Source organism: Rhizobium sp. CBN3 (assembly GCF_030518245.1).
Lineage (GTDB): Bacteria > Pseudomonadota > Alphaproteobacteria > Rhizobiales > Rhizobiaceae > Rhizobium > Rhizobium aethiopicum_A.
In genome coordinates, this window is sequence record NZ_JAULSE010000004.1 from 282,125 (window position 1) to 338,832 (window position 56,708).

At 61.7% G+C, this 56,708-nt stretch carries 54 protein-coding genes, 1 tRNA gene and 1 riboswitch (2 of these 56 running past the window's edge); of the genes, 32 read left to right on the forward strand and 23 right to left on the reverse strand.

The features are described 5' to 3' along the window. From QWJ46_RS09160 to QWJ46_RS09170, 3 genes are all read right to left on the reverse strand, one after another. Positions 1 to 40, reverse strand: the 5' portion of a protein-coding gene (locus QWJ46_RS09160) for an ABC transporter substrate-binding protein (protein WP_302750806.1). The gene continues 971 nt to the left of window position 1, outside the view; the window shows 40 of its 1,011 coding nt (coding positions 1–40); the start codon lies at positions 38 to 40; its stop codon lies beyond the left edge, outside the window. A 67-nt stretch (positions 41 to 107) separates the two neighbouring features. Continuing rightward, positions 108 to 920: an ABC transporter ATP-binding protein gene (locus QWJ46_RS09165; RefSeq protein WP_302750807.1), complete on the reverse strand. Its 813-nt coding sequence runs from the start codon at positions 918 to 920 to the stop codon at positions 108 to 110. Then, positions 917 to 1,723 carry an ABC transporter permease gene (locus tag QWJ46_RS09170; protein ID WP_302750809.1) on the reverse strand — a complete coding sequence of 269 codons (807 nt, stop codon included), beginning with the start codon at positions 1,721 to 1,723 and terminating at the stop codon, positions 917 to 919. The genes QWJ46_RS09165 and QWJ46_RS09170 overlap by 4 nt, the downstream gene beginning before the upstream one ends. A gap of 160 nt (positions 1,724 to 1,883) precedes the next feature. Continuing rightward, positions 1,884 to 1,997, reverse strand: a riboswitch (TPP riboswitch). Positions 1,998 to 2,330: 333 nt separating this feature from the next. Between QWJ46_RS09170 and soxR the strand changes: the two genes are divergently transcribed. From soxR to QWJ46_RS09220, 10 genes are all read left to right on the forward strand, one after another. Then, complete coding sequence (gene soxR / locus QWJ46_RS09175; RefSeq protein ID WP_184454815.1) at positions 2,331 to 2,801, forward strand: redox-sensitive transcriptional activator SoxR; 471 nt, start codon at positions 2,331 to 2,333, stop codon at positions 2,799 to 2,801. A 123-nt stretch (positions 2,802 to 2,924) separates the two neighbouring features. Beyond that, entirely contained in the window at positions 2,925 to 3,695 is a 771-nt protein-coding gene (locus QWJ46_RS09180; RefSeq protein ID WP_302750890.1) for an SDR family NAD(P)-dependent oxidoreductase, read from the forward strand. A 103-nt stretch (positions 3,696 to 3,798) separates the two neighbouring features. Next, positions 3,799 to 4,140 (forward strand): helix-turn-helix transcriptional regulator, encoded by a 342-nt coding sequence (locus QWJ46_RS09185; RefSeq protein WP_184454816.1) that lies wholly within the window; start codon positions 3,799 to 3,801, stop codon positions 4,138 to 4,140. Between the two features lie 78 nt (positions 4,141 to 4,218). After that, positions 4,219 to 5,112: a LysR family transcriptional regulator gene (locus tag QWJ46_RS09190; RefSeq protein WP_302750813.1), complete on the forward strand. Its 894-nt coding sequence runs from the start codon at positions 4,219 to 4,221 to the stop codon at positions 5,110 to 5,112. A 134-nt stretch (positions 5,113 to 5,246) separates the two neighbouring features. Then, positions 5,247 to 5,726 (forward strand): formate dehydrogenase subunit gamma, encoded by a 480-nt coding sequence (locus QWJ46_RS09195; RefSeq protein ID WP_302750814.1) that lies wholly within the window; start codon positions 5,247 to 5,249, stop codon positions 5,724 to 5,726. Continuing rightward, entirely contained in the window at positions 5,723 to 7,279 is a 1,557-nt protein-coding gene (locus tag QWJ46_RS09200; protein ID WP_302750816.1) for an NADH-quinone oxidoreductase subunit NuoF, read from the forward strand. The genes QWJ46_RS09195 and QWJ46_RS09200 overlap by 4 nt, the downstream gene beginning before the upstream one ends. A 198-nt stretch (positions 7,280 to 7,477) precedes the next feature. Further along, positions 7,478 to 10,357 carry a formate dehydrogenase subunit alpha gene (fdhF, locus tag QWJ46_RS09205; RefSeq protein WP_302750817.1) on the forward strand — a complete coding sequence of 960 codons (2,880 nt, stop codon included), beginning with the start codon at positions 7,478 to 7,480 and terminating at the stop codon, positions 10,355 to 10,357. 73 nt (positions 10,358 to 10,430) lie between these two features. Next, positions 10,431 to 11,255: a formate dehydrogenase accessory sulfurtransferase FdhD gene (gene fdhD, locus QWJ46_RS09210; protein ID WP_302750819.1), complete on the forward strand. Its 825-nt coding sequence runs from the start codon at positions 10,431 to 10,433 to the stop codon at positions 11,253 to 11,255. Beyond that, on the forward strand, positions 11,245 to 11,490 hold the full coding sequence (locus QWJ46_RS09215; protein WP_302750820.1) for a formate dehydrogenase subunit delta: 246 nt from the start codon (positions 11,245 to 11,247) through the stop codon (positions 11,488 to 11,490). The genes fdhD and QWJ46_RS09215 overlap by 11 nt, the downstream gene beginning before the upstream one ends. A gap of 6 nt (positions 11,491 to 11,496) precedes the next feature. Next, positions 11,497 to 11,646, forward strand: a complete 150-nt coding sequence (locus QWJ46_RS09220; RefSeq protein ID WP_302750905.1) for a hypothetical protein — start codon at positions 11,497 to 11,499, stop codon at positions 11,644 to 11,646. A gap of 92 nt (positions 11,647 to 11,738) precedes the next feature. Here the strand turns inward: QWJ46_RS09220 and QWJ46_RS09225 are convergent, their stop codons facing one another. The 3 genes from QWJ46_RS09225 to rocF all read right to left on the reverse strand — a co-directional run bounded on the left by QWJ46_RS09225 (position 11,739) and on the right by rocF (position 14,567). Then, positions 11,739 to 12,215: a chemotaxis protein CheW gene (locus tag QWJ46_RS09225; RefSeq protein ID WP_064707940.1), complete on the reverse strand. Its 477-nt coding sequence runs from the start codon at positions 12,213 to 12,215 to the stop codon at positions 11,739 to 11,741. Between the two features lie 195 nt (positions 12,216 to 12,410). After that, positions 12,411 to 13,610 (reverse strand): ornithine--oxo-acid transaminase, encoded by a 1,200-nt coding sequence (rocD, locus tag QWJ46_RS09230; protein ID WP_184454822.1) that lies wholly within the window; start codon positions 13,608 to 13,610, stop codon positions 12,411 to 12,413. A 21-nt stretch (positions 13,611 to 13,631) separates the two neighbouring features. Then, positions 13,632 to 14,567, reverse strand: a complete 936-nt coding sequence (gene rocF, locus QWJ46_RS09235; RefSeq protein ID WP_184454823.1) for an arginase — start codon at positions 14,565 to 14,567, stop codon at positions 13,632 to 13,634. 122 nt (positions 14,568 to 14,689) lie between these two features. On the opposite strand from rocF, the gene QWJ46_RS09240 reads away from it, so the two are divergent. Continuing rightward, a complete protein-coding gene (locus QWJ46_RS09240; RefSeq protein ID WP_184454824.1) occupies positions 14,690 to 15,127 on the forward strand; it encodes an Lrp/AsnC family transcriptional regulator in 438 nt (145 codons plus the stop codon). Between the two features lie 6 nt (positions 15,128 to 15,133). Here QWJ46_RS09240 and QWJ46_RS09245 read toward each other — a convergent pair whose 3' ends face one another. From QWJ46_RS09245 to QWJ46_RS09255, 3 genes are all read right to left on the reverse strand, one after another. Next, a complete protein-coding gene (locus QWJ46_RS09245; RefSeq protein ID WP_302750822.1) occupies positions 15,134 to 21,556 on the reverse strand; it encodes a translocation/assembly module TamB domain-containing protein in 6,423 nt (2,140 codons plus the stop codon). A 61-nt stretch (positions 21,557 to 21,617) separates the two neighbouring features. Continuing rightward, positions 21,618 to 23,546: an autotransporter assembly complex family protein gene (locus QWJ46_RS09250; RefSeq protein ID WP_302750823.1), complete on the reverse strand. Its 1,929-nt coding sequence runs from the start codon at positions 23,544 to 23,546 to the stop codon at positions 21,618 to 21,620. 167 nt (positions 23,547 to 23,713) lie between these two features. Beyond that, positions 23,714 to 23,971 carry a YMGG-like glycine zipper-containing protein gene (locus QWJ46_RS09255; protein ID WP_011427043.1) on the reverse strand — a complete coding sequence of 86 codons (258 nt, stop codon included), beginning with the start codon at positions 23,969 to 23,971 and terminating at the stop codon, positions 23,714 to 23,716. A gap of 328 nt (positions 23,972 to 24,299) precedes the next feature. Between QWJ46_RS09255 and hemA the strand changes: the two genes are divergently transcribed. The 7 genes from hemA (at position 24,300) to QWJ46_RS09290 (ending at position 33,130) form a co-directional block, all read left to right on the forward strand. Next, positions 24,300 to 25,514 (forward strand): 5-aminolevulinate synthase, encoded by a 1,215-nt coding sequence (gene hemA, locus QWJ46_RS09260; RefSeq protein ID WP_302750892.1) that lies wholly within the window; start codon positions 24,300 to 24,302, stop codon positions 25,512 to 25,514. Between the two features lie 301 nt (positions 25,515 to 25,815). Then, a complete protein-coding gene (locus QWJ46_RS09265; protein WP_302750894.1) occupies positions 25,816 to 26,838 on the forward strand; it encodes a LacI family DNA-binding transcriptional regulator in 1,023 nt (340 codons plus the stop codon). A 55-nt stretch (positions 26,839 to 26,893) separates the two neighbouring features. Beyond that, entirely contained in the window at positions 26,894 to 28,132 is a 1,239-nt protein-coding gene (locus QWJ46_RS09270; protein ID WP_302750824.1) for a sugar ABC transporter substrate-binding protein, read from the forward strand. Between the two features lie 73 nt (positions 28,133 to 28,205). Then, positions 28,206 to 29,123 (forward strand): carbohydrate ABC transporter permease, encoded by a 918-nt coding sequence (locus QWJ46_RS09275; RefSeq protein WP_302750825.1) that lies wholly within the window; start codon positions 28,206 to 28,208, stop codon positions 29,121 to 29,123. Then, complete coding sequence (locus QWJ46_RS09280; RefSeq protein ID WP_302750826.1) at positions 29,120 to 29,983, forward strand: carbohydrate ABC transporter permease; 864 nt, start codon at positions 29,120 to 29,122, stop codon at positions 29,981 to 29,983. The genes QWJ46_RS09275 and QWJ46_RS09280 overlap by 4 nt, the downstream gene beginning before the upstream one ends. Before the next feature lie 127 nt (positions 29,984 to 30,110). Continuing rightward, complete coding sequence (locus QWJ46_RS09285; protein WP_302750827.1) at positions 30,111 to 32,033, forward strand: glycoside hydrolase family 127 protein; 1,923 nt, start codon at positions 30,111 to 30,113, stop codon at positions 32,031 to 32,033. Between the two features lie 11 nt (positions 32,034 to 32,044). Then, positions 32,045 to 33,130 carry an ABC transporter ATP-binding protein gene (locus tag QWJ46_RS09290; RefSeq protein WP_302750828.1) on the forward strand — a complete coding sequence of 362 codons (1,086 nt, stop codon included), beginning with the start codon at positions 32,045 to 32,047 and terminating at the stop codon, positions 33,128 to 33,130. A gap of 139 nt (positions 33,131 to 33,269) precedes the next feature. Here the strand turns inward: QWJ46_RS09290 and dxr are convergent, their stop codons facing one another. After that, positions 33,270 to 34,460, reverse strand: coding sequence for a 1-deoxy-D-xylulose-5-phosphate reductoisomerase (gene dxr, locus QWJ46_RS09295; RefSeq protein ID WP_302750829.1), 1,191 nt, complete (start codon positions 34,458 to 34,460; stop codon positions 33,270 to 33,272). A gap of 377 nt (positions 34,461 to 34,837) precedes the next feature. On the opposite strand from dxr, the gene QWJ46_RS09300 reads away from it, so the two are divergent. Together QWJ46_RS09300 and QWJ46_RS09305 are read left to right on the forward strand one after the other, a co-directional pair. Further along, positions 34,838 to 35,488, forward strand: a complete 651-nt coding sequence (locus QWJ46_RS09300; protein WP_302750830.1) for a hypothetical protein — start codon at positions 34,838 to 34,840, stop codon at positions 35,486 to 35,488. 60 nt (positions 35,489 to 35,548) lie between these two features. Then, positions 35,549 to 35,839 (forward strand): BON domain-containing protein, encoded by a 291-nt coding sequence (locus QWJ46_RS09305; RefSeq protein WP_302750831.1) that lies wholly within the window; start codon positions 35,549 to 35,551, stop codon positions 35,837 to 35,839. Positions 35,840 to 35,908: 69 nt separating this feature from the next. Here QWJ46_RS09305 and QWJ46_RS09310 read toward each other — a convergent pair whose 3' ends face one another. Beyond that, on the reverse strand, positions 35,909 to 36,061 hold the full coding sequence (locus tag QWJ46_RS09310) for a hypothetical protein (protein WP_184454835.1): 153 nt from the start codon (positions 36,059 to 36,061) through the stop codon (positions 35,909 to 35,911). A gap of 120 nt (positions 36,062 to 36,181) precedes the next feature. Continuing rightward, positions 36,182 to 36,439, reverse strand: a complete 258-nt coding sequence (locus QWJ46_RS09315; RefSeq protein WP_184454836.1) for a hypothetical protein — start codon at positions 36,437 to 36,439, stop codon at positions 36,182 to 36,184. A 145-nt stretch (positions 36,440 to 36,584) separates the two neighbouring features. Between QWJ46_RS09315 and QWJ46_RS09320 the strand changes: the two genes are divergently transcribed. Beyond that, positions 36,585 to 37,103, forward strand: a complete 519-nt coding sequence (locus QWJ46_RS09320) for a DUF2937 family protein (RefSeq protein ID WP_184454837.1) — start codon at positions 36,585 to 36,587, stop codon at positions 37,101 to 37,103. Positions 37,104 to 37,455: 352 nt separating this feature from the next. Here QWJ46_RS09320 and QWJ46_RS09325 read toward each other — a convergent pair whose 3' ends face one another. Further along, entirely contained in the window at positions 37,456 to 37,740 is a 285-nt protein-coding gene (locus tag QWJ46_RS09325; protein ID WP_184454838.1) for a hypothetical protein, read from the reverse strand. A 241-nt stretch (positions 37,741 to 37,981) separates the two neighbouring features. Between QWJ46_RS09325 and QWJ46_RS09330 the strand changes: the two genes are divergently transcribed. Then, positions 37,982 to 38,767, forward strand: a complete 786-nt coding sequence (locus QWJ46_RS09330) for a Crp/Fnr family transcriptional regulator (RefSeq protein ID WP_302750832.1) — start codon at positions 37,982 to 37,984, stop codon at positions 38,765 to 38,767. Here QWJ46_RS09330 and QWJ46_RS09335 read toward each other — a convergent pair. The 3 genes from QWJ46_RS09335 to QWJ46_RS09345 all read right to left on the reverse strand — a co-directional run bounded on the left by QWJ46_RS09335 (position 38,751) and on the right by QWJ46_RS09345 (position 40,877). Beyond that, positions 38,751 to 38,960: a hypothetical protein gene (locus QWJ46_RS09335; RefSeq protein WP_184454840.1), complete on the reverse strand. Its 210-nt coding sequence runs from the start codon at positions 38,958 to 38,960 to the stop codon at positions 38,751 to 38,753. The two genes, QWJ46_RS09330 and QWJ46_RS09335, sit on opposite strands and share 17 nt — an antisense overlap. 622 nt (positions 38,961 to 39,582) lie before the next feature. Continuing rightward, positions 39,583 to 39,659: transfer RNA gene (locus QWJ46_RS09340), tRNA-Arg, on the reverse strand. A 54-nt stretch (positions 39,660 to 39,713) separates the two neighbouring features. Further along, positions 39,714 to 40,877, reverse strand: a complete 1,164-nt coding sequence (locus QWJ46_RS09345; RefSeq protein ID WP_302750833.1) for a M20 aminoacylase family protein — start codon at positions 40,875 to 40,877, stop codon at positions 39,714 to 39,716. 157 nt (positions 40,878 to 41,034) lie between these two features. Between QWJ46_RS09345 and QWJ46_RS09350 the strand changes: the two genes are divergently transcribed. Next, a complete protein-coding gene (locus QWJ46_RS09350; RefSeq protein WP_302750834.1) occupies positions 41,035 to 42,168 on the forward strand; it encodes a D-alanyl-D-alanine carboxypeptidase family protein in 1,134 nt (377 codons plus the stop codon). A gap of 29 nt (positions 42,169 to 42,197) precedes the next feature. After that, on the forward strand, positions 42,198 to 43,367 hold the full coding sequence (locus tag QWJ46_RS09355) for a GTP-binding protein (RefSeq protein ID WP_302750835.1): 1,170 nt from the start codon (positions 42,198 to 42,200) through the stop codon (positions 43,365 to 43,367). Positions 43,368 to 43,427: 60 nt separating this feature from the next. On the opposite strand, the gene QWJ46_RS09360 is transcribed toward QWJ46_RS09355, so the two are convergent. The 5 genes from QWJ46_RS09360 to QWJ46_RS09380 form a co-directional block, all read right to left on the reverse strand. Next, positions 43,428 to 43,652: a sulfurtransferase TusA family protein gene (locus QWJ46_RS09360; RefSeq protein ID WP_302750836.1), complete on the reverse strand. Its 225-nt coding sequence runs from the start codon at positions 43,650 to 43,652 to the stop codon at positions 43,428 to 43,430. A gap of 5 nt (positions 43,653 to 43,657) precedes the next feature. Beyond that, a complete protein-coding gene (locus tag QWJ46_RS09365; RefSeq protein ID WP_302750837.1) occupies positions 43,658 to 44,902 on the reverse strand; it encodes a murein L,D-transpeptidase family protein in 1,245 nt (414 codons plus the stop codon). 196 nt (positions 44,903 to 45,098) lie between these two features. Then, on the reverse strand, positions 45,099 to 46,052 hold the full coding sequence (locus tag QWJ46_RS09370) for an acetyl-CoA carboxylase carboxyltransferase subunit alpha (RefSeq protein ID WP_008527808.1): 954 nt from the start codon (positions 46,050 to 46,052) through the stop codon (positions 45,099 to 45,101). Positions 46,053 to 46,115: 63 nt separating this feature from the next. Further along, positions 46,116 to 47,069 (reverse strand): site-specific tyrosine recombinase XerD, encoded by a 954-nt coding sequence (gene xerD / locus QWJ46_RS09375; RefSeq protein WP_184460267.1) that lies wholly within the window; start codon positions 47,067 to 47,069, stop codon positions 46,116 to 46,118. Positions 47,070 to 47,074: 5 nt separating this feature from the next. Then, entirely contained in the window at positions 47,075 to 47,251 is a 177-nt protein-coding gene (locus QWJ46_RS09380; RefSeq protein ID WP_020922424.1) for a hypothetical protein, read from the reverse strand. Positions 47,252 to 47,399: 148 nt separating this feature from the next. Between QWJ46_RS09380 and QWJ46_RS09385 the strand changes: the two genes are divergently transcribed. Genes QWJ46_RS09385 through QWJ46_RS09395 form a run of 3 tightly spaced genes read left to right on the forward strand, consistent with a single transcriptional unit; the run spans position 47,400 to position 50,427 of the window. Beyond that, entirely contained in the window at positions 47,400 to 47,987 is a 588-nt protein-coding gene (locus tag QWJ46_RS09385; protein ID WP_184460269.1) for a shikimate kinase, read from the forward strand. Next, positions 47,984 to 49,117, forward strand: a complete 1,134-nt coding sequence (gene aroB / locus QWJ46_RS09390) for a 3-dehydroquinate synthase (protein ID WP_184460271.1) — start codon at positions 47,984 to 47,986, stop codon at positions 49,115 to 49,117. Before QWJ46_RS09385 ends, aroB begins: the two co-directional genes overlap by 4 nt. Next, on the forward strand, positions 49,114 to 50,427 hold the full coding sequence (locus QWJ46_RS09395) for an HlyC/CorC family transporter (RefSeq protein WP_302750838.1): 1,314 nt from the start codon (positions 49,114 to 49,116) through the stop codon (positions 50,425 to 50,427). Before aroB ends, QWJ46_RS09395 begins: the two co-directional genes overlap by 4 nt. Positions 50,428 to 50,474: 47 nt before the next feature. On the opposite strand, the gene QWJ46_RS09400 is transcribed toward QWJ46_RS09395, so the two are convergent. Then, positions 50,475 to 50,759 carry a BolA family transcriptional regulator gene (locus tag QWJ46_RS09400; RefSeq protein WP_171899807.1) on the reverse strand — a complete coding sequence of 95 codons (285 nt, stop codon included), beginning with the start codon at positions 50,757 to 50,759 and terminating at the stop codon, positions 50,475 to 50,477. A gap of 102 nt (positions 50,760 to 50,861) precedes the next feature. Here QWJ46_RS09400 and QWJ46_RS09405 point away from each other — a divergent pair, with 102 nt between their 5' ends. From QWJ46_RS09405 to QWJ46_RS09425, 5 genes are all read left to right on the forward strand, one after another. Beyond that, positions 50,862 to 51,479 carry a J domain-containing protein gene (locus tag QWJ46_RS09405; protein WP_004679597.1) on the forward strand — a complete coding sequence of 206 codons (618 nt, stop codon included), beginning with the start codon at positions 50,862 to 50,864 and terminating at the stop codon, positions 51,477 to 51,479. A 309-nt stretch (positions 51,480 to 51,788) separates the two neighbouring features. Further along, on the forward strand, positions 51,789 to 52,781 hold the full coding sequence (cobS, locus tag QWJ46_RS09410; protein WP_064805316.1) for a cobaltochelatase subunit CobS: 993 nt from the start codon (positions 51,789 to 51,791) through the stop codon (positions 52,779 to 52,781). Positions 52,782 to 52,794: 13 nt separating this feature from the next. Beyond that, positions 52,795 to 54,699 carry a cobaltochelatase subunit CobT gene (gene cobT / locus QWJ46_RS09415; RefSeq protein WP_302750848.1) on the forward strand — a complete coding sequence of 635 codons (1,905 nt, stop codon included), beginning with the start codon at positions 52,795 to 52,797 and terminating at the stop codon, positions 54,697 to 54,699. Positions 54,700 to 54,723: 24 nt separating this feature from the next. Beyond that, on the forward strand, positions 54,724 to 55,749 hold the full coding sequence (locus QWJ46_RS09420; RefSeq protein ID WP_302750849.1) for an esterase-like activity of phytase family protein: 1,026 nt from the start codon (positions 54,724 to 54,726) through the stop codon (positions 55,747 to 55,749). Positions 55,750 to 55,807: 58 nt separating this feature from the next. Beyond that, positions 55,808 to 56,374, forward strand: coding sequence for an AAA family ATPase (locus QWJ46_RS09425; protein ID WP_302750850.1), 567 nt, complete (start codon positions 55,808 to 55,810; stop codon positions 56,372 to 56,374). A gap of 6 nt (positions 56,375 to 56,380) precedes the next feature. On the opposite strand, the gene QWJ46_RS09430 is transcribed toward QWJ46_RS09425, so the two are convergent. Then, on the reverse strand, positions 56,381 to 56,708 hold the 3' portion of the coding sequence (locus QWJ46_RS09430) for a VUT family protein (protein WP_302750851.1). Its footprint extends 308 nt past the window's final position; the window shows 328 of its 636 coding nt (coding positions 309–636); its start codon lies beyond the right edge, outside the window; it ends in the stop codon at positions 56,381 to 56,383.

The window sequence follows — 56,708 nt, forward strand, 5'->3', positions numbered from 1 at the left end:
TGGCGGCGAGGATCGTCTGGCGACGAGTGAGAAGCGGCATGGTGACCTCCTCAGGTCTTGAGAGCATGGCGCCGAAAAGTGTGAGCGTTTTCGCACGACATCAGGCTCTAACTCTTTAAATTGGAACAGGATTCGGACTTCAGGCCGGCCGGCCTAAAATCATCCTGTTCTTGCGGATGAAGCAGGGTTTGCAGGATTTCGGTCTCGATTGCCTGGGCCGCGGGTGAACCGAGATCGGCGATGCTTCTCGGGCGGGGCAGGGGAACGCGGAATTCGCGGATGACACGGGCCGGACGGGCAGACAGCACGTAGATCCGGTCGGAGAGGAAAACGGCCTCGCGAACATCGTGGGTGATCAGCAGCGCCGTCCAGCGATGTTCGGTCCACATGCCTTGCAGCCACTCCTGGATCTGCGTGCGGGTCAGCGCATCGAGCGCGCCGAAAGGCTCGTCGAGCAGCAGCATGTCCTGCTTCTGGATGACGGTGCGCAGCAGCGCAGCACGTTGGCGCATGCCGCCGGAAAGAGAGGCGGGGTAGTGATGCTCGAAGCCGGCGAGGCCGAACCGCTCGAAAAGGGGCGCGACAGCGGCGCGGGCCGCCCGACGGCCCATGCCCTTCACTTCCAGGCCGAGCGCGGCATTGTCGATGATCCGGCGCCAGGGCATCAGCGCATCACGTTGCGGCATGAAGGCAAAGGAATGCGGCGTCTGTTCCAGCGCTGCACCGTTGAAAAGCATGGCGCCGGAATCCGGCCGCAGCGCCTGTGTCAGCAGTCTCAGCACGGTCGATTTTCCGGAGCCGGATGGGCCGACGATCGATACGAACTCGCCGTTTGCGACGGTGAGTGAAATGTCGCTCAGAACCTTCATGCCTTCGAAGGACTTCGAGATGTTGCGCAGCTCAAGCATCTGACCGGTCATCGGCGCCGCTCCTGGGATGGCTGCCAGGGCATGACGAAATGCTGGATAACCAGCGTCAGCGCAAAGAGGCAGAGCGTCAACAGAGCGCTGACGATCACGGCGGCGAGCACGAGATCGGGACGGAAATTGTTCTTGGCGTTGAGGATGTAGATGCCGAGGCCGCTTGCTGCGCCGGCATATTCGGCAAAGATTGCGCCGACGACGGCATAGGTGATCGAGATTCGGAGGCCGGCGAAGAAATAGGGCAGCGACGAGGGAAACCGCGCCAGGCGGAAAATGCGCCAGCGGCTCGCCTTCATCGAATTCAAGAGCTCGGCAATGTCGCGATCGGTCGCCTCGTAACCCTGAAGCAGGGCAACGAGCAGCGGGAAGAAGGTGACGAGCGCCACCAGCAATATCTTGGGCACGAGGCCGAAACCGAACCAGAGAACGACGAGGGGTGCGATCGCCACCAGCGGCAAAGTCTGGCTGGCGATGAAGATCGGCAGCAGTGCCCGGCGCATGAAGGGCATGAAATCCATCAGGATCGAAGAGGCGAAGGCGAAGGCGAGCGACAGGGCGAAACCGCCGAGTGTCGCGCCGAGCGTCGGCCAAGTGTTTGATATCAGCCCCTCTCGGTTCAGCCAGCCCTGGACAAGGATGCGCGAAGGCGCCGGCAGGATGGACGGTTTGATGCCGGAAAGATCGACATAGAGTTCCCATGCCGCCAGAAAGGCAAAACCTGCGAGCAAGGCGGGCATTGCCCGGTACACGGCGAGACAGAGCGTCGCAAGACGCGAATCCGATGAGCGTGGCGATGTCATCGGCGTTCGATTTCAGGCTTTCGTCGGGCCGTTCGCGCAAACCTGTCGAGGGCATCGGTCTCGATGCCCAGCCTGCCGCGATTGGGGGCGATTGCCTTGACGGCATCGATAGGGATGCCGGCGGAATTGCCGGATGTCGGGTAGAGTGACACTTGCGCGCCGGAATGCATTTGGACCTCGCTCCGCTGGCATTACCCAGATCAGCTTAGAAGGGTCCGGAAGCTTGCGCCTCGCATCTCAGCCCCGGCGACACGGAGCTCCCCTGTTATTTCGGCGAAAACTATCATCGGGGTTTTCTTGCCGCAACCGCAAAATTGCAAAGCCGTCCGGCCGGTCGGGACGGGGCGCAGATGAAAAAACACCCGGACGGAGGTCCTGTCCGGGTGTTTTCCGAGGTTCCGTACCTGCCGGGAACGGAACCCGAGCGCTCGCCTCTCGGCGGCTATATCGGCGAGGGCGATCGGTACGGGGGCGGACGAGCGCCGATGCCATCATTCCAGCTTGTATCGGCCGGATACTCTCGCTGTCGCTTCTTCCTGCGCCTCGCGCTTTACGGCCGCGGGAGCAGGGGTTATAAAACCTCAACTAATATTGAGGTCAATAGGCGATGAATAGGATTTCTGCAGCGCCGCTCGGCAGGCTTCTGACGGTCGGCGAAGTGGCGCAACGCAGTGGCCTTGCCGTCTCGGCGCTGCATTTCTATGAGGCCAAGGGGCTGATCTCGAGTATCCGCACGCGCGGCAACCAGCGGCGCTACGGACGCGATGTGCTTCGCCGGCTCGGCATCATCAAGGTGGCGCAACGTGTCGGCATTCCACTTTCGGAAATCCAGTCGGCATTTGCCTCCCTGCCGCAGGGACGCACGCCGACGATTGCCGACTGGCAGACGCTGTCGGCGCGCTGGAAGGATGAACTCGACACGCGAATCAGACGGCTGAGCCTACTGCGAGACCGCCTGACCGGCTGCATCGGCTGCGGCTGCCTGTCGATCGAAAGCTGTCCGTTGCGCAATCCCTTCGATCGGCTCGGCGAGGAAGGGCCAGGCGCACGGCTGCTGGAAAGCGAAATCGAAGTGTGAGCTTTCATGGAAAAGCTCTAACCTCTCTGGGAAAGATGATGCGTCCTTTCTTTCGGCCGGCGCGCTCATATGTTAAGGGCGAATGGCGCAACAGGCGGCTTTGTCCGCGAGGAGGACGGCTTCGTGTTCCATCCGAGACTATTCGAAAATCGCAATGTCATCGTGACTGGCGCCGGGCGGGGCATTGGCCTCGAAGTGGCCCGGCAGTTCCTAGACTGCGGTGCGAAGGTGATCGTCCATACCGGACGCAAGCCAGGACGCGACCTGCCGGATTTTCTGCTGACGGCTGAATCCGAAAGGCGGGCGCTGCTGCTGCACGCCGATTTCACCGCCGCTGGCGGCGCTGCGCAATTTGCCGAAAATGCGCTCGCTTTCTTCGAGAAGGTGCATGTGCTCGTCAATAACGCCGGCACCATGCTCGGCCGTTTTCCTGCTGCCACACTGACCGACGCAGATTATGAGGCGATCGTGCGTTTGAACCAGACGTCGGTGGTGGCGCTGACGCGTGCGCTGCTGCCTGCCTTGAAGGCGGCGGAAGGTGCTGCCATCGTCAACACCGTTTCAATTTCCGCGCTGACCGGCGGCAGTCCCGGTTCTTCGATCTATTCCGCCGCGAAAGCCTTCGTTTCCACCTATTCCAAGGCGCTTGCCCGCGAGCTCGCGCCGGATGGCATCCGCGTCAATTGTGTCTCGCCCGGAACGATCGAGACGGATTTCCATGAGCGCTATTCCTCCCGCGAAAAGCTGGAGCAGACGAGAAAGTCTATTCCCTTGCAGCGGCTGGGCACAGCGGAGGACTGCGCTCCGGCCTATCTGTTCCTGGCGGCACCCTCCCTCTCCGGATACATTACCGGCCAGGTCCTCGAGATCAATGGCGGCCAGCTTATTTGCTGATTTAGTTAGACCTTTTTTGACATTTCATCACTTTTGGCAAATTCGCGTGTGCGAATATGCTATTGTGCTGATCTGCCTTTTCGCTCCCCTTCCGAGATGTCGAATGCCATTGCCCAAGCCCGAACCGGGAATGTCCGGTCAGGAACTGCACAAACTCGCTGGAAACGCTCGTGAGGCGAGCGATCTGCTGAAGGCGCTGGCGCACCAGACCCGACTTCTGATTCTTTGCATACTCGCGAATGAGGAGCGGACGGTCGGTGAAATCGAAAACATCCTCGGCATTCAGCAGGCAATGGTCTCGCAGCAGCTCGCGCGTTTGAGGCTCGAAGGCCTCGTCAATACGCGCCGTCAGGGCAGGCTGGTCTATTACCGTATCGGCAATACGAGCGTGCTTGCCTTCCTCGAATCGCTGTTCGATCTTTTTCCGGCTGCAGAAAACAATTAGTACCCGCCCTTGCGGAGCACGGTTGCTGCGTCGAAGATAGGCTGATCCGGATGATTTCGCGCCGGATCGGGAGACCGGATGATCGACAAGCTGGAATTTTTCATTGCCCTTGCCAACGAAAAGCATTTCGGCCGCGCCGCCGAGGAGTGCGGGATCTCGCAGCCGACACTCTCGGCCGCCATCCGGCAGCTTGAAGATCAACTTGGCGTCATGCTGGTGCAGCGCGGCTCGCGGTTTCAGGGGCTGACGCCGGAGGGGCAGCGGGTGCTTGAATGGGCGCGGCGCATCGTCGGCGACGCCCGCACCATGCGCGAGGAAATGCGCGCCGCCCGCCGTGGTCTTTCCGGCCACATCCGCCTCGCTGCCATTCCGACCGCGCTCGCCATGCTTTCGCGCATCACTTCGCCCTTTCAGGAACGACATCCCGGCGTGACCTTCTCGATCGTCTCGCGGAACTCGCTGCAGGTGCTGAGCATGCTGGAAAATCTCGAAATCGACGCCGGCATCACCTACCTCGAAAACGAACCGCTTGGCCGCGTTACGACCGTGCCCCTCTATGCCGAGCGCTACAATCTGATTACGGCCGCAGGCAGCCCGCTGTCCGATCGCGACAACGTGACTTGGCGGGAAGTCGGCGATCTTCGGCTTTGTCTATTGACGGCCGACATGCAGAACCGCCGCATCATCAACCGGCATCTGACGGAAGCCGGCGCCACGGTGCATCCGACGCTCGAATCCAATTCGATGATCGTGCTGTTCTCGCATGTCAGGACCGGACGCTGGGCAAGTATCATGCCGCGCAACGTCGCGAAATCCTTTGGTTTTCCCGTGGAAATCCGCATGATTCCGATCGTCGAGCCTGAGGCGCATCATCTGGTCGGTCTTGTCGCGCCTTATCGCGAGCCCTTCACCCCGCTCGTTTCGGCCCTGCTGCACGAAGCGAGAGTGCTCGTGCGGGATGAGGAGCTTTGATAGAAAAAACCTATCAATCCACGAGATAGCTTTATTGATCGTCATCGGCATCCCTGAGATGTTGTCGGCACGATGGCGCTCGGCTGGGGAGGCCTGCCATCCCGAAACGAGCAAGCCGCCGGGAGGGCTGCCTGATGACCATTCATATCGCCGCAGGCGATATCGCAGCGCGTACACGGACCATCGTCGCCGACCTTCGCTTCCTTGAAGGACCGCTGCTTCCCATTCTGCACGAGGTTCAGCGAGAATTCGGTTATGTGCCGCAGGAAGCCCTGCCTGTGATTGCGGAGGAACTGAACCTCTCGCGCGCCGAAGTGCACGGGGTGATGACATTCTATCACGATTATCGCGACCATCCCGCTGGCCGGCATGTGCTGAAGCTCTGTCGTGCCGAGGCCTGTCAGTCGACGGGCGGCGACGCGCTGGCTGACCGCGTCAAGGCGCTGCTCGGCATCGATTTTCATCAGACGACGCTCGACGGCGCCGTGACGCTGGAGCCGGTCTATTGTCTCGGCCTTTGTGCCTGCGCCCCGTCGGCGATGCTCGACGGCGAGGTTTATGGCCGGCTCGACGATCAGCTGGTGGCGGAACTCGTTGCGGAGGCACGTCGATGACAGTCAGGATTTATGTTCCGCGCGATGCCGCTGCGCTGGCGCTCGGGGCCGAAAAGGTGGCAAAGGCGATTGCCCAGGAGATCGCCGCCCGCGGCTTCGATGCAGAGATCGTGCGCAACGGCTCGCGCGGAATGTTCTGGCTGGAACCGCTGGTCGAAGTCGAGATCGCCGGCAAGCGCATCGGCTACGGGCCGGTGAAGGCAAAGGATGTGCCTGCTCTGTTCGACGCCGGAATGATGAACGGCGGCGGTCACCCGCTCTGTCTCGGGGAGGTTGAAGTCCTCCCGTTCCTGAAGGAACAGACCCGCCTGACCTTCGCCCGCTGTGGCATCACCGACCCGCTTTCGCTTGGCGATTATGAGGCGCATGGCGGCCTTGCCGGTCTTCGCCGCGCCGTTTCGATGACACCTGCCGAAATCGTCAAGGAAGTCACCGATTCCGGCCTGCGCGGACGCGGCGGTGCCGGTTTTCCCACCGGCATCAAGTGGAAGACCGTTCTCGATGCCAGCGGCGAACGCAAATATATCGTCTGCAACGCCGATGAGGGCGACAGCGGCACCTTTGCCGACAGGATGATCATGGAGGGCGATCCCCTCGTGTTGATCGAGGGCATGGCGATTGCAGGGCTTGCGACCGGCGCCACGAAGGGGTTCGTCTACACCCGTTCGGAATATCCGCATGCGATCGCGGTGATGAGCGAGGCCATCGGCCTCGCCCGACAGGCCGGCATTCTCGGCCCGTCGATGCTTGGCTCGGGCCGCGCCTTCGATATCGAGGTGCGCACCGGCGCCGGCGCCTATGTCTGCGGTGAGGAAACGGCCCTCTTGAACAGTCTCGAAGGCAAGCGCGGCATCGTGCGCGCCAAACCGCCGCTGCCGGCGCATAAAGGTCTGTTCGACTGTCCGACCGTCATCAACAATGTGATCTCACTGGCCTCGGTACCCGTCATCCTGGAAAAGGGCGCCGCCTTCTACCGCGATTTCGGCATGGGCCGCTCGCGCGGCACCATCCCGCTGCAGATCGCCGGCAATGTCAGATATGGCGGCCTCTATGAGACCGCCTTCGGTCTTTCGCTCGGCGAGATCGTCGACAGGATCGGCGGCGGCACGAGGACCGGCCGGCCGGTCAAGGCGGTTCAGGTCGGCGGGCCGCTCGGCGCCTATTTCCCGCGGGCGCTGTTCGATACGCCTTTCGACTACGAGGCCTTCGCCGCCAAGGATGGGCTGATCGGCCACGCCGGCATCGTCGTCTTCGACGACACGGCCGACATGCTGAAGCAGGCGCGTTTCGCCATGGAATTCTGTGCCGTCGAAAGCTGCGGCAAATGCACGCCCTGCCGCATCGGTTCGACGCGCGGCGTCGAAACGGTCGACAAGATCGCGCGCGGCATTGAGCCGGATAAGAACCGTGTGTTGCTTGGCGATCTCTGCAACACCATGAAATTCGGGTCGCTCTGCGCGCTCGGCGGCTTCACGCCCTATCCGGTAATGAGCGCCATGACGCATTTCCCGGAAGATTTTTCGCCGGCGCCGGTCGTGGAGGCGGCTGAGTGATGGTTTTTTATTCGAAGTTGCCCCTCACCCTAACCCTCTCCCCGCCTGCGGGGAGAGGGGACGTGCCACGAGGGCGCGTATCGAGTGAAGGTGGTGCGGCATACCCCTTCGCCCCGCTTGCGGGGAGAAGGTGCCGACAGGCGGATGAGGGGCATGCCTCACGGCGGTCGATACAGAAATCTAGCGGAGGTGCAATCCTTGTCTCTCATTCATGAAATCGATTACGGCACTCCCGCTTCGAAATCCGAAACCATGGTAACGCTCACCATTGATGGGCAGCAGATCAGCGTGCCGGAAGGCACCTCCGTCATGCGCGCCTCAATGGAAGCCGGAATCGAGGTGCCGAAGCTCTGCGCCACCGACATGGTCGATGCGTTCGGCTCCTGCCGGCTCTGTCTCGTCGAGATCGAGGGCCGCGCCGGCACGCCGGCCTCCTGCACGACGCCCGTGGCGGCAAACATGGTGGTGCACACGCAGACGGGACGATTGAAGGATATCCGCCGCGGCGTGATGGAGCTCTACATTTCCGATCATCCGCTCGACTGCCTCACCTGCGCTGCCAATGGTGATTGCCAGTTGCAGGACATGGCAGGCGCTGTCGGCCTGCGCGACGTGCGCTACGGCTATGAGGGCGACAACCACGTCAAGGCGCGCAGCAACGGCGACATCAATCTGAAATGGATGCCGAAGGACGAGTCCAACCCCTACTTCACCTATGATCCCTCCAAATGCATCGTCTGTTCGCTTTGCGTGCGCGCCTGCGAGGAAGTGCAGGGCACTTTTGCGCTGACGATCGAGGGGCGTGGTTTCGGCTCCCGTGTGTCACCCGGCATGCATGAGAACTTCATGGATTCCGAATGCGTCTCCTGCGGCGCCTGCGTCCAGGCCTGTCCGACGGCGACGCTGACAGAGAAATCGGTGATCGAGATCGGCCAGCCGGAGCATTCGGCCGTCACCACCTGCGCCTATTGCGGCGTCGGCTGCTCCTTCAAGGCGGAGATGCGCGGCGAGGAGCTGGTGCGCATGGTGCCGTGGAAGGACGGACAGGCCAATCGCGGCCATTCCTGCGTCAAAGGCCGCTTCGCCTACGGTTATTCCACTCACAAAGACCGCATCCTCAACCCGATGATCCGCGAAAAGGTCAGCGATCCCTGGCGAGAGGTGAGCTGGGACGAGGCCTTCGCCCATGTGGCGTCGGAGTTCCGCCGCATCCAATATCAGTATGGCCGCGACGCGATCGGCGGCATCACGTCCTCACGCTGCACCAATGAGGAAACCTATCTGGTGCAGAAGCTGGTCCGCGCCGGTTTCGGGAACAACAATGTCGATACCTGCGCCCGCGTCTGCCATTCGCCGACCGGCTACGGTCTGGGCCAGACATTCGGGACCTCGGCCGGTACACAGAATTTCGACAGCGTGGAACAATCCGATGTCGTCGTCATCATCGGCGCCAATCCGACGGACGGCCATCCGGTGTTCGGCTCGCGGCTGAAGAAGCGGCTGCGTCAGGGGGCGAAGCTCATCGTCATCGATCCGCGCCGCACTGATATCGTCCGGTCGCCACATGTCGAGGCTTCCTACCACCTGCCGCTGAAGCCGGGCACCAATGTCGCGGTGATGACGGCGCTGGCGCATGTGATCGTCACCGAAGGACTGTATGACGAGACATTCATCCGCGAGCGCTGCGACTGGTCGGAATTCGAGGACTGGGCCGCCTTTGTCGCCGAACCGCAGCATAGCCCCGAACAAACTGAGGTTTTCACCGGCGTACCGGCGGCGGATCTGCGCGGCGCGGCAAGGCTCTACGCCAAGGGCGGCAATGGCGCGATCTATTACGGCCTCGGTGTCACCGAGCACAGCCAGGGTTCGACCACGGTCATCGCGATCGCCAATCTGGCGATGGCGACCGGCAATATCGGCCGTCCCGGTGTCGGCGTAAATCCGCTGCGCGGCCAGAACAATGTACAGGGCTCCTGCGACATGGGTTCCTTCCCGCACGAGCTGCCCGGCTACCGGCATATTTCCGACGATGCGACGCGTGATATCTTCGAAAAGCTCTGGGACGTGAAGCTTAGCGACGAGCCGGGCCTTCGCATTCCGAATATGCTCGATGCGGCGGTCGACGGCTCGTTCAAAGGGCTTTACGTCCAGGGCGAGGACATCCTGCAATCCGATCCGGATACGAAACATGTCGCGGCCGGGCTTGCGGCGATGGAATGCGTCGTCGTGCAGGACCTATTCCTCAACGAAACCGCCAACTACGCCCATGTCTTCCTGCCCGGCTCGACCTTCCTCGAGAAGGACGGCACATTCACCAATGCCGAGCGGCGCATCAACCGTGTGCGCAAGTTGATGTCGCCACGCAACGGCTATGGCGACTGGGAGGTGACGCAGAAGCTTGCGCAGACGATGGGGCTCGACTGGAATTACGCCCATCCGTCGGAGATCATGGACGAGATCGCCGCGACGACGCCGAGTTTTGCGCTTGTGTCCTACGATTACCTCGACAAGATGGGCTCGGTGCAGTGGCCCTGCAACGAGAAGAACCCGCTCGGCTCGCCGATCATGCATGTCAACGGTTTCGTTCGCGGCAAGGGCAAGTTCATCCGCACCGAATATGTGGCGACCGACGAACGCACCGGCCCGCGCTTCCCGCTGCTGCTCACCACTGGCCGCATCCTCAGCCAATATAATGTCGGAGCGCAGACACGACGGACCGAGAATGTCGTCTGGCACGCGGAAGACCGGCTGGAGATCCACCCGCACGATGCCGAACAGCGCGGCGTCCGCGATGGCGACTGGGTTAAGCTCGCCAGCCGCTCCGGCGACACCACGCTCCGGGCGCTGATCACCGACCGTGTCGCGCCGGGCGTCGTCTATACGACCTTCCATCACCCCAATACGCAGGCCAACGTCATCACCACCGACTTTTCCGACTGGGCGACCAACTGCCCGGAATACAAGGTGACGGCGGTGCAGGTCTCGCCGTCGAACGGGCCGAGCGACTGGCAGCTCGAATATGACGAGCAGGCGCGGCAATCGCGCCGCATCGCCGGCAAGCTCGAAGCGGCGGAGTGACAATGCCGGGGCGATTTGACATTGTCGGCGAGCTCCTCCCTTCTCCTCGCGAGGAGAAGAGGAGGCGTCTGTGATGACTTTCGCCATCACCGCCCGTGCTCCCGAAACCGCCCGCCGCAACGGCGTCATGCACAGCGGTTCGCGCATCGTGCCCGAGGAAGTGCCGATCGCCTTTTCCTATGGCGGTAGTTCGCATGCGGTGATGATGGCGACACCGGCGGATCTTGAGGATTTCGCCGTCGGCTTCAGCCTGACGGAAGGAATTATCGCCAGGCCGGCGGAGATATCCGCCATCGAGATCGTCGCGGGTAGGCAGGGCATCGACGTGCAGGTCAGCCTTGCCGACGACGTCGCCGATCGGCTGCGGGCCCGCCGCCGCAGCATGGCCGGACCAGTCGGCTGTGGGCTCTGCGGCATCGAATCGATCGAACAGGCGGTGCGGCCGGTGCCCGATGTCTCGACATCGCCGTTGACGCTGTCTCATGCTGATATCGTTCGCGCCGTATCATTTCTGAACGAGGCGCAGCCGCTGCATCGTGAAACGCGGGCCGTACATGGCGCTGGATTCTACCTTCCCGGCGGCGGGATGATCGCGGTTCGCGAAGATGTCGGCCGCCATAACGCGCTGGACAAACTCTGCGGCGCCGTTATCCGCGCCGGTGAAAGCGGCGGAAACGGCGCGGTCGTCGTCACCAGCCGGCTGTCGGTCGAAATGGTGCAGAAGGCGGCGATCCTCGGCAGCCCCGCACTTATCGCCATTTCAGCGCCGACGGCCCTTGCCATCCGCACGGCCGAAGCGGCCGGCATGACGCTCGTCGCGCTGGTGCGCGGCGAAGATTTCGAGATTTTCACATACCCGCACCGCATCTCGCCCGAAAGCATCGCCGATGTCGCATGATACCAAAACCAAGCTTGTCTATATGGCAAATCAGATCGCCACCTTTTTCAAAAGCCAGCCGCAAAACGAGGCCGCACAAGGCGTCGCCACGCACATCAACAAATTCTGGGAGCCGCGCATGCGGCGGCAATTGTTTGAAATTCTCGAAAAGGAGGAAAACGGTCTGGATGCTCTCGTGCTTCAGGCCGCTCCCATGATCCGCAAGCCGGAGGCGGAGGCAAACCGGGTCCGGTAATTCAAAGTGGTGTCTGCCGGAGGGGAGACAGCAGCAAACTCCTGCGCACGCGCCACTGCCCTCTATACCGGCACCATGTATATCCTTGCCGTCATGCCGGCGCCCGGTCTCATCGCCAACGCGCTGGTCAGGCCGCTTCCGGACAAGTGGTTCTGAGGGATGGCGAGGTCGCGGCGCTGCAAGAAAGTCGGCGGCAATAAAAAACCGCCGAAAGCGGCGGTTTTCCGATATCCAATTGTTCCGGCAGATCAGGCAGCCAGTTCATCCGTCTCATTTTCCTTGAACATCTTGGCGAGGTTCAGGAAGCAGATCATGCCGTTTTCCGAAGCGATGATGCCTTCGCAGAAAGCGCGGTCGAAGGAGGCGGTCACCTCGGGCACCGGCTGGACCTGGCTGGACGAGATGGTGAGAATATCCGAGACGCGGTCCACGAGCATGCCGATGACCATGCTATGAACTTCGGCGACCACGATGGCGCTGCGTTCGTTGGCAACCGTACTCTTCATGCCGAGCTTATAGGCGAGATCGATGATCGGGATGACCGAACCACGCAGGTTCATGACACCGATAACATCGGCCGGCGAATGCGGGATCGGGGTCGAGGGCGCCCAACCGCGGATTTCGCGGATGGTCGTGGTCTTGACGCAAAATTCCTGATCATGGAGGCGGAAGGCAATGATCTCGAGCGTATCGCCGCTGAAGCTAGTGGAATTGATCGTGGCCATTAGAATTCTTCCCAACTGTCGTAAGCCAAAGCAGAAGCGGGTGCGCCACCATTGGCGCGGACGAGCTTTGCCTTCACACCACGCGATGACTTTGCACTCAAAGCATCGTTACGGTTAGCGACGACATTAACGGAAGAGTGTTGCCCAAATCTAAATCGGGAACGGGAGTGTGAAGCTTTTCCGCCTCGCTCTACTTCAGCCGATCGTCATTTCGATCTGCGAGACGGCCCAATCGACCTGCTCCCTCGTTATAACAAGTGGCGGAGCGAGGCGAATCGTGTGGTCATGGGTGTCCTTGGCGAGAAGGCCGCGCTCCTTCAGCGCATGGCAATATTGCCGCGCGCCGCCGGCTTCGGGCTCCAGCTCGATCGCCATCATCAGGCCACGGCCACGTACATCTCTGACAATGTTGGAGCGGATCGACCTCAAGCCTTCGAGGAAATAATCGCCCATCGCGGCGGCGTTCTCGATCATGCCTTCCTCCACGAGCACCTTGAGGGCCGTGCGCGCCACCGCGCAGGCGAGCGGATTGCCGCCGAAGGTCGAACCGTGCTGGCCAGGCTTCAGCACGCCCAGCACCTCGGAATTGGAAAGGACGGCGGATACGGGATAGAAGCCGCCGGAAAGCGCCTTGCCGATCAGCGTCACATCGGCCTCTATGCCTTCGTGCTCCTCCGCCAGCAGCTTGCCGGTACGGCCGAGGCCGGTCTGGATCTCATCGAGGATCAGAGTGACGTTGTTGTCGGTGCAGAGCTCGCGGATGCGGGTGAAATAACCGGCCGGCGGGATGATGACGCCGGCTTCGCCCTGGATCGGCTCGATCAGGGCTGCCACGGTATTGCCGTTGATCGCGGCCTCGAATGCCTCGGCGTCGCCGAAGGGAATGATGCGGAAGCCCGGCGTGTAGGGGCCGAAGCCGGTGCGGGCGTCGGGATCTGTGGAGAAACTGATGATGCTCAGCGTGCGGCCATGGAAATTGTCGGCGCAGACGATGATTTCCGCATTTCCTTTAGGAACGCCCTTGACCTCGTAACCCCATTTGCGCACCGCCTTGATGGCGGTCTCCACAGCCTCGGCGCCGGAATTCATCGGCAGGATCTTGTGCGAGCCCGTCAGCGCCGCAAGCTCCTCGTAGAGATGGGCGAGCTGATCGTTGCGGAAGGCGCGGGATGTGAGCGTCAGTCTGCCCGCCTGTTCGACCATGGCGGCGAGGATCTTCGGGTGGCAATGGCCCTGATTGACGGCAGAATAGGCCGAGAGGCAATCGAGATAACGATTGCCGTCGGTATCCCAGACATACACGCCTTCGCCACGCGTCAGCACCACGTCGAGCGGCTTATAGTTGTGGGCGCCGAGTCGCTGTTCCGTTGCGATCAGTTTTTCCGAAGTGTTCATGGCGCTTCTCCCTCAGCTTGTCTATGCGGCGCGTGTCGGACGATCGAAGATGCGGCGGCCGAAGAGGCTTGCCGTCAGTTCCACCAGTATACGGGCGCTCTTGCCGCGATCATCGAGGAACGGATTGAGCTCGACGAGATCGAGCGACGAGACGAGGCCGCTGTCGGAAAGCATTTCCATGACAAGATGCGCTTCGCGGAAGGTCGCACCGCCAGGCACCGTCGTGCCGACTCCGGGCGCGATGTCGGGATCGAGGAAGTCGAGATCGAGGCTGACATGCAGCAGGCCGTTGGCCTTGGCGACAACAGCGAGAATCTCGCGCATGATGGCGCCGATGCCCTGCTCGTCGATCGCCCGCATGTCGAAGACGTTGACGCCGTGTTCATGGATTTCCTCGCGCTCGCGCGCATCGACCGAACGGATACCGACTTGGAAGACATTCTTCGGGTCGACGAAGGGCCGGTCCTTCGGGAGGATTTCGGCGAAATCCGCCTCGCCGCAGAAGAAGGCAACAGGCATGCCGTGAATATTGCCGGAGGGTGATGTTGCCGGAGAGTTGAAATCGGCATGGGCATCGAGCCAGAGCACGAAGAGCGGGCGCTCCTTGCTGGCGGCATAACGCGCCATGCCGGAGACGCTGCCCATCGACAGGCTGTGATCGCCGCCGAGAATCAGCGGAAAGCGGCCGGCGGCGGCGACGTCATAGACGCTGCTTTCCAATGCGCGGGTGAAGGCACCGACGATCCTCAGATTATGGGCTTTCGGATGATTCGGCAGATCCATCGCCGGCACGACAGAGAGATCGCCGATATCGGCGACGTCGTGGCCGAGATCAATTAGGGTCTGGTCGACGCCGGCGATCCGCAGGGCGGCAGGGCCCATGGCGGCGCCTCTGCGACCCGAACCTTCTTCCAAGGGTGCGCCGATGAGGGTGACAGATCGCGATTGCGCATTCATTCGAGGGCTCCGTTTGAGGCCTGTTTTCGGCCGATAGTGGGATAAAGGGCTGGCGGCAAAAAGATGGAAAAGTGCCAGAAATGGATTATGATTGCGCAGATTGATAAAGCTATTTTGACAAAGTGTTCGACGTGGACGATCTCGATACCGAACTTCTGAGTGCGCTTCGCCACAATGCTCGCATGTCCGTCTCCTCGCTCGCGGCAATGACCGGTGCATCGCGGGCAACGGTCGCCGCCCGTATCGACCGGCTGGTCGCCGGCGGCACCATCGTCGGCTTCACCATCCGCACCAGTCACGAGACGCGATCCGCCGGCGTGCGCGCGATCGTCATGATCGAGGTGCTCGGCAAGCTCGCCGACCGGGTGGCCGATCAGCTCAGGGGCTTGCCGCAGGTGCGGGCGCTTCACAGCACCAACGGCAAATGGGATTTCGTCGCCGAACTGGAGGACCGCGATCTTGCCGCCTTTGACGAGACGCTGCGTCGAATCAGGTTGATCAACGGCATCAATTCGACCGAGACCAACATTCTTCTTAAAACGAGCAAGACGGGTTTCTAAGCTGCTTTAATATTCCCGTTCATAGACGATGCCCGCTTCGCCGGCGCCATTCCCGCCGGCGGCTCCCCGCAATTTGACGCCGCGGCCGACATCGAGATTGATGATTGCCTTGGCGCCGGCCGAGCCGCCCTGCTGCAATTCGAAATAGGTACGGTCGTTGAGATAGCGGCCGACGCTGACGCTCGTCTGGCCCTTCGCGTCGGTGCTGATGTCGAAATCGTCGACGCCGAGCTGGTTGCGCAGACCCTCGAAAAGCGAGGTGGAGCGGTTGCCGGCCAGCTGGCTGACGGCGTCGGCGAGCTGGGCGATCTGCACCGGCGAGAGCTTCGACATCGACTGGCCGAAGATCAGCTGCGCCAACACCTCGTCCTGCGGCAGCTGGGGCGAGGAGGAGAAGGTGATTGACGGATCGGTGGCAAGGCCTGAGACATCGACCGTCAGGGTCGTCGTGCCGGAGGTGGAGGTCGCTTCCATGTCAAGCGCCGGCGTCAGGTCGCCGGCAAAGGTGATTTTGCTCTTGTCGGAGAAATTGAGGCGACGATTGAGAATGGTGAGCCGGCCGCGGCGCATTGTAAAGCCACCGGTGACGATCGGTGCTGCCGCCGTTCCGCGGATCGTCACGAGACCTCCAAGCTCGGCATCGATGCCGCGGCCGCGCACGAAGATCTGCGAGGGCGCATCGATTTCGAGGTCGAGTGTGATAGTCGAGGACTTCTCGCCCGGCTTCCGTTCACCGTCATGGCGCAGCTGCGCCAGCACTGCTCGCGGTGCGTTTTTATGCCGGATGTCGATTTCACGGAGTGAGGTCGGCAATCTTTCCGGGACAGTGATCGAGGTCTTGTCCAGCCGAAGCTTGCCGCTCAGCGTCGCACTCAGGATCGGCCCGCGCAGGCCGACCGTCCCGTTGACGGTCGAGACGACAAGCGTTCCGTCAACATAGACGGCCTTGTCGAGCTTGATCGAAATGTCGGCGGGAAATCCGCCGGCGGGCTGGATGCCGATGGTACCGCTTGCCGAAATCGTGCCGCCGCCGCCCAGATTGCCGCTGAGGCGCGAGATGACGGCCTGGTTGCCATTGAAGGTGACTGTGGCTGCGAGATTGTTGACGGCAAGATTGCGCCTGACGTCGACAAGCTTGGCGCCTGATGTCGAGACCGTGCCGTTGATGACGGGGGCTGCGGCCGTTCCGCCAATCTTAAGATCGACGCTGGCGACGCCGTCGGCGACAAAGCCCTGCTGTGCGAGCGGGGCACCAAGTACGGCGAAGGGAACATTGCCGTTGAAGCGCATGTCGATGGCGCGGTTGCCTGATATCACGACGCTACCGCCGCCTTTCAGCGACATGCCGGCGTCGCCGGCAAGGCTGGTATCGACCGTCAGCCTGTTGTCGGCAAGCTTGCCGGATGCCCCGATGCTGAATGACGAAAGACCGGCGCCTTTCGTCTGGCTCGTCGCGGCATTTTTCCAGTCGACCTTGAAATCGACGGCGGGCGAGGACAGCGCGCCCGTCGCCTTGGCCGTTGCCGTGATCGTACCTTCGGCTCCGATGCCCGGAACAAAGCCGTTGGCGATGGCGGCCGGAACATTGGCAGCGTTCGCGGTGACGTCGATCGATCGGATCGTAGTGCCTGCAATGGAAAGATTACCGGCGGCTTTCAGCGAAATGCCGCCACTGCCGCTGAGGTCGGCATCGAAATCCAGTCGGTCGCCGGCATATTTTCCCGTCGCCGCCAAGGCAAGGCGGGAGAGGCCGGCGGCCTTGGTGTGGCTGGTCGCGGCATCTTTCCAGTTCAGCTTGAAATCGACGATCGGGTCGGCGGGCGTTCCCGATGTCTGGGCGCTCGCCGACAGTGTGCCTTCGGCACCGAGGCCGGGAACAAAGGCATTGGCGATATTCGCCGGCAGCGCCGGAATATCGGCATTGATCGAAAGGTCGCGTATGGCCGTTCCCGCGATCGTCACGCCACCCGCCGCCTTGGCCAACATACCGTCTTTGCCGGCAAGGCTGGCATCGAAGTCGACCCTGTCATTGGCGAACTTGCCGGAGGCCGCGGCACTCAGGCCCGACAAGCCGCTGCTCCTGGTCTGGGCGGTGGCGGCGTTCCTCCAATCGAGCTTGAAATCGACGGCGGGTTTGGGCAGCGCTCCTGAGGCAGATGCCGTTCCAGACACGGTGCCCTCCGCGGCAAGACCGGGAACGAAGCCGTTGGCAAGGCCCGCGGGCAGATTGGCGAGATCGGCTTTGACATCAATGTTGCGGACCGAAGTGCCCGATATCGCCACATTGCCCGCGGCATTCAGTGAGAGACCGTCCTGGCCGCCAAGATTGGCGTTGAAGTCGAGCTTGTTGTCCGCGAGGTGTCCCGATGCGGCAAGCGCGAGGCCGGAAAGATGCGCGCTTCTGGTGTGGCTGGTTGCGGCGTCCGCCCAGTCGAGCTTGAAATCGGCCTTGGGTGCTGCGGGTGTTCCGGCTGCCGAGAGCGTGCCGGATATCATACCGCCGGCCGCCAGATCGGGGACGAAGGCATTGGCGAGAGCGGCGGGGAGTTTGGCGATTTCGGCATCGACTTTCATACTGTCGATTGTCGTACCAGCGAGAGCGACATTGCCCATGGCCTTCAATGAGAGACCTTGATCGCCACCGGCTGCCGCGTTGAAATCCAGCTTGTTATCGGCAAATTTCCCCGATGCGGTCATGCCGAGAGCGGCAAGGCCGGCACGCTTCGTGTGGCTCGTCGCAGCGTCTTTCCAATTGAGGTCGAAATTGGCGGTGGGGGCCGAAAGCGAGCCCGCAGCCGAGACCCTCCCGGAGACCGTGCCTTCGGCGGCGAGATCGGCGACGAAGCTGTTTGCCAGGCTTGCCGGGATATTTGACAGCGTCGCATCGGCCGCGACGGTGCCGATCGTCGTGCCGGTAACGGCGACGTTGCCGTTCGCTTTCAGCGAGAGGTTGTTGGCGCCGGCAACCGCCGCGTCGAAATCAAGCTTGTTGTCGGCGATCTTTCCGGATGCGGTGACACCAAGACCGGCGAGACCGGCCCGTTTCGTGTGGCTCGTCGCAGCGTTTTGCCAATGGAGATCGAAATCGGCGGTCGGAGCTGCAAGCGACCCGCTGGCCGCGACCGTTCCGGAGAGAGCGCCTTCCGCTGCGAGATTGGGAACGAAGCCATTGGCAATCGCTGCCGGGATATTGTCGAGTGTTGCGTCGACCTTGACGTCGCCGATCGTCGTCCCGGCGATATCAACGTTGCCGTTTGCCTTGAGCGAGAGTCTGTCGGCACCGATGGCTGCGGCGTCGAAATCGAGCTTGTTGTCCGCGAATTTGCCGGACGCGGTCACATCAAGAGCCGCGAGGCCGGCGCGCTTGGTGTGGCTCGTCGCGGCGCTTTTCCAGGCGAGGTCGAAATTGCCGGTTGGAGCCTTAAGGGAACCGGAGGCGGTCACCTTTCCCGTGATCGCGCCTTCGGCGGCGAGATCGGAAACGAAACCATTGGCGACCTGCGCCGGCAGGTTGAGAATATCGGCGTCGATATCGATCACCGGCGCCGTCGGATCAGCGAGCCCGACATCGCCGCGGGCCTTGAGCGACAGGCTGTCGGCCCCGGCGATGGTCGTATCGAAATCGAGCTTCTTATCGGCAAACTTACCGGTGGCGGTGATGCCGAGCGGTGCCAGGCCCGCGCCCTTAAGCTGCCCTGTCGTCGCATCCTTCCAGTCGAGTTTGAAATCGGCGATGGGTGCTGCCGGCGTTCCCGTCACGGCAATCGTTCCCGAGATCGTGCCGCCGGCCGAAAGGTTCGGCACGAAACCATTAGCCAGCGCTGCTGGCAGTTCGTGGATGTCGGCATTCAGCTTCAGCGTCTCGCCGACGGAGCCGGTGACGCTCACCGAACCGGTGCCTGTTTTCAGCGTCAGTCCGTTCAGACTGGCGGTGCCGCCGCCGATCGCGACCTCAGTCGGTGCGGCAAGCTCGACCGGGATGTTGCGGGGGCTGGCCGAGAAGCGGTCAAAGTTTACCGCGATCGTGCCGCCTGGCGCCTGGATATTGCCGGCGGCCAGCACCGGATTGCCGTCATAGGCGGCGTTAAGATCGAAATCGGTTCGGTTCTGCTGCCTGGTGAAATCGAGCGAAAGGCCGGCGAGCCTGTTTTCTCCGGCAGCCAACTCTTCGGCGCGGATTGTGCCCTTTGCCGCAAGGGCGCTGAGATCGCTGACCGTGAGGTCAATATCCGGCTTGACGATCGCCAGCGTATCGCGGCGGATCGAGGCGCCTGATGCAATGAGCTTGAGCGCGATCTTGCCGCCGTCGCTCTCGATGCCGAGCGAACCCTTGAGATCTCCTTCGGCTTTCTGGCCGCCGAGCGCAGCTAGCAAGCCGAGCTTGGGAAAATCGAAGGTCAATGCGCCCGAGGGCGTCAGGGAGGGCGAAAGCTCCAGCTTGCCGGTCAGCCGGTTGCCGCCGACATCGGCGGTCAGTGCGGGAATGCTCGTCTTGCCGTTCTCAGAACGGATGTCGCCGTTGATACCGATCGGCTGTCCGTCGATCGTGCCGGTGGCCGCAAACTTCCCCTGCGGCGCCTTGGGATCGGCGACACCCGACAGATCGATATTGAGGTTGGCGAGCGCGCGATCAGCCATCTGCAGGCTGGGAGCCTTGATATTGGCGGTCACGGAGATCGCCGGCAGTTCGCCTCCGATCCTCAGCGCGTAACCGGCGCCGCCACTCGCGCTCGTCATCAGCTTGCCGACATCGGGCAGCCGACCTGAAAGATCGGCGTTCAACATCGAACCGTCGAGCGCGACGTTGCCGGCCGCTTCAAGCGTGCCGGATTTCAGGACGAGATTGGACAGCGCGAATTTCCACGGGATCGTGCCGGTCACCTGGCTTTCGAGCAAGATCGGCTGATCGAACCTGCTCGTCGCCGCGGACGGCAGGGCCGCCGGTTCGACACTCACCTTGACATTGCCGGTCAGCGCGCGGTCCGCCAGCCGATAGGAGCCGTTGAGGCTGCCGTTGATATTGGCGCTTTCGACGGTGGTGCCGTTGAAGCCGATGTCGCCCGACGAAATCTGGAGCGGCGAGGCGATGGTGATAGGGCCTTGAACTGCGCGATTGAGGTTCGGTTCGGCAAAGGTCGCGTCGCCGGCTACGAGGCGCAGCTGAACGCTGCCGGAACGGGCGGCAAGATTAAAGGCGTCGCTCTTTGCCGTCAGCTTGACGTTGCCGATATCGGCCTGCGGCAGGGTTGCGCTGTCGAGCGAGCCGCTGAGGCTCAGTCGGGCGGCCTGCGCGTCGCCTGTCAGAGCCAGGTTGAGGCCCGATATCAGGAAGCGCGCTTCGCCTTCGGCCAGCGGCCAGCGGAAATCGACGGGGCCGGATGTGCCGAGCAGATTGGCGTTCAGGCTGTTGTTGCCGGCCGGATCAAGCGCTCCCGATGCGGCGATGACGACGCTGCCGGTGGCGATATTGCCGGTCTGGATATCGATCTTGCCGTGGTCGTCGAAGGTGGCGGCAAGGTCGATATTGGTCTGGCCGGCGAAAAGCGGCCGGAATGCCGCGGGAAGAAGCGAGCTCAGGTCACCGCCACCCTTGAGATCGAGATGGTGCAGCCCCTCTGCGCCAATCGCATGCCGGCCCTCGATTGCAGCGCGCTGTTGCCCGTCGAGCGCAGCCTGTATCTTGCCTGTCCAGTCGGATATCGGACCCTGGCCGTCGAGGTCGATGTTGACGGCAGGATTGCCAGGCAGGCCGAGGAAGCCCGCCAACAGCCCACCCTTCGGCTCGGCAAGCTGCGCCTTCAGCCGCAGCCGGTTTTCGGCCGGCGCGTAGGCGATATCGGCAGTAAGGCGCGCATCCGGAACCGCGTGGCGGCTGACATTGACCATCGCTTCGCCGCCGTCGCCATCCGCCGAAAGGCTGCCGTCGGCGGCGAGCGCGAAGGCCCGCCCGGCAAAAGCTTCGGCCAGTTTGATATCGGGCAGGGCCACATGGTCGACATCGATCTTGACCGGAAGTGCGAAGCCGCCGGAATTTTCGGCGCCGGGCCGCGAAGGCAGGGTGCGCACCGGCTTGCGCAGCACGTTGATCGTGTCGATCTGGAAACGTTTGGCGTGGAATGTTCCCGTCAGCAGCGCCAGCGGGTTCCAATCGATTGCCACACCGTGGATTTCCGCAAAAACGCCCCTCGTGTCGGATAGGGAGATTTCGGCGGCGCGAAGCCCGCCGGTCAAAAGGCCTTCCGGTTCGCGCACCTCGATCGTCATGTCGCGGTTGGAAAGGGTGGAGGCGATCCTTTCGGTGACGATGCGGGCGCCAAACGAGGTGAAGCCGAAGATCGCGAGCGCCGCCACAGCGAGAATCAAAATGGCGCCTACGGCATAGCCGGTGACCCGCACAATCCAGTTGACGATTTTTGCCAGCGTTTGCATCGGCGCGGACTACCCCGTTTTCATGCGGCCCATCGATCGGAAAGAACCAAAATCGGCAACCCTAGAAGGATTGGCCGATGCCGGCATAAATTCCATAATCTGTGCCATCTTCGTACTTGTTCAGCGGCACGGCAAAATCAAGCCGCAGCGGCCCGAAAGGTGTGGCATATCGTATTCCCGCGCCGGCGCCCGCGCGGATATCGGAAAAACCCGGGAAGGTGCTGTCCGATACGGTGCCGACATCGATGAAGGGCACGAGGCCGATCGTATCTGTGATCTTGAAGCGGGCCTCCAGCGACCCCGTCACATAGGAGCGGCCGCCGGTGGCATCGCCATTGTCATTGTAAGGCGAAATTTCCTGATAACTGTATCCCCGCACCGAACCGCCGCCGCCGGCGAAAAAGCGCTGCGTGGCAGGAATGTCCTCGATCCCGCCGCCGCCGATCAGCACGCCGGCGGCGACCTTGCCGGCAAGCACGAGGCGATCTTCAGCGCCGAACGGTAGATAGCCGGAGATCGAGCCCTCGAACGCCGCATAGGGTGTGGCGTTGAATACCTCGTAGCCGGGCTTTGCCGAGGCTGTCGCGCGATAGCCTTCGGTCGGATTGAACTTGTCGTCGCGTGCGTCACGATCATATTGAAGCGGGAGGGCGATGGTCAGATAGTCATTGGTGCCAAAGGCGTCGTCATCGCGCTCCCAGCTGACTTCGCCGCTCGCCGACACCGTGTCCTTCTCGGTCAGTTCATAGGAAAGGCCCAACGAGGCGGTGACGAGCGTCGCGTTATAAGCGTCCGGATTCTGGGTCTTGGCGACGATACCGGCCTTCAGCGTGGCGGCCGGGAAGAAGGCGCCGGGCTTGGTGAAGAGGATGCCGGCGGAATAGTCGAGGCTGCCGACATCGGTGGCTTCGCCGAGCCGCGAGACCGAGCCTTCGATCCTCAGCGTCTCGGCCTCGCCGAACAGGTTGCGGTGGCCCCAATAGCCCTGGATGCCGAGGCCGTCGGTGGTGGAATATTGCGCGCCGACGCCGAAATAGCGCCTCTTGCCTTCGGACACCTCGATCGTCATCGGCAGCGTACCATCAGGCGCCAGCGCATCGCCCTCATGAATGGTGACGCTCGAAAAGACGCCGAGGGCGCGAAGCCGCTCGCCGGCCTTCTTCAGCCTTTCCGGCGAATAGGCGTCCCCTTTGTTCAGCCGGGAATAACGCTGGATAAAACCTGGCCGCACGGTTTTTTCGCCGGTGACCCCGACATCGCCGATCGGGGCGACAGGCCCGCCTTCGGCAGCAAGCACGATGTCGACCGTATCGCTCCTGTGATCGGCGACGACCTTGCGTTCGGTCAATTTGGCAAAGGGCCGGCCTTCGCTTTTCAACTGTTCGACAATCTTGTCGCCGGCCTTAATGATGGCGAGCGAGCCGGCCTCGGCGCCGGGGGCAAGGTCGTAATCGGCGGGATTGCGATCCGCGGCGTCGCCGCCGAATTGCACCTCTCTGACCCTGAAAACAGGGCCGGGTGTTATATTGACGATGACGGGGACCGGCCCGGAGCGGTCGAAGGTCGGATTGGGCGGCAGGTCGTCGATATCCTTGCCGTCGATGGTGACCGTCACCACGCCGCCGTAACGGGCTTTTTCATACAGGGTGGCGATCAGCCGCTCGCGGTCGTCACGGGCCTTGACGACGATGCCGAGATCGCCGGAGACGGGCTGTTTCTGGTCGCTGACGAGGCGGGAGCTGTTTTCGAGCGCTTCCTTAAGATCGGGATCGGCGGTGTCGGCCTTGAGGTCGACGTGATAGCGCACCGGATCGGGCACCTGTTCGCTCTCGTCCTCCTCCTTGCCGAAGATGGTGATGCCGAAAAGCTTGAAGGCGTAAGCATCGCCGATCAGGACCGGTGAGAAAGCAGCTGCCGCTGCGACCACCATCATGGTGCCTGTTCGCCGATACGCAGTACCTATTTTCGGACTTGTCCCTCTAATCCGCATCCGCTGCTTTTGGTTACGCCTACATGAAGCTTCGTTGCCCAGCCGTGAACAGCTTAGCGGCAAAATCGCGCAGGGTGTACCATTTTAAATTGCCCACGCGCTAATTCAGTACAAGAAATCCCGGATGTGTGTCCGGGATTTCCTGATTTTGCGTCTTGCCAGCGCTGTCAGCGCGGGCAAGCGTCGATATAACGGCGACCATAGCGGTCGCGATAGTAGCACTGGCCGGGCTGTTCCGCGACGCTACCGATCAAGGCCCCCGACACGCCGCCGATGGCGGCACCGACCGCAGCACCTCGGACATTGCCGGTGACTGCACCGCCAATGACTGCGCCGGATGCAGCACCGATTCCGGCGCCCTGCTGCGTCGGTGTGCAGCTTGCGACCGACAGGCCGATCAATGCGAGTATGACAGCTTTTTTCATCTCTTTTCTCCTGGGTTATCGCCCAATGGGCATAGGCCGTCCCTATTGTTTTTTTGGCACGCTAGCTCGAAAACTATGTCGGAAGAAAGGGTTGTCCACTCCTGTCCGGATTTTTTTGCTTTGAAGGGGTGTTGCGGGCCTTGCGGAATTTGCGCCTATGTCGGGCGCTTTTGCCGCATGGCCCCATTGATTGTGGCGCACGTATTTTTTTGTCTGGAATCATTCAAAAAACTGGGCCTTTTGCCGCAGTTGATGTTAAACCAAAGGGTAAGCATTGACGCGCGGACGTCCGATCGGCAAGAACGGCCGCGTGATACTGGAGCATATGATGGATTTCGAAGCATTTTTCAAAAACGAGCTTGACGGGCTTCATGCCGAGGGCCGCTACCGCGTTTTTGCCGATCTCGAACGTCACCGCGGCAACTTCCCACGTGCGACGCGCCATACGGCCGATGGCGAGAAGGAAGTCACGGTCTGGTGCTCCAACGACTATCTCGGCATGGGTCAGAACCCGAAGGTGATCGAGGCGATGAAGGCCGCCATCGACCACTGTGGCGCGGGTGCGGGAGGCACCCGGAATATTTCTGGCACCAACCATTACCACGTCCTGCTCGAGCGTGAGCTTGCCGATCTGCACGGCAAGGAATCGGCACTGATCTTCACCTCAGGCTATGTCTCCAACTGGGCCGCACTCGGCACGCTCGGCGCGAAAATTCCCGGCCTGATCATCTTCTCCGATGCGCTCAACCATGCCTCGATGATCGAGGGCATTCGTCATGCCAAATGCGACAAGGTGATCTGGAAACACAATGACGTCGCCGATCTCGAAGCCAAGCTTGCGGCCGCCGATCCGAAGGCGCCGAAGCTGATCGCCTTCGAGAGCGTCTATTCGATGGATGGCGACATCGCCCCGATCAAGGAGATCTGCGATCTCGCCGACAAATACGGCGCGATGACCTATCTCGACGAGGTGCATGCGGTCGGCATGTACGGCCCGCGCGGCGGCGGCATTGCCGAGCGCGAGGGACTGATGGACCGGCTGACGGTGATCGAGGGCACACTCGGCAAGGCCTTCGGCGTGATGGGCGGCTATATCGCTGCCTCAGCGGCGTTGTGCGACTTCATCCGCTCGTTTGCCTCCGGCTTCATCTTCACCACGGCGCTGCCGCCGGCATTGGCCGCTGGTGCGGTCGCCTCGATCCAGCATCTGAAGGTCAGTCAGTTCGAGCGCGCCCGCCATCAGGACCGGGTGCGCAAATTACGCTCGCTGCTCGACCAACGCGGCATTCCGCATATGCATAATCCCAGCCACATCGTGCCGGTGATGGTCGGCGATGCCGCCAAGTGCAAGTGGATCTCCGACCTCTTGCTCGACAATTGCGGCGTCTATGTCCAGCCGATTAACTATCCCACAGTGCCGAAGAAGACCGAGCGGCTGCGCATCACCCCGACACCGCTGCATTCCGACGCCGATATCGCCCATCTCGTGGACGCCCTGCATTCGCTCTGGTCGCGTTGCGCGCTGGCAAGGCACGTCGCCTGATCTTTCAACGATCGCCCGGGTTCTAATCCCGCGAATCGGAACCTCCATCGGAGGTTCTGACGGCGATTGTTTGTTTCGTATTCATTAGCTGGACAAGATTATCTAGCCTTCGCCCTGTCGCTCTGCCGATGAATGACGCATTGCAATCCGGTCTCATGGATTCGCATCGGCTTTTTCCACGCCCTCCTTCCTGCAGTTCACGCTCGTTGTTCGATCTTTCGAATTGCATGAGAAAACCTTTTCTCACTTGACAATAAGACTGGTAAAAGCTTTTCTCAAGCCAATTCAGAAGGAGGACGTTCTGAACGTATCGGGAGGAAAAAGAGGCAGGATCACCATCCATGAGGTCGCGTCGGCTGCTGGCGTGAGCATTTCGACGGCGTCGAAGGCGCTCAACGACACCGGCCGGATGGGAGCGGAAACCCGCGAACGGGTGAAGCGGATCGCCGGCGAAATCGGATATCGGCCGAATGCGCTGGCAAGAGGGCTTCTCAGCAAACGCAGCTTCACCATCGGGCTGCTGACCAACGACACGTACGGCCGTTTCACGCTGCCTGTGATGGCGGGTATTTCGGACGCGCTGGTGGATCACGGGGTCTCGGTTTTCCTGTGCGCCATCGAAGACGATCCGGCGCTCGCCCAGATCCACGTCGATGCGATGCTGGACAAGCAGGTCGACGGCATCATCGCCACCGGCAAGCGGCTGGACAGGCGTCTGCCTGTCGACCTGTCGAATTTGCATGTGCCTGTCGTCTACGCCTTCACCGAGGGAACGCAGAACAGCGTTACCTTTCGTTCGGACGACGAGCAGGGTGCGAGGCTGGCGGTCGAATGGCTCGCGACGATCGGGCGGCGGCGGATTGCCCATATTACCGGGCCGGAAGACTTCTTTTCGGTGCGGGAGCGGGCCGGCGCCTATCATCAGGTGGCGGGCCACCGCGAGCCGGTGCTCTATGGCGTCTGGTCGGAAAACTGGGGCCATGAGGCGGTGGAACAGCTTTGGGAGAGGCCGGGGGAAAAGCCGGATGCGCTCTTCTGCGGCAACGACCAGATCGCCCGGGGCGCCGTAGATGCGCTGCGCGAGCGCGGCGTCAAGGTGCCGCAGGACGTCTCGGTGATCGGCTTTGACAATTGGGAGATTGTTGCGGCCCAGACGCGGCCGCCGCTGACGACGGTAGATATGGAGCTGAAGGAGCTCGGGCGGCAGGCCGGATTGACGGTGCTGGCGCTTGCGGAAGGACGGCCTGTCGAGCCGGGAGTGAGGAAGTTGCCCTGCCGGCTCGTCGTCCGGCGGTCATGCGGGGGCAGGACCCCCGAGGAATAAGAATCAGGGAAATGAGCAAAGGCGCGAGGAGATGCGCCATATTGGGAGGAGTGTCATGATCAAGCGTCTATTGGCGGCGACCGGCATCGCTACTTTGTGCCTGGTGTCGGCTGCATCGGCTGCCGAAAACGTCGAAATGTGGGTCCGGTCGGGGATCGGCGACGCCTTCAAGAAAGTCGTCGAAGCCTATAATTCCAGTCATGAGAACAAGGTCGTGATGACCGAAGTGCCGTTCTCCGAACTGGTGCAGAAATATGCGACGGCAATTGCCGGCGGACAGGCGCCCGATGCGCTGTCGATGGACCTCATCTACAATCCAGCCTTTGCGGCGGCGGGCCAGCTGGAGGATCTGACGGACTGGGCGAAGTCGCTGCCCTATTTCAACTCGCTGTCGCCGTCGCATGTCCGCCTCGGCACCTATCAGGACAAGATCTACGGCCTGCCGCTCTCCGTCGAGACATCGGTTTTCGCCTGGAACAAGGATCTCTACAAGAAGGCCGGTCTCGACCCGGAAAAGGCGCCTGATAACTGGGATGAAATCACCGCCAATGCCGAGAAGATCCGGGCTCTCGGTGACGATACTTATGGCTTCTATTTCTCCGGCGGCGGCTGCGGCGGCTGCATGATCTTCACCTTCACGCCGCTCACCTGGGGTGCCGGCGCCGATATCCTGTCGGCCGACAGCAAGAAAGCGACGCTCGATACGCCTCAGACGCGCAAGGCCGTCGACATCTACCGCAACATGGTCAAGAAGGACCTGGTGCCGGCGGGTGCGGCCAGCGACAACGGTACGAACTTCCTGACCTTCACCAACGGCAAGATCGGCCAGCAGAGCCTCGGCGCCTTTGCCATCGGCACGCTGGTGACCCAGCATCCCGAGATCGATTTCGGCGTGACCCTCATTCCCGGTGTCGACGGCAAGCCTTCCTCCTTTGCCGGTGGCGACAATTTCGTCATCACCAAGGGAACGAAGAAGATCGACGCGGTGAAGGAATTTCTCGAATATATCTATTCGATGGACGGCCAGAAGATCATGGCGAAATATGGCAGCCTGCCGACACGCGGCGATATCGCCGACAAGGTGCTGGAAGGTCTCGATCCGCGCATGCAGGTCGGCCTGAAGGCGATCAGTGTCGCCAAGACGCCCTATACGCTGCAGTTCAACGACCTGATCAACAGCGCCAACGGTCCGTGGGCAAGCTTCACCAACGCGGCGATCTTCGGCGACGATGTCGACGGTGCGTTCTCCAGCGCCCAGTCGGAAATGCAGTCGATCATCGATAGCGGCCAATAACTCTCCCAAGGCCGCGGCCGGGGAGCGGTGGCAGCTTCCCGGCCAACTTCCATAGACAGATGCGGAGCGTTTGATGACCGGTTCCGGTTCAGAGACCCTATTGCCTCGGCTGAGGCGGCGGCGCAGATCCAACTGGCGCGGCCCTCTCTACATCGCGCCTGCCATGGCGCTGGTCATCGTCTTCTTCGTCATGCCGGTTCTTTTCACCGGATGGATGAGCCTGCACAACTGGCCGCTGATGGGAGCGTCGCGCTGGATCGGCTTCAACAATTACTACCGCATGGTCAACGACACCCGTTTCATGGCGGCACTGAATTTCACCGCCTATTACACCGTGATCGTCACCATCGCGATCTTCGCCGTCGCCTTTCCGCTGGCGATCTTCGTCGAAAAGGAACGGCAGTTCGTCAGCGCCTACCGCACGATCATCTTCCTGCCGGTCGTGGTCGGCCTTGCCACGGCCTCGCTGCTCTGGGTCTGGCTCGCCAATGTCGATAGCGGCTTCATCGGCCCCGCCCTGAAAGCGCTCGGTCTTGTGGAAAAGAGCCCCAATCTTCTTGCGACCTTCGACACCGCCTTCCTGACTGTTGTGGTGATGGTCGTCTGGAAGATCGCCGGCTTCACCATGATCATTCTGCTGACCGGGCTGCAGGCCATTCCATCCGAGCTGACCGAGGCGGCCCGCATCGACGGCGCCGGCCGCTGGCAGCGTTTCCGGCATCTGACGCTGCCGCTGATGCGCAAGACGATCGCGCTGGCGCTGATCGTCTCGGTCACCGGCTCGATCCTCGCTTTCGACCAGTTCTACATCATGACGGCGGGTGGACCGCAGAACAAAATGATCTCGGTGGTCTATTACATCTTCAACCAGTCCTTCGTCTCCTTCAATCTCGGATATGGCGCAGCGCTCTCGATAGCCCTTCTCGCCATCCTGGTCGCCATCAGCATCGTGCAGCTCTGGCTGCTTCGCGTCGGAGAGGAGCGTTCATGACGACATCAAGGCAACGCCGCGCCCGCAAGGCCATCCGCACGAAGTCGGCCTATCATCTGACAGGCATCGCCATTTCGATCTTCTTTCTGGCGCCCTTCGCGATCACGCTGCTCGCCTCCTTCCGGCCGGGTGCCGAAGCCAGCCTGCCGCCCTTGCCGCCGTGGCCGACATCCGGCGTCAGCTTCGACGCCTATGCGCTACTCGATACGTTCGGCGCCGGCATCTGGCAGCACATGATCAATTCGCTGCTCGTTTCGGTCGCTACCGTGGTGCTCACCGTCCTCGTCAGCCTGCTCGCCGGCTATGGCTTCTCGCGTTATCGCTTCCCGATGAAGAATGCACTCTTCGTGCTGATCATCGCCACTTTGATGATCCCGTTCCAGTCGATCCTGACGCCGCTCTTCATCATCCTGGCAAAACTCGGCCTCAACAATTCACTGCTCGGGCTGACGCTCGTCTATGTGACGCTGCAGCTGCCCTTCTCGGTCTTCATGATGCGCAATGCTTTCGATGCCGTGCCGAAGGAAATCGAGGAGGCCGCGCGCATCGACGGCGCGCGCGATCTGAAGCTCCTGGCGCGGGTTCTCCTGCCGCTGGTGCTGCCCGGTGTCGCGACGGTGGCGATCTTTGCCTTCCTCAATGCCTGGAACGAGTTTCTTGCCGCGCTCGTGCTCCTCTCGAGCAATGAGAAATACACCCTGCCGGTGCTGATGACGGCGGTTCGCGCCGGACGGCTCGGCGCCATCAACTGGGGAGCGGTGCAGGCCGGTGTCGTCGTCATGACGATCCCCTGCCTGATCGTCTTCCTGCTCCTGCAACGCTACTACATGCGCGGGCTGATGGCCGGCGCGGTGAAATGATCCCAAGAACAGGATGATTTTAGGCCGTCGGCCTAAAATCTGAATCCTGTTCTAAATTAAATAGTTAGAGCATGATGTCGTCCGAAAACCGCTCACACTTTTCGGCATCATGCTCAAGGTAGAGCCCATGACCAAATCAAGCAACGACCGCCAGTTTCGTCTCGTCGCCGTTCCCGATGTCGAGCTCGGCGGTTTCTGGGGCAAATGGCAGGACGCCGTCTGCAATTCCACCGCTGAAACCTTGCTCGACCGCTGCGTCGAGGCCGGTATGCTGAAGGCGATCGACGTCAGCCAGCCGAGCCCCGGCGTCGTCATTCCGATCCAGCCCTGGGGCGGCACGACGCAGATGTTCTGGGATTCGGATCTTGGCAAGTCGATCGAGACCATCGCCTATTCGCTTTATCGCCGGCCGAACCCGAAGCTGGAGGCGCGCGCCGATGAGATCATCGACATGTATGAGAAGATGCAGGACAAGGATGGTTATCTGAACGCCTGGTTCCAGCGCGTCGAGCCATCCCGCCGCTGGACCAACCTGCGCGACCATCACGAGCTCTATTGCGCCGGCCATCTGATGGAAGCCGCGGTCGCCTATTATCAGGCGACCGGCAAGCGAAAGCTGCTCGATATCATGTGCCGCTACGCCGATTACATGATCAAGGTTTTCGGCCATGGCGAGGGTCAAATACCAGGCTATTGCGGCCATGAGGAAATCGAGCTGGCACTGGTCAAGCTTGCCCGCGTGACCGGCGAGAAGAAATATCTCGACCTCTCGAAATTCTTCATCGACGAACGCGGCACCGAGCCCCACTTTTTCACGGCGGAGGCCGCTCGCGACGGCCGCAGCGCTGCCGACTTCCATCAGAAGACCTATGAATATGGACAGGCGCACCTGCCGGTACGCGAACAGACGAAGGTCGTCGGCCATGCCGTGCGCGCCATGTACCTCTATTCCGGCATGGCCGACATCGCCACCGAATATAAGGACGACAGCCTGACGGCGGCGCTCGAAACGCTCTGGGACGATCTGACCACCAAGCAGATGTACATCACCGGCGGCATCGGCCCGGCCGCCTCCAACGAAGGCTTCACCGATTATTACGATCTGCCCAACGACACGGCCTATGCGGAAACCTGCGCCTCCGTCGGCCTGGTCTTCTGGGCAAGCCGCATGCTCGGGCGCGGGCCGGACCGGCGTTACGCCGACATCATGGAGCAGGCGCTCTATAACGGCGCGCTGCCGGGTCTTTCCACCGACGGCAAGACCTTCTTCTATGACAATCCGCTGGAAAGTGCGGGCAAGCACCATCGCTGGAAATGGCACCATTGCCCGTGCTGCCCGCCGAACATCGCCCGTCTGGTGACGTCGATCGGCTCATACATGTATGCGGTTGCCGACGATGAGATCGCCGTGCATCTCTATGGCGAAAGCACCGCCCGGCTGAAGCTTGCCAATGGCGCCGAGGTGGCGTTGGAGCAGAGCACCAACTATCCGTGGGACGGCGCCGTTGCCTTCACGGCCAGGCTGACAAAACCGGCTCAGTTTGCACTGTCGCTGCGCATTCCGGACTGGGCGGAGGGCGCAACCCTCAGCGTCAACGGGACGATGCTCGAGCTCGGCGCCCATGTCCGCGACGGGTATGCCAGGATCGACCGCGAATGGGCGGACGGCGATCGCGTCGCCCTCTACCTGCCGCTGGCGCTTCGCCCGCAATATGCAAACCCGAAAGTGCGCCAGGATGCCGGCCGTGTCGCCTTGATGCGCGGCCCCCTCGTCTATTGTGTGGAAACAACGGACAATGGCAAAGACCTCAACGCCATCGTTCTGCCTCGCGAACTCCCGGCCGCCGAAACCGTCGTGCTGAAGGACCTCAATAATGCCGTCGCACTCGATCTCAAGGTTGAGCGTGAGGAAACATCGAATTGGGGCACTTCGCTCTATCGCAAGGCGCCGGCCGAAAGGCGGGTCGCCACCGCGCGCTTCGTGCCCTATCATCTCTGGGACAACCGCGCGCCCGGAGAGATGCTCGTCTGGGTCCAGGCGGACAAGTAGGTCGTTTGGGGATGACGAACGGTATGGGTAACAAGAGCGTCGTCCTTCAGGACGTGCGAAAAAGCTATGGCAATCTGCCGGTGGTCCACGGCATCGACCTGACGATCGAGGAGGGCGATTTCGTCGTCTTCGTCGGTCCGTCCGGCTGCGGAAAATCGACGCTGCTTCGCATGATCGCGGGTCTTGAGGACGTGACCGATGGGGAGATCGAGATCAAGGGACGTGTTGTCACCGATCTCGATCCGTCCGAGCGCGGCATCGCCATGGTCTTCCAATCCTACGCGCTCTATCCGCATATGAGCGTGCGCGACAACCTGGCCTTCGGCCTGAAGATGGCGCGTACGAATGGTGCGGAGATCGAGAAGCGCGTCAAGGCAGCCTCGGCGATCCTGAAGATCGACCATTTGCTCGACCGGCGCCCCGGCCAGCTTTCCGGCGGCCAACGCCAGCGCGTGGCGATCGGCCGGGCGATCGTGCGCGAGCCCGATGTTTTCCTGTTCGACGAACCGCTGTCCAATCTCGATGCGGAGCTGCGTGTGTCCATGCGCATCGAGATCGCCCGCCTTCATCGCGAGCTCGGCAACACGATGATCTATGTCACGCATGATCAGACCGAGGCGATGACGCTCGCCGACAAGATCGTCGTGTTGCGCGACGGCCGCGTCGAGCAGGCCGGGACACCGCGGGAAATCTACGAGAATCCTTCGAATACATTCGTGGCGGGCTTCATCGGCTCGCCGAGGATGAATCTCCTGAATGCCCGATGGAGCAAAGACGGCCTGGTCGACGTTGCCGGCGGGCGCGTCGAAAGTGGCCTGCTGCCGAAAGACAGGCCGGCCGGTGCGGCCGTGACGCTCGGTCTGCGGCCGGAGCATCTGAAAGTGGCGCCCGAGCTGACTGGCGGCCTTACGGCAAGGGTCGATTTTTCCGAGTATCTCGGCGGAACGCAGTATCTCTACTGCCAGCTCTGCGATGGCCAGTCGCTCACCGTCGAGCACCGGTCGCCGACCAGCATTGCGGCCGGCGAAGAGGTCAGCCTGCAGTTCGAGCCGTCGAATTGCCGATTGTTCGATGAGGGCGGCAATCGGCTGCGATAGAGCGGTTCAGGTTTTCACGGAAGTGCTGAACCGCTCTAACTTTTTGGATTTACGCAATTCCCGGCAAAAGCGCTTTGCGCTTTGCCTGGGAAAACCGCTTCGCACTTTTCCTGGAATTGCTCTGCAGCCGCCCGAGCCCTCACCCGACGAGATCGAGTTTCATCAGCTTTGCCGCCCGTTGCCGGGCTTGCCTGTCGGCGTTGAAAACGTCGTCCATGCCGGCAGCCGGCGGCAGGCCGGCCAGTTCGTCCATGACCCTCTCGGTGACCTCAGCCATGGCGAGGAAGGACAGGCGCCCTTCGATGAAGGCTTCGAGCGCTACTTCCTTGGCGCCGTTCAGCACCGCGCCCTGAACGCCGCCGCGCGTCATCGCAAGGCGCGCCAGCCGCAAGGCGGGGAACCGCACCTCATCCGGCGCCTCGAAATCGAGCCGCGCGAGTCTGGCGAAATCCAGCCGCTCGACCGGCAAGTTCGGCCGGCGCGGGAAGGACAGCGCGTAACCGATGGCGGTGCGCATGTCAGGCGCGCCGAGCTGCGCCAGCACCGAACCGTCGGTATAACCGACCATGGAATGGATGATCGACTGCGGATGGAAAATCACCTCGATCTGTTCGGGCCTCAGCCCGAAAAGGTGGCGGGCTTCGATCATCTCCAGCGCCTTGTTGAACATCGAGGCGCTGTCGATCGAGATCTTCAAGCCCATCGACCAGTTCGGATGGGCGCGCGCGGTTTCCACCGTCACATCGGCCATCTCCTTCAACGAAGCGGTACGGAAAGGGCCGCCCGAGGCGGTCAGGATGACACGCTCGACGGCATGGCGCTGGTTTTCTTCCAGCACCTGGAAAATCGCATTGTGCTCGCTGTCGACGGGAAGCAGTTTTCCGCCGCCGGCGCGGATCGCAGCGATGAAGAGATCGCCGGCCGAGACCAGACATTCCTTGTTGGCAAGGGCGATATCGGCGCCACGGCGTGCAGCGGCAAGCGTCGGCGCCAGACCCGCAGTGCCGACGATTGCCGCCATCACCCAGTCGGCATCGCGGTCGGCCGCTTCCATGAGGCCGGATTTTCCCGACGCGACCGCGATGCCGCTGCCGAAAAGTTCGCTCTTCAGCGCTTCATAATGCCGGTCGTTTGCCGTCACTGCCAGCCGCGCACCGAAGGATCTGGCCTGCCGGGCGAGCAGCTCGACATTGCCGTTGCCTGTCAGAACGGAAATTTCGAAGTTCTCCCGCCCGCCCAGATGTTCGACAACATTGAGGGTATTGCGGCCGATCGACCCGGTTGAGCCGAAGATGCTGAGGCGCCGCGGCGCGGTTTTGCCGGTCATCATTTGGAATTTCGCGAAAATGTCTCTCGTAGGCTCAGGCTCTACTAGGGTTTGGAGGGTGCGGCAAGTGTGCGGTGCAGCAGATATCAGCCCTTCGGGGGTTTACAGAGCGGCGGTGGGATGTGATCCTTATGACATTCCCGAAGGGATGTGATTCCCATGCGGTCTGTCTTGGGCGCATGGGCTATCGGGGCGCTGCGGCGGCCATTGAAAAACGGGCACTTGGCTGCCCTCGGCTTTTTCGGCCAACATTAAATCGAGGATGACATCGGGATGAACGGCTTGGCCGTGCTGCCCGTTCGCGTTCGCTGCGAGCACTTTGGTGCGGTATCGTGCCGTTCGATGAGCCGGCACGTGTCAGGTCAAAACGATCGGATCACATGACGACATTCAGAATAGCCATCCTTCTTTTCGCCATCGTGCCTCCGCTGAGCGCGGCTGCGAAGGCGGACGACCTGCTGATCTGGTCGCCTGCCAAGGTCTCGGATCGGTCGTACAAGGCGACGATGGGTTTTCGTCTGCCGGCCGAATGGGAGACGAGCGCCGGCGCCGACCTCGCATTGGCAGCAACAAAAGCCGGTGCGCCGCTGCCAGATTCCGAACAGGTCATGCTCTGGGGCAGGATCAGCAAGACGACCGTTACGCCGGCGGGTCAATCGCAGCGGGGCGCCAGGGTCAGCGTCGATACGCTGCGCGGCAGCGGCGCTCTGACGCTCAGCCGCTCGCGCAGCTGGATCCTGTCGGACTCGCTCGACATGCAATCGAGCCGCTCCCTCAGCGTCCGTTACGACCCGGTCGATGCCAGGGAGACTTCGGTAACGGCATCGCAGGCGCTGAAGCTGATCTATCCCTGGACCGGGACCTCGCTTTCGGCCGGCGCAGGCGTCAGCAATGCCAGCGGCGACTTCTCGAGCACGGTGGCGGTCAACCAGGCGATCCTGCCGAATCTCAACCTCGATGCCTCGGTCAGCAATCCGTTCTCGCCCGATGAGGCCGGCAGCGTCAATCTCCGCTATCGCGTCAGCTGGTAACGCAGGAAACCAAACGGGGCCGATGGCGTTTCTTCTTGAGATCTTTCGGAGGAACGGAATATGGTTTTCAAAGAGCCGACATTTCACGGACTTGCGCCCGAAATGGAAGCGGAGATCGCCAATCGCGCATCTCTCGAGGCCGCCGTCGCCAATGCATTGGCAATCGCCGGCGGCATCGATGCCTCGGATGTGGAAGTGACGATGGAGGAAGGTCAGGTCGTATTGACAGGCACTGTCGGTACGGTCGGGGAGATCGAACGGGCAACCGCTGTCGCCAGGGCGGTCGAAGGCGTCAATGCGGTGCAGAACCGAATCCTGCTCAGCGGGTCTGCCGTCGGCAACCCGCATTGATATTATCGAAACCTACCCGCTTGCGAGCGCGCCCGGCGCCTTCACGGTGCTACGCCGGCGCTTGGCCGATCAACCAGCGAAGCGCTCGACGAGGAAGGATGAACCGGCCGGTCGATCGGTCTTCGCTGTGGCCACCGGCCCCTGCGGCTGATAGGCGATGGCGAGCAGCAGAGCGCTGACGGCGACATAGGCGATTGCCAAAAGAGTCATCTTGATACGCATGATGCGTTCTCCCGTTTTCGCGATAAACGCGGCCGATGTCGCGAAGTTCCTCATGGCGAAATCAGAGGAAAAGCCCGACCAGGGGAGGAGCGGCCGGGCTTTTCGTGCCTAGACACTGCCTTATCGGCAGATCCGGGTCTCCTTGATGATCGTATGGCCGTGACGGCGGATTCTTTCCGTCTTGGTGAAGCAATCCTCGGAGACGCGGCGCATCATGTGATGGCGGTAGTAGGGCCGGTGGCGATAATAGGGGCGCTCCGAATCGGTATAATAAGGACGCGGGTTATCCGTGGTGATAGTCACGCTGGCCGCCTGGGATGGCATGGCGGAAAGGACGGACGCTGCAGCGAGCGTGCAAGCAAGAATGAACTGTTTCATGACGAGCCTCTCTTTCTGAGTTGGTCACGGTGTCAACGGCCGGAAGCGCCGCCGGTTCAATCACATAGCGTTACCGATTGTGTCGAAGGCAGAAACCTTTGCGGCCGCGGATCGTTAGCGCAGGAAACAGCCGGAGGCCACGGTCGTGGGACAGATTGCAAGGATCATCGCCATTGTTGCCGGTCTTGCCGGCGGCACGGTGTTTTCGCAGGCGCCGGAATTTGCGCAACAATATCGCCAGCGGATCGGCGGCGCGATCGATGAGCTGCGTGTCATCGTCGAGGACTTCAACCGCCAAGCCGCCCAGCACCAGCTCGACCGCCAGCAGGCGCTGAACGCCTATGCCCAATCTTCCGACGATTTCCTGCGCGACCGCGGCATTTCCATGCAAAGCACGATCACCCGTTATGAAACGCTGCAGTCGCAGCAACTGAAACTCGGCACCGCCGCTCCTGTCGCCAAGCCCTTCGTGCTGCTGAGGAATGCGGATGATGTGGTTTTCGCCAATACCTGGCGCGACTTCGTGCCCGGCCTGCCGGTCAGCTTCGCCGGACTGGTCTGGGGCGCGATCGGTTTTGTCGGCGGATCGGTTGCGGCGGCGCTGCTGGGATGGGGGGCGCGACGCGTTGGCCGCGGACGACGAGCCTATCGTCAGCTGCCGTGAGCCAATACCGGAGGTCAGGCGCCCTGCTGCCCATCTTCAAGACGAGATCAGTGCTTCCATTCCTCCGGCAGCATGTGCCGAAGCAGACGAATTAAAGCAAGCGGCCGCCGCAAGATGCTCTGCCCAGCTCAATGAAGAACGGCGATGGTCGTTCCGCCAGCTTCATCCGCGGCGCGAATAATCGCCGCCCTCAGTTGCTCAGGTTTAGCGTGACCGTTCACTTCGTTGGCATCTCTGGGATAATCGCACTCGCTGGGCTTACGGCCGGCGCGACCATCACCTGGGCGAGCGATGGAGCGGTTGCGTGGCTGCGGCACTGGTTGAGGATCAACTGAAGATTGGGATAGCAGCGCTATCGATCTCGTTTTCGATGCGCGATCTGGGGTATTGCTGCATCGATATGAACTTCGGCAGCCAGATGACCATGGACGTCCCGAATCTCGATCGCCTGCGGGAGTTCCTTCTGATTGGATAAGATGGCCCTGCCAACTAGTTCTCTGAGGGCTTCGCCTGCCTCTTCTCTTGCTGCGTTCAAGTCAAGGAACATCTCACCGTCTGGGTCGAGCACGATGTGGTCAGCGTGTTTGATGTGAAAATAATAGGTGGGCAATGCACTCCCCATCTCCAGTCGTTCCACGTCTGGCAATCACCTGCACGTGGCGGCTGAGAATGAGGCTTCCAGGCCAGGCTTACACAGGTGGCAATTCCCTGCAGTTTGTCGCCAAACCGATTTTTCGCATGCAGGTTCCGCTGGGGTGGAGCATATTAGCAATTGGGATTAAAACGGTATCGATTGCCTCGCTCGTGCGTTTAAGAGGGCGAATGGGTCTGAATCGGCAAATGACTATGCCAACGCAGACACAGGGAGGCGTGACGCTGTGACACAAATTGCGCAAAAAAATACCAGGAACAAGTTGCTGCGAAGGCTTCGAGAGGAGGCTTTTGAGCATATCGCATCAGACCTGAATCGCGTTGATCTTCCGGTCCGCCGGTCTTTGGTTGAACCTAATCAACCCATTGAGCGCGTTTGTTTTATTGAGAGCGGCTTAGCTTCAATGGTGGCCGTGGCTCCAAACGGAACAGGCATCGAGGTGGGTCAGATTGGATACGAGGGGATGAGCGGATATCCGGTGGTGCTCGGCGTCGATCGGATGCCAAACCGCGCTTTCATGCAGGTTTCAGGGGACGGCATTGAACTGCCCACCAGCCGCTTCCTGCCGCTCTTGCGCGACGAAGCAACTCGCCTGATGTTTCTCCGCTATGTTCACACGCGGGAGTTGCAACTGGCTTACTCGGCTCTGGCGGCGGGCCGATACAACATGCATCAGCGTCTCGCGAGATGGCTGCTTATGTGCCATGACCGTCTTCTCGTGGACACTATGCCCGTTACTCACGAGTTTCTGGCATTAATGCTTGGTGTCAGGCGGTCCGGTGTCACCGACCATCTGCATATCCTCGAGGGCATGCGCGCCATTAGGTCGACGCGAGGGAACGTCCAGATTTTAAACCGCCAAGTTCTCCTCGATGTTGCCGATGGTTGTTACGGCGCCCCGGAAGCCGAGTACGAACGTCTTCTTGGGTCCCCGTCGTCAGACGATCAAAGACCGGCAAGATTGAAGGGGGCGTGGGGTACGTGGTCTGGCTCTACTATCGAAAATCAATAAGCAGGCTCAACAAACTGTCCTCATCCTTTAAGCCGTGCTGATAAGACTGAATGATCCGAGAGGCTAGGTCCTGGCGCTGCGGGTCCGAGGTGATCTTTTTCGCCGATGCCACGTGATCGAAGACCCTTTGGCAGAGGGCCACTTCGGCGTCATTCAGCACGTTCTGCGCCTGTGCAATTGGCGATGGGATCATGACAGCCTCATTTCCCCGGCAAGCGAAGGGTAGGGCTGAATGGCGCCTGATCAAGCAGGATCGCAAACACGAAGTATTTCGTGGGTTAATCACACCAATCGTTTCGTTGAGCGGGGCTCCTGTCCGGGCGAATCCCTCCCGGAGCAGCTTGGCTCCGATCTCTTGTAGCACCGGCGGAGTCCAGATCGCCCGCCATCTTTTTCGTGATCTAGATTACAGCCCTTTCAAGCAAGAACCGCCGGCCGGGCGCAGCATTTCAGCGCAATTTTCTATGATCTGGTCAATCTTGTCGAACTCGCAGAAGCAGCTTTGGATATTGTGCGCGAAATGGATTACACGCGTGCCGATGGAGCCCGGAATACTGAGCTTGATGGGGTTTCAGGTTTACAGCACGTCTTGTGTTCAAACCTCGGCAGGCTTCGTGAGTCCGCGGCGGTACTCGATGGACCAACTGCATGGGTGCCGGCGAGAAGCGTTTGAGAGATTCGCGGCTTCCATGTTGCACCGCATGTTGCATGGATTTGCCGCTAGCTCGTTGAAATGACTGTAAACCAATGCGAGCGGTTGCAACATGAATGCGACACAGAATGACGGAAAATCAGTGCTAAGCACTTGATTTGGATGGTGATCCCGGCGCGATTCGAACGCGCGACCCCCAGATTAGGAATCTGGTGCTCTATCCTGCTGAGCTACGGGACCACTTGGATGCCATGCATACAAAAAGCTTGGCGCGAAGCCAAGCCTTAATTCTTGTCAGAGACCCAAGCGTTGTTCGGCGAGGCGCACCCAATAGGAGATGCCGTGGGCGATGGCTTCGTCGTTGAAGTCGTAGGCAGGGTTGTGCAGGCCGGCGCTGTCGCCGTTGCCGATGAAGATGAAGGCGCCGGGACGGGCGTTCAGCATATAGGAGAAGTCCTCGCCGCCCATCATCGGATCGATTTCGGCATTGACGTTTGCTTCGCCGGCAATGGCGCTCGCAGTGGCGACCGCGTGCTCGGTCTCATCGGGATGGTTGACGGTGACGGGGTAGTTGCGGTTGAAGCTGATTTCGGCCTCGGCGCCATGGGCTGCGACCAAGCCTTCGATAATCTGCCGGAAGCGCGTTTCGGCAAGTGTGCGCATCTCGCCATCGAGGGTGCGGACGGTGCCGGCGAAAGTCGCGTCATTGGGGATGACGTTATGGGCAAAACCGGCATTGAACTTGGTCACCGAGACGACGACCGAGCGGATCGGATCGGCGGTGCGCGAGGCGATCATCTGCAGGTTGCTGACAATCTGGGCGGCGATGGCGATCGGGTCGATCGTCCGGTGCGGCTGGGCGGCGTGGCCGCCGCGGCCCTTGATGGTGACGGTGAATTCGTCGGTCGCCGCCATGATGGCGCCCTTGCGGATCGCAAACTGTCCGACAGGCAGGCCCGGCAGGTTGTGCATGCCGTAGACCTCTTCGATGCCGAAGCGCTCCATCATGCCATCCTTGACCATCAGATTGCCGCCGCCGCCGCCTTCTTCGGCGGGCTGGAAGATGACCGCGATATTGCCGTTGAAATTGCGGGTTTCGGCGAGATATCTCGCGGCGCCGAGCAGCATGGCGGTATGGCCGTCATGGCCGCAGGCATGCATCTTGCCCGGCGTCTTCGAAGCCCAGGGCTTGCCGGTGACTTCGGTCAGCGGCAGGGCATCCATGTCGGCGCGCAGGCCGATCGTGCGGCGGCCTTCGCCCTTGCCCTTGATTAGGCCGACGACGCCGGTGCGGCCGATGCCTGTGACGATCTCATCGACCCCGAATTCCTTGAGTTTTTCAGCGACGAAAGCGGCCGTGTTTTCCACCGCGAAAAGAAGCTCGGGCCGGGCATGGATATGGCGGCGCCATTCGGCGACTTCGTCCTGCAATTCGGCGGCTCTGTTCAAAATCGGCATATTGGCGTTCCTGTTATCAAATTCCGACAATCGTTCGTCGCTTCAAAAGGGCGTGAGCCCGTGCAAATTACTTCGTCAATGACCTTTGCCATGTCATAGCCATATAGGCTAGATAGATGAAGGTTGCGAGATTTTCCGGACATCTGAAGGACGAACCGTGTCGACGAGCCACTCCCGTTTGTTTGCCGCTATGCGGCCGTTTCGTTTCATGATTGCCGCGACTGCCGCTTTTGTCGCCTCCGCTTCGCTCGTTCAGGCCAACCCGCATATTCTCGTCGACGTGCAGACAGGCCGCGTCCTCGAACACGAAGAAGCCTTCCGCAAGTGGTATCCGGCCTCGCTCACCAAGCTGATGACCGTCTATACGGTCTTCGATGCGATCCGCGCCGGTCAGATCAGCCTCGATACGCCCATCGTTATCAGCAAACGCGCCGCCGCCCAACCGGCCGCCAAGATGTATTTCAAGCCGGGCCAGAAGCTGACACTCGACAGTGCCTTGAAGATCCTGATGGTGAAATCGGCCAACGACATTGCCGTCGCGGTCGCAGAAGCCGTCGGCGGTACGCAGGAAGGTTTCGTGACCCGGATGAACGGCGAGGCGCTGAAGCTCGGCATGACGGATTCGCACTTCGTCAATCCGAACGGCCTGCCCGGCAAAGGCCAGTACACCACGGCGCGCGACCTGGCGGTGCTGACGGTGGCGCTGCGTCGCGACTTTCCGCAATATGCCAGTTATTTCGCGCTCGAGGGCTTCACCACCGGCCAGCAGAACGTGCCGAACCTCAATATGCTGATCGGCCGCTTCGCCGGCGCCGACGGCATGAAGACCGGCTTCATCTGCGCCTCGGGCTTCAACCAGATCGGTTCGGCGACGCGCAACGGCCGTACGCTTGTTTCCGTCGTGCTCGGCACGGACAGTCTCGCGGCGCGTGCCGACGCGACGGCGAACCTGTTGCAGAAGGGCTTTACGACGCAGTTTCCCGGCAGCGACACGCTCGGCTCGCTGAAGCCCTACGGGCCGGGACAAGACCAGGTGACCGACATTACCGCCGATATCTGCAGCGCCAAGGGCGCCAAGGTGCGCAGCGAAACGCGAGACGAGGTCGGCCGCATGAAGGTGCACTCGCCCTATATTCTGGAAATGGACCACGACCCGCAATTCGTCTTCGCCGGCCTCATTCCGGGGCAGGACCCGCAGCCGCCTCAGCAGCCGGAAAAGGTGGCGACCGGCGATACGGCTGGCGGCATCGCCAACGTGCCGGTGCCGCTGCCGCGCCCGACCGCGTTTTAAGACGAGATGGCTTCCAAGGTAAGGCAGATATGAGCGCGTTCAACGACAGGATTCCGGTCACCATCCTGACCGGCTTTCTCGGCGCCGGCAAATCGACGCTGCTGAACCGCATCCTCAAAGACCCCAAGATGAAGGATGCGGCTGTCATCATCAATGAATTCGGTGATGTCGGCATCGACCATCTGCTGGTCGAAAGTTCCGGCGATTCGATCATCGAATTGTCCGATGGCTGCCTCTGCTGCACCGTGCGCGGCGAGCTTGTCGATACGCTGGCGAACCTGATGGACGCCGTGCAGACGGGCCGCGTCAAGCCGGTGAAGCGCGTCGTCATCGAAACAACCGGCCTTGCCGATCCGGCGCCCGTCATGCAGGCGATCATGGGCAATCCGGTCATCGCCACGAATTTCGAACTCGACGGTGTCGTGACGGTCGTCGATGCGGTCAACGGGCTGCAGACGCTCGACAATCACGAGGAAGCACGCAAGCAGGCGGCCGTCGCAGACCGGCTGATCGTCTCGAAGACATCGATGGCCGGTGGGACGGCGGAGCTGGAACAGCGCCTGCGGACGCTCAATCCGCGCGCGGCGATGATGGATGCCGATGGCGCCGAGGCCGGCAGCGCCGCCGTGTTGGTGAACGGGCTCTATGATCCGGCGACGAAGATCGCCGATGTCGGCCGCTGGCTGCAGGACGAGGATGCGCACGAGGCGCATCACCACACTCACGGCCAAGATCATGATCACGATGGCGATCACCATCACCACGGCCACCGCCATGATCACGGCCATGCGGGTCAGGATCCGCACGACATCAATCGTCACGATGCCGCGATCCGGTCTTTCTCCATCGTCGAGGAGAAGCCGATCGATCCGATGGCGCTCGAAATGTTCGTCGATCTCTTGCGCTCGGCCCATGGCGAAAAGCTGCTGCGGATGAAGGCGATCGTATCCGTCTCCGACCGGCCGGAACGGCCGCTGGTACTGCACGGCGTCCAAAGCATCTTCCACCCGCCGGTGCGGCTGCCGGCGTGGCCGGATCCGCAAGACCGGCGCACGCGCATGGTGCTGATCACCAAGGACCTGCCCGAGGCCTTCGTGAAGGATCTCTTTGACGCCTTCCTCGGCAAGCCGCGGATCGACACGCCGGATCGTCAGGCGCTGTCCGACAATCCGCTCGCCATTCCGGGTTTGCGCATCTAACGGCGCGCCGCGTCGTTCTTATCGAGTCCGATTTTCAGGTCGATGCGCTGGTGACATGTTTTACCGCTTGCGGATCAGGAAGCGATGACCGCTGTCGGTCTTTTCCGTCTCGACCAGGTCGTGGCCGTCCTCATTGCAGAAATGCGGCATGTCGATCACCGCCATCGGATCGCTGGTATCGACGAGGATGAGCATGCCGCTTGCCATGGCGGCAAGCTTCCGGCGTGTCTTCATCACGGGGAGTGGGCATTTCAGGCCGCGAAGATCGTAGAGAACGGGGTTCAAGCCGTTCAGTTCCGTGCCCAGAACTTCCAGAACGGCTTCTTTGCCGCAGCCTCGGCCGTTTCCTGCGGCTCGGGCGCCGTATAGGCCAGCGGGTTCGGCGTCGGCACCGGCACGGACGCCGGGGTCGCGGCAGCGACTGCCACTGCCTGCGGCTGCGCCGTTGCCTGCAGCTGGGCCGGCGCTGCGGGTGTGGCGCCGGCCGCGGAGTTGGCGGTGAGGCTCTGCGTCGTGCGCTTGGCCATCAGGTCTTCGAGTTCGGCGACCTTGACCATGCGGCCCGCTTCCAGCGAGGTGCCGGTCGGGGCATAAGCCAGTTCGCGGCCCTTGCGCGTCTTGGCGACGACGGCCTTGCGCTCGGCTTCGGACGGATCGTACCAGGCCATGCCGTCATATTTGCTCATCGCCTTGGCGTAGTCGGCGTCATAGGTCTTGCCATAGGAGGCAAGGGCTGCCGTCAGCGCCGGCGGCGTCGACATGGCAGGGCATTTGCCGGCGGCATTGAAGGCGCCGCCATCGGTTGCCTGCTGGTTGAAGACATATTTCTTCTCGCAGACGTTCACCTCGGGCGGGCGCTTCGTCACTTCGAAATTGTCGTAGCCGACCTTCAGCATCTTCCAGAAGTCGTTGTTCGGGTCGAGACGATGCTTGACCATGTTTTCCGCCGTCATGCGGAATGGGAAGGCCTGCAGCTGCACCGTCGACTGGCCGCCCTTGAAGGCGTCGCGGGCGAACGCATAGATCTCCAGCACCTGCTGGTCGGTCATCGAATAGCAGCCGGAGGACGAGCAGGCGCCGTGGATCATCAGATCGGAGCCGGTCCGGCCGTTCACCGCGTCGTAGCGGTTCGGGAAGCCGGTATTGATCGCCAGATAATATTTGGAATTGGGGTTCAGGTTGGCGCGTGTCAGCTCGTAGAAGCCTTCCGGCGCCTGCCGGTCGCCGGTCTTGACCTTCGGGCCGAGGCGGCCGGACCAGGCGCAGATCTTGTAATCGGCGATCTTGTCGAAACGGTTGTCGGTCTTCGCCTTCCAGATCTCCATGGCACCTTCTTCCTTGAAGATGCGGATCATGATCGGCGAATTGCGGTCCATGCCCTTGGCGGCCATGGCGTTGAGGATATGGGGAGGGAGCGGCTGCTCGACCTTGTTTTTGACCTTGGAGAGATCGACCTGCGCGGTTTCCAACGCGTCATTGCAGCCGGTGAGAGCCAGCGCCATGAGGGAAACATAGGCAAAATGACGTATGCGCATCCAAATTAGCCCATAAAGATAGTGCGACCCGGTCCGCCTATGGAGTTCGGGCATTGGAAGGAATCATAGGCGGCTTATACTTTATAAAACCTTACCAGCCTATGACGTGCCCCGAACATCCCCGCAAGCGCGAATGTTACAGATAATATCAATGTGGCCAAGATTTGGCCCCAATCGCTGAAAAGCGCAACTTGTCTTAGAGGTTGCGGCCCATATTCAGGAATTTCTGACGTCGCTCATTGCGCAGCTGTTCGCCGGAACGCGATGCCATTTCGCCCAGCGCATTGGCGATCACATCGCCGGTTGCGGCGATCACGCTGTCGGGATCGCGATGGGCGCCGCCGAGCGGCTCGGAAATGATGCCGTCGATGACGCCGAGCGATTTCAGGTCTTCGGCGGTGATCTTCATGTTGGTCGCCGCTTCCCGGGCGCGGGTCGAATCGCGCCAGAGGATGGAGGCCGCCCCTTCCGGCGAAATCACGCTGTAGATCGAATGCTCGAGCATATAGACCCTGTTGCCGGTGGCAATCGCGATCGCGCCGCCCGAGCCGCCCTCGCCGATGACGACGGAAACGAGGGGAACCTTGACGCCGAGGCACATTTCCGTCGAACGGGCGATCGCCTCGGCCTGGCCACGCTCTTCGGCGCCGACGCCGGGATAGGCACCGGCCGTATCCACCAGCGAAATGACAGGCAGGCCGAAACGATCGGCCATCTCGAGGATGCGGATCGCCTTGCGGTAGCCTTCCGGCCGGGGGCTGCCGAAATTGTGTTTCAGGCGGGTTTTGGTGTCGTTGCCCTTTTCCTGGCCGATGACGGCGACGGGCTGGCCGCGGAAGCGGGCAAGGCCAGCCTGGATTGCGGCGTCCTCGGAGAATTTGCGGTCGCCGGCAAGCGGCGTGAATTCCTGAAACAGCGTCTTGGCGTAATCGACGAAATGCGGGCGCTGCGGGTGGCGAGCGACCTGCGTCTTCTGCCAGGCATTGAGCTTGGAATAGATTTCGACGATCGCCTCACGGACGCGAACCTCCAGCCGGCCGATTTCATCGGTGGTGTCGATGCTCTCGTCTTCCGTTGCGAGCTTCTTCAGCTCGATGATCTTGCCTTCGAGGTCGGAGATCGGCTTTTCGAAGTCGAGATAATTGTGCATGAGGTGCGTTTCCGTTCCTTGTGCCGCGGGGCGTTTTCCTGGCTCCGCCCCTTGTCGCCGGTCCTATTCGTGCTTTTTCGCCTGTTTGGCAAGGGGGTGATGCGTCTGGACGAGCTGCTGCAGCCGCTCTTCGAGGACATGTGTGTAGATCTGTGTGGTCGAAATGTCCGAATGGCCGAGGAGTTCCTGCACGACGCGCAGATCGGCGCCGTTGGCAAGCAGGTGGCTGGCAAAGGCGTGGCGCATGACGTGCGGCGAGATCAGCGACGGCGTCAGGCCGGCGCGGATCGCCAGGTTTTTAAGGTCGCGCGCGAAAACCTGGCGCGGCAGATATCCCTCCTTGGAGGCGGCGGGAAACAGCCAGGGGCTTTCCTGCGGCTGCTTCGCCGCGGCGGTTTCGGCCGCCAGCAGGCGCCCATAGGTTTTCAGGGCCGCGATCGCCGAGTGCGACAGCGGCACCAGCCGCTCCTTGTTGCCCTTGCCGCGGATCATCAGGAAGCGGCCCTCCTGGTCGAGCACGCGGGCGGGAAGCGAGACGAGTTCGCTGACACGCATGCCTGTGGCATAGAGCAGTTCCAGCAGCGCCAGCATGCGCAGGCGCTGCAACTGGCCGGGGGCCGGGTCGTCGGCCTCGGCCTGCGCTTGGGACAGCAGCCTGCCGACCTCCTCGACCCTCATCGTCTTCGGCAGCGGACGCCCCTTCTTCGGCGCGTCGAGAACGCCGGTGGGGTCGTCGGTGCGCAGGCCCTCGGCATAGAGAAACTTGTAGAATTGCCGCATGGCGGCAAGCCGGCGTGCCTGCGAAGAGGGCTTGAAGCCTTGGCGCGCCAGCGAGGCGAGATAGGCGGCCAGGTCGGTCGAGACGGCTTCGGTCAACCTTATGCTGCGGCCGTTCAGGAAAGCGCTGACATCGTCGAGGTCGCGCTGGTAGGATTGTAGGGTGTTGACGGCAGCGCCACGTTCGGCGCTCATCATTTCCAAGAAGGATTCCACGTGGACGCGGCTTAGATCCATCATCTCACTCACTTCCCGGTCGTATCGATCGTGCCCGTCGCCGGCGGATTGACCCGCTCGGAGGGAATACGGATCGTCACGTCGCGCTGCTGCGGCTCGACGAAGGTCACGAGCGCCCACATCGCTCCGTAAACCGTCCCGGCGAGGATCGCGCAGAAGAACAGGAAACGGAACAGGGTCGGCATCCGGCAACTCCTTCATGCTCTGCTTCTGTTATAAGAAGCGTGTTCGCAAGTGCAAGAAGCGCTATTCAAGCCATGATTCCCTTGTCCGCGACTTGACGCTCCACATGCATTTGTCGATACGGTTTGCAAACAAAGTGTGAATGGACCGATGAGTGAACCACTGCTGACCGTTGCTGACAGCCTGAAAGACAGAGCTCGCGCTGCGCTCGGTTCACGCAATCTGGTCCTCGTCGGCCTGATGGGCGCCGGGAAATCCTCCGTCGGGCGCATCGTCGCCAGCCAACTCGGCATTCCCTTCATCGACAGCGATCACGAGATCGAGCGGGTGTCGCGCATGACCATTGCCGAACTTTTCGCAGCCTATGGCGAGGAAGAGTTCCGGGCGCTGGAAACGCGAGTGATGAAGCGGCTCCTGAAGAGCGGACCACGCGTCGTCTCCACCGGCGGCGGCGCCTTCATCAATGACCGCACCCGCAGGCATATAAAAAAGGGCGGGCTGTCGATCTGGCTGAAGGCTGATCTCGACGTGCTTTGGGAGCGGGTCAACAAGCGTGACACGCGGCCGCTGCTCAAGACCGAAAATCCCAAGCAGACCCTCGAAAATCTGATGAAGGCGCGTTACCCGATCTATGCGCAGGCAGACCTCACCGTACTCTCGCGTGATGTGCGCAAGGAAATCATGGCGGACGAGGTGCTTAAGGCTGTGGTCGAACAGAAAGAAAGTGCAGCATCATGAATGCGATAAGCTCCGCCTCATCAGTCCAGACGGTGCATGTGCCGCTCGGCGAGCGCGCCTATGACATCCTGATCGGGCCAGGGCTGATTGCGCGGGCCGGCGCCGAGATCGCCTCGCGTCTCAAAGGCCGCAAGGCGGCCATCATCACCGACGAAAACGTCGCTCCGCTCTATCTCGAGGCCGTCGTCGCGAGCCTCAATGCGGCAGGTATCGTCTCGGCCGAGGTCGTGCTGCCGGCCGGCGAGAAGACGAAGAGCTTCGAACATCTCATCGATGTCTGCGACAAGGTGCTCGAAGCCAGGGTCGAGCGCAACGACTGCGTAATCGCGCTCGGCGGCGGCGTCATCGGTGACCTCTCGGGCTTTGCGGCCGGCATCGTCCGTCGCGGCGTGCGCTTCGTGCAGGTGCCGACTTCGCTGCTGGCGCAGGTCGATTCCTCCGTCGGCGGCAAGACCGGCATCAATTCCTCCCGCCACGGCAAGAACCTGATCGGCGTCTTCCATCAGCCGGACCTGGTCCTGGCCGATACGGATGTGCTGAATACGCTGAGCGGGCGGGAATTCCGCGCAGGCTACGCCGAGGTCGCAAAGTATGGGCTGATCGACAAGCCGGATTTCTTTGCGTGGCTGGAAGCGAACTGGAAGTCGGTGTTTACGGGCGGCTCGGCCCGCATCGAGGCCATCGCTGCCAGCTGCCAGGCGAAAGCCGATGTCGTCGTTGCCGACGAGCGGGAAACCGGCCAGCGGGCGCTGCTCAATCTCGGCCATACGTTCGGGCATGCGCTGGAAGCGGCGACCGCTTATGACAGCCGCCGCCTGGTGCATGGTGAGGGCGTTGCGATCGGCATGGTGCTGGCGCATGAATTTTCCGCACGCATGAACCTTGCGAGCCCAGACGATGCACGGCGCGTCGAGCGGCATCTGAAGGAGGTCGGCCTGCCGACTACCATGGCCGAAATTCCGGGCGAGCTGCCGCCGGCGGAATCGCTGATGGAGGCGATCGCGCAGGACAAGAAGGTCAAGAGCGGCAAGCTCACCTTCATCCTGACGCGCGGTATCGGCCAGTCCTTCGTCGCCGACGATGTTCCGGCATCCGAAGTGCTGAGCTTTCTCCGGGAAAAACATCCTTGACGACGATCGAAGGCGCTTTGGCGTTTCTTGCGACATACTGGCCGGAGATCCTTTCGATCACGGCGCTCGTGCTGACGTCCGCCTTCTTCTCCGGCACGGAGACGGCGCTCACCGCCGTTTCGCGCAGCCGCATTCATACGCTTGAGGTCAACGGTGACGAACGCGCCGGCCTCGTCCGGCAGCTGATCGAACGGCGCGACCGGCTGATCGGTACGCTGCTGATCGGCAACAATCTTGCCAACATCCTCTCTTCCTCGATCGCCACCAGCCTTTTTCTCGGGCTGTTCGGCAGTTCGGGTGTGGCGCTGGCGACGCTCGCCATGACCATCATCCTCGTCATCTTCGCGGAAGTGCTGCCGAAGAGCTGGGCGATCTCGGCGCCGGAACGCTTCGCGCTCGCCGTCGCACTTCCCACCAGACTGTTCGTCGCCATCGTCGGCCCGGTGTCCTCCTTGGTCAATGCGGTCGTGCGACAGATCCTGGCGCTGTTCGGCATCAATCTTTCGCGGGAAGTTTCGATGCTGACGGCGCATGAGGAGCTGCGCGGCGCCGTCGATCTGCTGCACCGCGAGGGATCAGTGGTGAAGGCCGACCGCGACCGCCTCGGCGGCGTGCTCGATCTCGGCGAGCTGGAACTCTCGGACATCATGGTCCACCGCACCAAGATGCGGGCGATCAATGCCGACGATCCGCCCGAAGCGGTGGTGCGGGTCATTCTTGAAAGCCCCTATACGCGCATGCCGCTGTGGCGCGGCACGATTGACAACATCATCGGCGTCGTCCACGCCAAGGATCTCTTGCGGGCGCTTGCCGAGCCGAACATGGAGCCGCAGAACCTCGATATCGTCAAGATTGCGCAGAAGCCGTGGTTCGTGCCGGACAGCACCAACCTCGAAGACCAGCTCAATGCCTTCCTGCGGCGCAAACAGCATTTCGCCGTCGTGGTGGACGAATATGGCGAGGTGCAGGGCATCGTCACACTGGAGGATATTCTCGAGGAAATCGTCGGCGACATTTCCGATGAGCACGACATCGAGATTCAGGGCGTGCGCCAGGAGGCGAATGGTTCGATCGTCGTCGACGGCGGCGTGCCGATCCGCGACCTCAACCGTGCGCTCGACTGGAACCTGCCCGACGAGGAGGCGACGACGATCGCCGGCCTCGTCATCCATGAATCGATGACCATCCCGGAAGAGCGCCAGGCCTTCACCTTCTACGGCAAACGTTTCGTCGTCATGAAGCGGGAGAAGAACCGCATCACCAAGCTGCGCATCCGCCCCGCGCAGGAAGACGATGCGAAACCGGTGTGATCCGGTTGGATTGCCCGCATCCTAACCCCATATAGGCTGCTGTGCCGCTACCAGCGGGTGGGTTCACCAGGTGCCGCCGGTTCGACGGCCAGCGCATGCAGGCCGGCATCGAGCTCCGGCTTCAGCAGTTCGGTGATCGCCCGGTGGCGCGCCAGCCGCGACAGGCCGGCAAATTTCGCCGAAACGATCCTCACCCGCATGTGGGTTTCGCCGGTGCCTGTGATATCGGGCTGGTGGCCGGCATGCAGGTGGCTTTCGTCGATGACGCTCAGGCGTTCGGGCGCGAAGGCTTCGACAAGTTTTTCTTCGATGCGGGTCCGCAGGGTCATCATCCGGTCTTGCTGCTTCGCGAAAAGGGTTCCCACCAAGCCAGCAACATTCCCATTTGTCAATTCTTGTTGTCGCCTTGCGACAGCCTCATAATTAGCGCCGCCATGAGACTTGATTCAAAATATTTCGACCGCATCCGCACACGCCGCAAACGCGAGCAGGAGGCAGAGCAGGCGCCGCCTACCTGCCAGTGGGACGGCTGCGACAAAAAAGGCTCGCATCGCGCTCCCGTGGGACGCAATGCGGAAGGCCAGTTCTTTTTGTTCTGCTTCGAGCACGTCAAGGAATACAACAAGGGCTACAATTATTTCTCCGGCCTTTCGGACGGCGAGATCGCGCGCTACCAGAAAGAGGCGATTACCGGCCATCGGCCGACATGGACCGTCGGCGTCAACAAGTCGGCCAAGGACAGTCCGCTGCATTCCGAGGTGCGCTCCGGCGCCTATACACGGGTTCGCGATCCCTTCGGCTTCGTCAAGGAAGGCGGCAAGGGCAGCGGCCCGCGCTTTCCCCAGGCACGCAAGCTGAAATCGCTGGAAAGCAAAGCCTTCGACACGATGGGTCTGCATGCCAACGCGACCTCGGCGGAGATCAAGAGCCGCTACAAGGAACTGGTCAAGAAGCACCATCCGGATGCCAATGGCGGCGACCGCGGCTCGGAAGAGCGTTTCCGCGCCGTCATCCAGGCCTATCAATTGTTGAAGCAGAACGGTTTTTGTTAATTCCCGTCCTTGCTCTTGGGCTTCAATCGGGTATGGTCCAAATCGGCTGAGGCCGCAGGCAAACGCGGCTCCTATCTGCGTGTTTTCCCGACATCGCCTCGGCCGACCTTCCGGACGCGGCGTTTCTTGTCCGGGACTCTTTCAAGAATGCTCGCACGCGGTCATCATCCCGCCGAGGTTTCGTTTCAGTCCCGGAGAAGTATCGCCGACGTTCCGACCTGGACGGGCGCGGAATAAGATCGCGGCGTCACGGTTGCGACATGGCCTGAGACAGTTTGGCCGGGTGGCTTCACCCGCCTTGGAGACATGATGAGCAAGATCGACCTCGATATTTCAGAACTGCCCGACACCACCGTTTCGGTCCGCGAGACCTTCGGCATCGATTCCGACATCCGCGTTCCCGCCTACAGCAAGGGTGACGCCTATGTGCCGGATCTCGATCCCGACTACCTGTTCGACCGCGAGACGACGCTCGCCATTCTCGCAGGCTTCGCGCATAACCGCCGCGTGATGATCTCCGGCTACCACGGCACGGGCAAATCCTCGCATATCGAGCAGGTGGCGGCGCGCATCAACTGGCCTTGCGTGCGCATCAACCTCGACAGCCATGTCAGCCGTATCGATCTCGTCGGCAAGGACGCGATCGTCGTCAAGGACGGGCTGCAGGTCACGGAGTTCAAGGACGGCATCCTGCCTTGGGCTTATCAGCACAATGTCGCGCTCGTCTTCGACGAATATGACGCCGGCCGTCCTGACGTGATGTTCGTCATCCAGCGCGTGCTCGAATCCTCCGGCCGCCTGACGCTGCTCGACCAGAGCCGCGTCATCCGGCCGCACCCGGCCTTCCGCCTGTTTGCCACCGCCAACACGATCGGCCTCGGTGACACCACCGGCCTCTATCACGGCACGCAGCAGATCAACCAGGCGCAGATGGACCGCTGGTCGATCGTGACGACGCTGAACTATCTGCCACATGATCACGAAGTGAATATCGTTGCCGCCAAGGTGAAGAGCTTCGGCAAAGACAGGGAAGGGCGCGAGATCGTCTCGAAGATGGTCCGCGTTGCCGATCTCACGCGCGCCGCCTTCATGAACGGCGATCTGTCGACCGTCATGAGCCCGCGCACGGTTATCACTTGGGCCGAGAATGCCGAAATCTTTGGCGACCTCGCCTTTGCCTTCCGCGTCACCTTCCTCAACAAGTGCGACGAGCTGGAGCGCCCGCTGGTCGCCGAGCACTATCAGCGCGCCTTCGGCGTGGAGCTGAAGGAAAGCGCCGCCAACATCGTCCTCGGAGCCTGAGGCCCGACCGATCATGGCAGCTCGCGGTGACAATTCGAAAGCAAAACCCGGCGCGCCCATCGACGTGGAGCCGTTGCGCCGGGCGATATCCGGCTGCGTCCGCTCGATCGCCGGCGACGGCGATGTCGAGGTGACCTTCGCCAATGAACGGCCTGGAATGACCGGCGAGCGCATTCGGCTGCCGGAGCTTTCCAAGCGGCCGACGGCGCATGAGCTGGCGGTCACCCGCGGGCTCGGCGATTCCATGGCGTTGCGCCTCGCCTGCCATGACGAGAAGATGCATACGACGATGGCGCCGCAGGGCTCGGACGCCCGGGCGATCTTCGATGCGGTCGAGCAGGCGCGTGTCGAATCGATCGGGACGTTGCGCATGGAAGGCGTGGCGGCGAACCTGCGCTCCATGACGGAAGAGAAATATTCCAAGGCGAATTTCACTGGCATCGAGCGCCAGGAAGACGCGCCGATCGGGGAAGCCGTCGCCATGATGGTGCGCGAGAAGCTGACCGGCCAACGCCCGCCGGCCTCGGCCGGCAAGGTGCTCGATCTCTGGCGCAGTTTCATCGAAGACAAGGCGGGGGCTGAACTCGGTAACCTGTCGGGCGCGATCAACGACCAGCAGGCCTTCGCCAAAGTCGTCCGCAACATGCTCTCGGCCATGGAAATGGCCGAGGAGTATGGCGACGATGACAGCGAAGCCGACAATGACGATCAGTCGGAGCAGGAAGACCAGCCGAGCGGAGACGAGCAGGACCAGGACGAGGTCGACGAGGATGCCGGCACCGATGCCGCCCCCGTTGAGGACAGTGAAGTCTCCGACGAGCAGATGGAGGACGGCGAGACCGAGGGCGCCGAAATCTCCGACGACGACATGATGGAAGAGGGTGAGGACGATTCGGAAACGCCGGGCGAGACCCGCCGTCCGAACACGCCTTTTGCCGATTTCAACGAAAAGGTCGATTATCACGTCTATACCGAAGAGTTCGACGAGATCATCACCGCGGAGGAACTCTGCGACGCCTCCGAGCTGGAGCGCCTGCGCGCCTTCCTCGACAAGCAGCTGGCGCATCTGCAGGGCGCGGTCGGGCGTCTCGCCAACCGGCTGCAGCGCCGGTTGATGGCGCAGCAGAACCGCTCCTGGGATTTCGATCTGGAGGAGGGCTATCTCGATACGGCCCGGCTGCAGCGCATCATCATCGATCCGATGCAGCCGCTCTCCTTTAAGATGGAGCGCGACACGCAGTTCCGCGACACCGTCGTCACGCTGCTCATCGACAATTCCGGCTCCATGCGCGGCCGGCCGATCACGGTTGCCGCCACCTGCGCCGACATTCTCGCCCGCACGCTGGAGCGCTGCGGCGTCAAGGTCGAGATTCTCGGCTTTACGACAAAGGCCTGGAAGGGCGGGCAGGCGCGTGAAACCTGGCTCGCCGGCGGCAAGCCGCAGACGCCGGGTCGTCTCAACGACCTGCGCCACATCATCTACAAATCGGCCGACGCGCCGTGGCGGCGCGCACGCGCCAATCTCGGGCTGATGATGCGCGAAGGCCTGCTCAAGGAAAATATCGACGGCGAGGCGCTGATCTGGGCGCATAACCGCCTGCTCGCGCGGCGCGAGCAGCGCCGCATTCTGATGATGATTTCAGACGGGGCGCCGGTCGACGATTCGACGCTGTCGGTCAATCCGGGCAATTATCTCGAGCGGCATCTGCGCGCCGTCATCGAGCAGATCGAGACGCGCTCGCCTGTCGAATTGCTGGCGATCGGCATCGGTCACGACGTGACTCGCTACTATCGCCGCGCCGTGACGATCGTCGATGCGGACGAGCTTGCCGGGGCGATGACCGAACAGCTTGCCTCGCTTTTCGAAGATCAATCCGCCGCCCAGCCGCGCGGCGGCCGGTTAAGCCGTGCCGGCTGACGCTCCTGCAAGGAAACAGGTGGAATGATGGTTAAGCGCCTCTGCCGTGCGGCATCGGTCTTGCTCTGCCTGGCAGAAGGCGCTTCCGCGGCGATGGCCGGGGACGAAATACCCATCATTAGCCGGCAAATTACCGATTTCAGGATCGGATCGTCGGAGACGACGTTCGGATCGCTGGAATTTCTCGGCGGGCTGGAGATGGTTTCCAGCCGAGCGCTGTTCGGCTCGCTTTCCTCCATCCGTTTCCGGCCGGACCAGAAACACTTCATCGTCGTGCTCGATACCGGCCAGTGGCTGACCGGCAGCATCGAGCGCGATGCCAAGGGCAGGCTTTCGGGCCTTTCTCAGGTCGAGATCACCCCGATGAAGAACCGCGCCGGCCGCAGCCTCGAGGGCAAGGGCTATATGGATGCCGAGGGCGTGGCTCTCGACGGCGACCGGATATTGGTCTCTTTCGAGCAAAATCATCGCGTCGACGTTTATCCCGATCCCGGCTTTGCCGCATCGCGCGCGATCGCGACCCTGCCGATCCTCATCCCGCGCAAGATGCTGAGCGACAATCGCGGTATCGAAACCATAGCCGTGGCACCCGCCTCCAGTCCGTTGAAGGGCGGCGTGGTCATTGTCTCCGAGCGCGGTCTCGACAGCGAGGGCAACCGGATGGCGGCCGTTCTCAGCGGCCCGCTGAAAGGGCTGTTCTCGATCAAACGCGACGGCAGCTTCGACGTAACCGACGGCGCCTTCCTGCCGGACGGCGACCTGCTGCTCCTGGAGCGCCGGTTCAACATGGCCGAAGGTATCGGCATGCGACTTCGGCGCATCAAAGGTGCCGATATCCGGCCGGGTGCCGTCGTCGATGGCGAATTGCTGATCGAAGGCAATTTCAATTCGCAGATCGACAATATGGAGGGGCTTGACGTGTTCCAGGCCGCCGACGGCACGACCCATGTCATTATGGTGTCGGACGACAACCACTCGATCCTGCAGCGCAATCTGATGCTGGAATTCCGGCTCTCCGACAGCCACTTGCTCAGCGCGGCGTCAGATTGACGTCACATGCCTCGGGTATCCCATTGTCGCATCGAGAGCAGCTTTCGGAGGGACAGTCATGGTGCACATTCATATCATGGGTGCCTCCGGTTCCGGTACGACATCGCTCGGCCATACGCTTGCCGAACGGCTTGATATCGCCCATCTCGATACCGACGATTTCTTTTGGCTGCCGACCGACCCGCCATTCACGACGCCGCGGGACGCAGAAGAACGCATAAGGCTGCTGCTGGCAGAAGCGGCGCGGCATGACGGCTGGATCCTATCCGGATCGGCGCTGAAATGGGCGAGGCAGATCGAGCCGTTCTATGATCTGGTCGTGTTTCTCAGGATCGAGCCGGAGCTGCGGATGGCGCGGATCCGCGCGCGGGAGATCGCCCGCTATGGAGACAGGATCGGGCCTGGCGGCGATATGGAAATCAAAAGCGGGGAATTCATGGAATGGGCGGCAAGTTACGACACGGCCGGTCCGGAACGCCGCAGTCTTGCGGCGCATGAGCAATGGTTGGAAACGCAGACGGCCCCGGTGTTGCGGCTCGATTCGTCACGAGAGATCGATGATCTGGTTGCAGAGGTTCTGCTGCATCCCGCAATCGCCGCCGGCGCGGTCCGGCAGCGCCGTTGAAAGGCTTTAGCTGACGCGTGCGGGCTGCATCGGCCGCAGCACGTTCATGAGCGCGCTATAGGGCAGCAGCATGATGAGGCCGACGATCATCTTGACGGCGAAATCGCCGATCGCCCAGGAAATCCAGCGCGGGGCCTCGGCGGCGAAGATGCCGAGGACAGGCGCTGCTTCGAGCGCAAAGGGCTCGTTCGGGCCGAGGAAGACCAAAAAGGCAGCAAAGGACAGCGAGAAGAACATCACCGTGTCGAGCGCCGAACCGATCAGCGAGCCGAAGAGCGGCGCGCGCCACCAGGCCTGGCGGCGAAGCCGGTTGAAGACGGCGATATCGAGCAAT

Coding starts and splice junctions, on each gene's coding strand:
- QWJ46_RS09165 (WP_302750807.1), bottom strand. CDS start 920: ATGACCGGTCAGATGCTTGAGCTGCGCAACATCTCGAAGTCCTTCGAA.
- QWJ46_RS09170 (WP_302750809.1), bottom strand. CDS start 1,723: ATGACATCGCCACGCTCATCGGATTCGCGTCTTGCGACGCTCTGTCTC.
- soxR (WP_184454815.1), top strand. CDS start 2,331: ATGAATAGGATTTCTGCAGCGCCGCTCGGCAGGCTTCTGACGGTCGGC.
- QWJ46_RS09185 (WP_184454816.1), top strand. CDS start 3,799: ATGCCATTGCCCAAGCCCGAACCGGGAATGTCCGGTCAGGAACTGCAC.
- QWJ46_RS09190 (WP_302750813.1), top strand. CDS start 4,219: ATGATCGACAAGCTGGAATTTTTCATTGCCCTTGCCAACGAAAAGCAT.
- QWJ46_RS09195 (WP_302750814.1), top strand. CDS start 5,247: ATGACCATTCATATCGCCGCAGGCGATATCGCAGCGCGTACACGGACC.
- QWJ46_RS09200 (WP_302750816.1), top strand. CDS start 5,723: ATGACAGTCAGGATTTATGTTCCGCGCGATGCCGCTGCGCTGGCGCTC.
- fdhD (WP_302750819.1), top strand. CDS start 10,431: ATGACTTTCGCCATCACCGCCCGTGCTCCCGAAACCGCCCGCCGCAAC.
- QWJ46_RS09215 (WP_302750820.1), top strand. CDS start 11,245: ATGTCGCATGATACCAAAACCAAGCTTGTCTATATGGCAAATCAGATC.
- QWJ46_RS09225 (WP_064707940.1), bottom strand. CDS start 12,215: ATGGCCACGATCAATTCCACTAGCTTCAGCGGCGATACGCTCGAGATC.
- rocD (WP_184454822.1), bottom strand. CDS start 13,610: ATGAACACTTCGGAAAAACTGATCGCAACGGAACAGCGACTCGGCGCC.
- rocF (WP_184454823.1), bottom strand. CDS start 14,567: ATGAATGCGCAATCGCGATCTGTCACCCTCATCGGCGCACCCTTGGAA.
- QWJ46_RS09245 (WP_302750822.1), bottom strand. CDS start 21,556: ATGCAAACGCTGGCAAAAATCGTCAACTGGATTGTGCGGGTCACCGGC.
- QWJ46_RS09250 (WP_302750823.1), bottom strand. CDS start 23,546: ATGCGGATTAGAGGGACAAGTCCGAAAATAGGTACTGCGTATCGGCGA.
- QWJ46_RS09255 (WP_011427043.1), bottom strand. CDS start 23,971: ATGAAAAAAGCTGTCATACTCGCATTGATCGGCCTGTCGGTCGCAAGC.
- hemA (WP_302750892.1), top strand. CDS start 24,300: ATGGATTTCGAAGCATTTTTCAAAAACGAGCTTGACGGGCTTCATGCC.
- QWJ46_RS09270 (WP_302750824.1), top strand. CDS start 26,894: ATGATCAAGCGTCTATTGGCGGCGACCGGCATCGCTACTTTGTGCCTG.
- QWJ46_RS09275 (WP_302750825.1), top strand. CDS start 28,206: ATGACCGGTTCCGGTTCAGAGACCCTATTGCCTCGGCTGAGGCGGCGG.
- QWJ46_RS09280 (WP_302750826.1), top strand. CDS start 29,120: ATGACGACATCAAGGCAACGCCGCGCCCGCAAGGCCATCCGCACGAAG.
- QWJ46_RS09285 (WP_302750827.1), top strand. CDS start 30,111: ATGACCAAATCAAGCAACGACCGCCAGTTTCGTCTCGTCGCCGTTCCC.
- QWJ46_RS09290 (WP_302750828.1), top strand. CDS start 32,045: ATGACGAACGGTATGGGTAACAAGAGCGTCGTCCTTCAGGACGTGCGA.
- dxr (WP_302750829.1), bottom strand. CDS start 34,460: ATGATGACCGGCAAAACCGCGCCGCGGCGCCTCAGCATCTTCGGCTCA.
- QWJ46_RS09300 (WP_302750830.1), top strand. CDS start 34,838: ATGACGACATTCAGAATAGCCATCCTTCTTTTCGCCATCGTGCCTCCG.
- QWJ46_RS09305 (WP_302750831.1), top strand. CDS start 35,549: ATGGTTTTCAAAGAGCCGACATTTCACGGACTTGCGCCCGAAATGGAA.
- QWJ46_RS09310 (WP_184454835.1), bottom strand. CDS start 36,061: ATGCGTATCAAGATGACTCTTTTGGCAATCGCCTATGTCGCCGTCAGC.
- QWJ46_RS09315 (WP_184454836.1), bottom strand. CDS start 36,439: ATGAAACAGTTCATTCTTGCTTGCACGCTCGCTGCAGCGTCCGTCCTT.
- QWJ46_RS09335 (WP_184454840.1), bottom strand. CDS start 38,960: ATGATCCCATCGCCAATTGCACAGGCGCAGAACGTGCTGAATGACGCC.
- QWJ46_RS09345 (WP_302750833.1), bottom strand. CDS start 40,877: ATGCCGATTTTGAACAGAGCCGCCGAATTGCAGGACGAAGTCGCCGAA.
- QWJ46_RS09355 (WP_302750835.1), top strand. CDS start 42,198: ATGAGCGCGTTCAACGACAGGATTCCGGTCACCATCCTGACCGGCTTT.
- QWJ46_RS09365 (WP_302750837.1), bottom strand. CDS start 44,902: ATGCGCATACGTCATTTTGCCTATGTTTCCCTCATGGCGCTGGCTCTC.
- QWJ46_RS09370 (WP_008527808.1), bottom strand. CDS start 46,052: ATGCACAATTATCTCGACTTCGAAAAGCCGATCTCCGACCTCGAAGGC.
- xerD (WP_184460267.1), bottom strand. CDS start 47,069: ATGATGGATCTAAGCCGCGTCCACGTGGAATCCTTCTTGGAAATGATG.
- QWJ46_RS09380 (WP_020922424.1), bottom strand. CDS start 47,251: ATGCCGACCCTGTTCCGTTTCCTGTTCTTCTGCGCGATCCTCGCCGGG.
- QWJ46_RS09385 (WP_184460269.1), top strand. CDS start 47,400: ATGAGTGAACCACTGCTGACCGTTGCTGACAGCCTGAAAGACAGAGCT.
- aroB (WP_184460271.1), top strand. CDS start 47,984: ATGAATGCGATAAGCTCCGCCTCATCAGTCCAGACGGTGCATGTGCCG.
- QWJ46_RS09400 (WP_171899807.1), bottom strand. CDS start 50,759: ATGATGACCCTGCGGACCCGCATCGAAGAAAAACTTGTCGAAGCCTTC.
- QWJ46_RS09405 (WP_004679597.1), top strand. CDS start 50,862: ATGAGACTTGATTCAAAATATTTCGACCGCATCCGCACACGCCGCAAA.
- cobS (WP_064805316.1), top strand. CDS start 51,789: ATGAGCAAGATCGACCTCGATATTTCAGAACTGCCCGACACCACCGTT.
- cobT (WP_302750848.1), top strand. CDS start 52,795: ATGGCAGCTCGCGGTGACAATTCGAAAGCAAAACCCGGCGCGCCCATC.
- QWJ46_RS09420 (WP_302750849.1), top strand. CDS start 54,724: ATGATGGTTAAGCGCCTCTGCCGTGCGGCATCGGTCTTGCTCTGCCTG.
- QWJ46_RS09425 (WP_302750850.1), top strand. CDS start 55,808: ATGGTGCACATTCATATCATGGGTGCCTCCGGTTCCGGTACGACATCG.